We start from the raw sequence: 56,501 nt of genomic DNA, 5'->3' as shown, positions 1-56,501 counted from the left end.
GGCGAAACCGATGGCCCGCGCCCGCCCGCCGGCAGCATCATCAACCTGTCCTCCATCGCCGCCACCCGCACCCAGACCTGTCTGTTGGGCTATTCCATCGCCTGCGCGGCGGTCGATCAGATGACGCGATCCCTGGCGGTGGCGCTGGCACCCAAAGGCATCCGGGTGAACGCAGTGGCCTTCGGCTCAGTCCTGTCCGGCAGCCTGCAAGCCGCGCTCAAGGACGAACCCGATTGGCGCGGGCTGATCGAGGCGGGCACGCCTTTGGGCCGCATCGCGCCAGCCTCAGAACTGGTGGAAACCGTTCAGTATCTCGCCTCGGATGCCGCCTCGTTCCTGACGGGTCAGATCCTGACCGTCGATGGCGGGCGCAGCCTGCTGGACCCGGTCGCCGCCCCGGCGCATTGACGCTGCAGCGGCCTTATTCGGGATGTTTCGCCTTGCACTGGGCGATCACGCTTTCGGCCGCCTTGGCCAACCCCTTGCGCTTGGCCTCTAGGCTGTTCAGCTTGGCCGCCTCGGCCCCCAGATCCAGCGCCACCTCTTTGCGCACTGTCACCGGCACCTGTTCAAAACACATCTCAAGCTCGGGTTCGGGCACCGCGTCGGTCGGGCGCGGCGTGCAGTTGACCCAGCGCGGTTCATAAACCGTGACCGTCTCAAACCCATAACCCCGCGCCAGATTGCCCTCGGTCTCGCGGATCAAGCGGTCCACCACCTGCAAATCGCGGGTATTGGCACTGATACACTGCTCTTGCGGGGTGCCGCAGGCGGCCAGAAAAAGCACAGGAAGAAGCATCAGGCGTTTCATCGGCGCGACTCGCAATCCTTGACCAGAATGCCGCAACTATACCGCGCCGCGCCCGCTATGCCATATCATCCGCGTTGAGCCTTGGCCCAGCCAATGCTAGGCAAGGGCAACAGCCGCCAAAGAGAGCCCCGATGACCGACGATTTCACCCCCAAAAAGGCCAGCGCCGCCGCCTGGTTCCGTTCCCTGCGCGACCGGATCGTGGCCGCTTTTGAAGAGTTAGAGGTCCGCGCCACCCCGGCAGGCGAGACGCCCGTGACCTTTGAGGTCACCCCGACCAGCCGCGCCGAAGATGGCGGTGGCGGCATCATGTCGGTGCTGCGCGGCGGCCGGGTCTTTGAAAAGGTTGGCGTCAACTGGTCCGAGGTGCATGGTGCCTTGGGCGCGCGCGCTCAAAAAGCCATGGCCGCGCGGGGCGTGCCGGGCATGGAATCTGATCCGCGCTTTTGGGCCTCGGGCATCTCGCTGGTGGCGCATATGGTCAACCCGCATGCCCCGGCCGTCCATATGAACACCCGCATGTTCTGGACCCCTGGCGCCTCGTGGTTCGGCGGCGGGTCCGATTTGAACCCCTGCATCGAATATCCCGAGGACACGGCGCATTTTCATGGTGAGATGAAACGCGCCTGCGATGCCCATGATCCGGCCTATTACGACCGCTTCAAGGCTTGGGCTGACGAATACTTCTTCGTCCCCCATCGCGGCCGGGCGCGCGGTGTCGGCGGCATCTTTTACGATGATCTGAACACGGGAAATTGGGAGGCCGATTTCGCCTTTACCAAAGCCGTTGGCGCGGCCTTCCTGCCCGCCTTCCTGCCCGTGACGGAACGCAGGCTGCCGACAGCATGGACCGAGGCTGACCGCGAAACCCAGCTGATCCACCGTGGGCTTTATGCCGAATACAACCTCGTCTACGACCGGGGCACCAAGTTTGGCCTTGAAACCGGCCACGACGCCAATGCCGTGCTGATGAGCCTGCCGCCGATTGCGAAATGGACCTGATCGCTTTGTTCAGCTTGTGGGGCGCATGATGGCCGACATCGTGGTGAAGGCCGCCTATGCCTCGGTTGTTGAAGATGACGAAGAGGGCATGCTCTTTGTCGGCTTTGCCGAGGGTGAGGCCGAGGATGAGGCCTATGCGCTGTTCCGTCAGCCCTTGGGCGGCGGGCAAGTTTGGTTCGAGGTGACGGACGAAAGCTTTGGTGCCACGGACGCCCTGGCCGCCGTGGTGGCGGGGCCAAAGGGGCTCGAGATTACGCTCCGCCCCGAAATGGCTGGCCGTTTTGGCTGGGCGGGGTCGGTTTCCATCCGCGTCGGAGCAGGCTGCGAAGGCCGCGATGAGGCCTTTGCGGCGCTGGCCGCGATGCTGGGGCCGGTGTTTCAGGCCAGCTAACGCGGCGTTTTGCCCAACCCCCGGAGGGTTTCACACCCTCCGGACCTCCCGTGGAGTATTTCCAAAGGCGCAAGCCCAAGGCTGTGGGGCGCGATATGTCAGGCGTTAGCCCGGATCAGCCGACCAAGCCGCTTCATGCCCTCGTCAATCTGGGCCTCATTGGCGCAAGAGAAAGAGAGCCGCAGCGTGTTGCCGTTCGATCCATCGGCGTAAAACGCCCGGCCCGGCACGAAGGCCACCCGCTCGGTCTTTAGCGATTGCGCCAGCAGATCGGCCCCGTCCATGCCTGCGGGCAGGGTCACCCAGACAAACATGCCGCCTTCTGGCTTCGTCCAGCTGACGCCTTGCGGCATCTCGCGCGCGAGGGCTGCCAAGAGATGATCGCGCCGCGCCATATAGGTGGCGCGCAGGGTGTCGACATGGGCGTTAAAGATGGTCGAGGCGACCTTGTGGGTCACGATCTGGTTGACGGTCGAGGAATGCAGATCCGCCGCCTGTTTCATCAGCACCAGCCGGCTGATGATGTCATGCGCGGCACAGATCCAGCCCACGCGCAGGCCGGGGGCCAAGGATTTCGAGAAGGAGCCGCAATAGAGCGTGCGGCAGTTTTCAATGCTGCCTTTGCGGGCGATTTCCAAAGCCAGAATCGGCGGAATCGGCTCGCCGTCAAAGCGCAGCGTTTGATAGGCGGCGTCCTCGATGATGGCGATGTCAGCCTCATCTGCAAGATCAATCACCGCCTCGCGCGCGGCGCGGTCCAGCGTCTCGCCAGTGGGGTTGGCAAAATCGACCGACAGATAGGCGAACTTTACCCGGCCGCCGGCTTTTTCCGCCGTGGCGGCGAAGTCGGCGGCAGAACGGTTGACCTTGGGGTCCAGCCGATCGTAATTCGGCTCATAGGCGTTGAATGCCCCCAAAGCCCCCAGATAGGTCGGCCAGCCAACCAAGGCGGTATCCCCCGGCGACAGCATCAACTTGCCCAGATAATCCAGCGCCTGCTGCGAGCCTGAGGTGATCAGGATGTTGCTGGCGTCGCAGGGAATGCCCAGCTTGCCCATCTCGCCCGCGATCCAGTCGCGCAGGGGTTTGTAGCCTTCCGAGACCGAATACTGCAGCGCCGCATTGGCCTGACTGGTCAGCGTCTCGGCAAAGGCATCCTTGAACGCCGCCACCGGAAACAGCGCCGGATCGGGAATGCCACCCGCAAACGAGATAATGTCGGGCTGGTCCAACAGCTTCAAAAGCTCCCGGATTTCCGAGGCTTTCATCCGGCTTGACCGGCTGGCCAGAACGTTGGTCCACTCCACGGCGCATCTCCCTTGCAAACGCGCGGCAACTTCGCGCCCCAGATGGGGTAAGTCAATATCAACACCCGACACGGCTAGATGGCTTAGCTCTGCAGGATTTGCGCCTTTCCAAATACTCACCTTTTGCGCCGGTTACCCCCGGCGCACGGTGTCGATCATGAGGGAGACGTTGTCGGGGTTGGCGTCGGGCGTGATCCCGTGGCCGAGGTTGAAGATATGCGGTCCGCCCTTGAAGGCATCAACCACCCGGCGTGTCGCGTCGACCAAGGCTTGGCCGCCCGTCACCATGTGTTCGGGCGCAAGGTTGCCCTGCACGCAGCCCGAGACCTGAACATGCTCCGCCGCCCATTCCGGTGACACCGAATTGTCCAGCGCCACGCAATCCGCCCCCGTGGCTTTGGCGAATCCGATGTAGCCCGCCCCTGCCTCGCGCGGGAAGGCGATGATCGGCAGGCCGGGGTGGCGGGATTTCAGTTCTGCAATGATCCGCGCGGCCGGTTTCACAGCGAAGTCGGTGAAATCCGCTCCCTTCAGCGACCCGGCCCAAGAATCAAACAGCTTCACCACCTCGGCCCCGGCGGTTACCTGCCCAGACAGGTAATCAATCGTCGCCTCGGTGATCACATCGATCAGCGCCGAGAATGTCGCCCGATCTGCGGCCTTGAGGGCGTGGGCCGGGCCCTGATCCTTGGTGCCCCGTCCGGCGATCATATAGGTCGCCACCGTCCACGGCGCGCCGGCAAAGCCGATGAGCGCGGTTTCCTTGGGCAATTCGCGGGCCAGAATCCGGACGGTTTCATAGATCGGGCCGAGCGTGTCGTGGATCGCGTCCTTCGGCTTCAGCGCCTTCACACCCGCCATCGTGGTGATGGTGGACAAGCGCGGCCCCTCGCCGGTTTCAAACCAAAGATCCGCGCCAAGTGCCTGTGGAAGCAGGAGAATATCGGCAAAGAGGATCGCTGCATCAAAGCCATAGCGGCGGATCGGCTGCAAGGTGACCTCGGCGGCGAGATCGGAGTTGTAGCACAGCTTGAGGAAATCCCCCGCTTCGGCCCGCGTCGCGCGATACTCGGGCAAATAGCGCCCCGCTTGCCGCATCATCCAGATCGGTGGGGTCGGCAATGTCTCGCCGCCAAGGGCGCGCAAAAGAAGTTTGGTCATGGTCATGCCTTCTTGTCACCCGGCGCAGGGGCCGGGGGGAGTGTGGTCAGGAAATCGAGGATCAGCGGGGCAACGATCTGCGGGGCTTCTTCGTGCAGAAGATGCCCCATGCCCGCGACGTCGTGCCAGCGTGCATGGGGCATGCGCGCGGCGGCGTTGGAGGATTTGGCCGGTGGCACTGCGCGGTCATTCGCGGCGGTGATGAGAAGGCAGGGCGTGGTCTGCTGGGGCAGCCTGTCCAACAACCCCTCCAGCGTCCATTGCGCCATCATCGCCAGCGTCGCATCCACATGGCTGGGCATCCGCAAAAGCTGCAGATAAAGCGCCTGACCTCTTGCGTCGATGGTTGAGCCAGTTGAGGCGAGGAGCGAGGCCACCTTGGCCGGATTGCCCGCAAGGCGGCTGAAGATTTGCGCCACGAACGGGGCTGCGGCCAGAAGTTTGGCCATGACCGGGAACAGCCAGCCCGCCACGCCTTCGAATTGCCCAAGCGCGGCGTTCAGCCCGATGACCGCGCGGGGCGGCGCGAGTTCGGCCAGCCTGAGCGCAATCGCCGCCCCGGCGGAGTGGCCGATATAGGCCATCGGCGCCCAAGCCTCTTGACGGATCAGCCGGGCCAGATCTTCGGCCATGGGATCCAGCCCGCAGCGGTGCCGTGCGCCCAGACGGGTGAAGCCCTGACCGGGCAGGTCGACGATCACCAGATGGTAATGATCTGCCAAGACCGGCACGAGGCCCCGCCAACTGTGGCTGGCCCCGCCCGCGCCGTGGATCATCAAAAGCGTCGGGCCGCTGCCGATCTCTTGCACATGCCACAGGTGCGGCGCGCAGAACACGTGGCGCGAGGCATTTCGGTTGGGCCAATCGGTGGGGATCACAGGGGCCTGCATCAGCCCTCCAAAGCTGCGCCCAGCACCGCCGAAAGCCTGTGGGCATCGGCGCGGGGCAGGGGCAGATAGGGGGCGTCCAGTCGCGCGGCCAAGTCGCGCAAGGCGGGTTGCGGCCGGGTGGCGATGTCGATCACCATGGTTGGTACGCGGGAATTTCGCAGGCCAAGGGCAAGGCGGTGGCTGTCATCTTCGGCCTGTGCGCGGTTGGCGCTTCCGTCTAGGGCGATGTTGCCCCGCCCGTCGGTCAAAAGGGCGATGGTCGGCGTCATACCCCGCGCGCGGGTTTGCAGCGCGGTCAACAGGGCCAGTTGAAGCCCGGCGGCCAGCGGCGTTCCCCCCCCACCCGGCAATCCGGCCAGCCGCCGCTTGGTTTGCACCAGTGAGCGCGTGGGCGGCAGCAAGAGTTCCGCCGAGTCGCCACGAAAGGCGATCAGCGCCACATGGTCGCGCCGCGCATAGGCTTGGGCCAGAAGCAGTTCCACCGCGCCCTTCGCCTCGGCCAAGCGGGCAAGGGCGGAGGAGCCCGAGGCATCAACGGTAAAGATCAGCACCCGGTCGGAGGTTTCGACATAGCGTTTTAGCCGCAGATCGGATTGGCGGATGTGCAGGCCGGGCTTGTCGACAAGGGCCGTCTTGCGGCGCAGGGGTTGCCACGGGGCGGCGGCGCGCAGGGTTGACACAAGGTCAATCCGCTTGCCGCTGCCCGGCGTGCCGGGGCGCGGGGGCAGGGGGCGGCCCCGGTGGTTGCCCTTGCGCGCATCACCCGATCCGCCGCTGCCCTTGGCCGCGCGGCTGGCACGGGCCACGGCAAGGCGCGCCAGAAGATCGGGCGGCAGGGCGGCGCGGATGGCGTCCAAGAGCATCTCATCCGGTGGGGTGTCGGCGGATTGGCGGGTTTCAGGCTCGGCGCTGTCGGGTTGGTCAGGCTCGGGCGGCGGCGGCGAGGTTTCAGGCTCCGCCGCATCGGGCAGGGTGCCGCGATGGGCCAGCGTCAACTCGGCGGCGTGGCGTAGGGTGGCCTCGCTGGGGGTGGCTTCATCCCGCCACGCGGCCAAGGCGCGGGCGGTCGCCAGCGTCAACAGGGGCGCGCGCAGGCTGGTGATGCCCATGGCAGCGGCAAGGCGGGTCAGGGTCTCGACCGCTTTGGGCTCAATGCGAACCTTGGCCAGTCGTGCGCGGGCAAGGGATAGGGTCTCGGGCGGCAGATCCAGCGGGAAGGTGTCGGCGGCAGCGATGCCGTCAAGGTCGAGAAACAGCGCCAGTCGGTCGGCCAAGGCGGGGGCCAGCGCTTCATCGGGTTCCGCGCCTTCATCCAGTGCCACAAGGCAAAAACCGGGGTCATCCAGAACCCGTGCCAGCCGCGCCGCAAGGCCTGCGGGGCAGCGTTCGGCCATGGTCAGGATCAAGGCGGCGGGGGTGGCCAAAAGGCCTGCGTCGCGCACCAATTGCCCATGGGCCAAGGTCGCCGACAGGTCTACCCCGCCATAAAGCGTGGCATCATCCACGCCGGGATGCAGCCGCCGTTGCGGCAAGGGGAGTGCGGCCAAAGCCTGCACCACGCGGTCGCGCAAGGGGCCAGACCGCGCGCGCAGCCACAGCCCGCGCAGGCCCGCCGGGTCCACCGCCAGCGCCGTGACCGCAGCCTGAGCTCGGTCCCAAGGCGAGAGCGGCTCGCTCACGGCAGGGTTTCGGCCAGAATGCGTGCCACGCGGGCGCCTGATCCGGCCTCATCGAGCGGATCGCGGCGCAGGCGGTGCGACAGGGCACTGGTCGCCACGGTTTTCAGATGCTGGCGGGTGACGGTTGCAGCCCCTTCAAAAGCGGCCTGCGCGCGTGCGGCGCGGAGAAGCGTCAACTCACCGCGCAACCCGTCCGAGCCAAGGGCGATGCACAAGGCGGCGCAATCATGCAGAACCACGCCGGGGGTGGTCAGGCCCGGCAGGGCGGCGCGGGCGGCCAGAATGGCCTTGCGCAAGGCGCTGTCCTTGGTGCGCCACTTCTTCATGAAGGCGGTGTTGTCGTTCTCATAGGCATCTCGGCGGCGCATCACCTCGACCCGGGTTTCCACATCCCGCGGGCTGGTCACCTCAACCGAAAGGCCAAAACGGTCAAGGAGTTGGGGGCGCAACTCGCCCTCTTCAGGGTTGCCCGAGCCGACCAGCACAAAGCGCGCGGGATGGCGGATCGACAGCCCTTCGCGTTCCACGACGTTCTCGCCCGACTGGGCCACATCAAGAAGAAGATCGACGATGTGATCTTCCAGAAGGTTGACCTCGTCGATGTAGAGATAGCCGCGGTTGGCGCGTGCCAGAAGGCCGGGTTCAAACGCCTTTTCGCCCCGCGTGAGCGCCCGTTCGATGTCCAAGGCCCCCACGACACGGTCTTCGGTCGCCCCCAAGGGCAGGTCGATCACCGGGGTTGGGCGTTTGGTGATGCGGCCAGACACAGCATTGGCCCAAACGGGCACATCCTCGACCCGCGCCGAATTCACTGGGCAGCCTTCAACCGCTGAGATCTCGGGCAAAAGGGCGGCAAGTGCACGCACGGCGGTGGATTTTCCGGTGCCCCGGTCACCAAACACCAGCACGCCGCCGATGCCGGGGTCGATGGCGGTCAGTACCATGGCCTGTTTCATGGCCTCTTGGCCCACGATGGCCGAGAAGGGGAAGGGTTGGCTCATGCGGCGTCCTTTGTCGCAAGCGGGCGCTGGCCGCCCCAGGTTCCCCAATCGTCGATCAGACGAAAGCGGGCGTAAAGCTCTTCCTTGAACCAGCCTTCGCGCCGCACGGCGGCGATGGCGCGGCCATGCGGGCCATCACCGCGCGCGAAATGCGCCATAGAGGCGACATCGGGCCAGATGGAAAAGGTGACTTGGTGCAACAGCGGCACCTCGCCGATGCCGATTTTGAACAGCACATTCGGGTCTTGGCCGATCACCGCGGAAATGTCGGGCACCCGGCGCCAAAAGCGCAGGAAGGTCGAGGCGCGCATGGTGGCGCGGGTCAGTGCGACGATGGGGCCTTCGGGCGATGGATCGACGCCTGGCGTAAAGGGCTGCACGCCCGACCATTCACCCCGCGCCGAGGTGGGCTGCAGAAGGATGGTCCAGCTTTCCGAGGCGTGGCTTGCCCAGCGGCGGTAAACCGGGGCAGTCGTCAAGTGTCGGCGCGCGGTTGCCTCATCAGGCCAAGTGGCCAAAATCGCCCAGACGGCCGTGTTGGGGCGCGGGGTGAACCCCTCTCCCGTGCCCGAACCGCAGAGCTTCCAGAACCCCACGTCCGGCATCCGCCAGAACGACAGCCGTGCCGCCGCCATCTGCCCCAGCACCCAAAGTCGGGCGGGCAGGGAGGGAAAGCGGAACAGCGAGAGGGAAACGGTGTTGATGGCGCTACTCCGAGATGTGTCAGTTTATTCTGACAGTTTATCGCAGCCCTGAAAAGTGAAAACACTGTTTTTTCGGCTGAATAGCTATGTATTGTAAATTGAAATGGACAGTATATCCTAAGCCCATGCAAGCCAAGATCGACTCCCCCGCTGCCGCCATGTCCTCGCCCTCGGGTGCACGCGCCCTTGTCATCGGTGCAGGGCTGGGTGGCCTAGCGGCGGCCATGCGGCTTGGGGCCAAGGGTTATGAGGTGACGGTGATCGACCGGCTGGATATGCCGGGTGGTCGCGGCAGTTCCATTTCCCAAGGTGGGCACCGCTTTGATCTGGGGCCGACGATTGTGACCGTGCCACAGGGACTGCGGGAATTGTGGTCGGCCTGCGGGCGCGATTTTGACCGCGATGTCGATCTCCGGGCGCTCGATCCGTTTTATGAGATACGTTGGCAGGACGGGTCCAGCTTCACCGCGCGCCAATCGACCGAGGCAATGCGCGCTGAAGTGGCGCGGCTCTCGCCGGGGGATTTGGCGGGCTATGACAAGTTCTTGAACGACAGCGAACGGCGCTATTGGTTCGGCTTTGAAGATCTGGGCCGAAGATCGATGCACCGCTTGGCCGATCTGATCAAGGTTCTGCCGACCTTTGCCCTGCTGCGCGCCGATAAGTCGGTCTATGCCCATGCCGCCAGCCGCGTGAAGGACGAGCGTCTGCGCTTTGCGCTGTCGTTCCATCCTTTGTTCATTGGCGGCGACCCGTTCCACGTGACGTCGATGTATATCCTCGTCAGCCACCTCGAGAAGGAATTCGGCGTTCATTACGCCATGGGCGGGGTGGGGGCGATTGCCTTGGCCATGGCGGGAGTGATTGCCTCGCAGGGTGGCACCTTGCGGCTGAATGCCGAGGTGGATGAGATTTTGCTAGAGAACGGCCGCGCCACCGGGGTGCGCTTGGCAGGTGGTCAGGTGATTGCCGCCGATGTGGTGGTGTCGAACGCAGACGCGGGCCACACCTATGATCGGCTGTTGCGCAACCACCCGCGCAAGCGCTGGACGCGCTCCAAGCTGGCGCGCAAGCGCTGGTCAATGGGGCTGTTCGTTTGGTATTTCGGCACCAAGGGCACCAAGCTGAAATGGCCAGATGTCGGCCATCACACCATCGTTGTTGGGCCGCGCTATAAGGACCACATCCGCGATATCTTTATTCGCGGCAAGCTGGCCGATGATATGAGCCTGTATGTCCACCGCCCCACGGTCACCGACCCCACGGCGGCCCCTTTGGGCGACGACACCTTCTACGCCCTGTCGCCCGTGCCACATCTGGGCTTTGACAACGGAGTGGATTGGACGGTTGAGGCTGAGCCTTACCGCCAAAAGATGCAAAAGATGCTGGAAGAGCGGCTGTTGCCCGGACTTGGCGACCATCTGTCCGAGCAGTTGGTGTTTACGCCCAACAGTTTTGAGACCCGCTATTTGTCGCCCTATGGCAGCGGTTTTTCGATTGAGCCGCGCATTCTGCAATCGGCGTGGTTCCGGCCGCATAACGTGTCGGAAGAGGCCAAGGGCCTCTATCTCGTGGGCGCGGGCACCCATCCGGGTGCGGGGCTGCCCGGTGTGATTGCCAGTGCCGAGGTTCTGGGCACGCTGGTGCCCGATGCGCCACGTCGGGCGCCGGTTCGGATGGCCGCCGAATGATCGCGCCATCGGATATGGAGCATTGCCGCGAGGCGATCCGTACAGGGTCGTTGTCGTTCCATGCGGCCTCGCGCCTTCTTCCGGCGCGGGTGCGTGACCCGGCATTGGCGCTTTATGCCTTTTGTCGGCTGGCCGATGACGCGGTGGATGACAGCGACGACAAGGCCCCAGCGGTGCTGGGCTTGCGCGATCGGTTGGATCTGGTCTTTGAAGGCCGCCCGCGCAACGCCCCTGCTGATCGCGCCTTTGCCGCCGTGGTCGAAGATTTTGAAATGCCGCGCGCCTTGCCCGATGCCTTGCTGGAGGGGCTCGCTTGGGACGCGGCCGAGCGGCGCTATGCCACGATGTCCGAGCTTTTGGGCTATTGCGCGCGTGTGGCCAGTGCGGTCGGCGCGATGATGTGCGTCTTAATGCGGGTGCGCGACCCCGATGCGCTGGCACGGGCCTGCGATCTGGGGCTTGCGATGCAATTGACCAACATCGCCCGCGACATTGGCGAGGATGCCCGCGCCGGGCGGGTCTATCTGCCGCTGGATTGGCTGGACGAGGTGGGGATCAGTGTCGATGCGCTCTTCGCCAACCCGCAACCTGATCCGCGCCTTCAGGCGCTGGCGGGGCGGCTTTTGGCGCAGGCGACCACGTTCTATACCCGGTCCGAGGCTGGCGTGCCCGCCTTGCCGCTGTCTTGCCGCCCCGGCATTTATGCCGCACGCCATGTCTATGATGGCATTGGCGGCGCTTTGGCGCGGCTGGACCATGACAGCGTGACCCACCGCGCCCGCACGACGGGACGGCAAAAGCTGGGCTGGCTGGGGCTGTCTTTGGTCCGCAGTGGTGTGTCGGTGGTTTTGCCGCAACCGGCCGTGCTTCACGCTCCACCACAGCCCGAAGTGGCTTTCCTTGTCGATGCCGCGGCGCGCAACACCGCCCATTACAGCCGCTCCGAGGCGCTTTTTTCGGTCTTTGCGCAGTTGGAAGCCAAGGATCGTGCCGATCGGTCATTGAATCGCGCCCGCGCGTAACCTACCTGCAAGGGTAGGTAGCCATAAAGGGTGACACGATGGACTGGGGTTTGTTTCTGACCTTTCTGGCGGCCTGCGGTGGGGCGGCTGCAACTGGCACGCTGTTCCAGACCGGTGCCTGGTATGAGGCGCTTCAAAAGCCAAGCTGGACACCCCCGAACTGGATGTTCCCGGTGGTTTGGACCACGCTTTACTTGTTGATGTCATTCTCGGCGATGCGGGTTGCCCAATGGCCTGAGTCCGGTCAGGCGCTGGCCTTCTGGGCGGCGCAGATTTCCTTTAGCACCCTATGGACACCAGTGTTTTTTGGCCTGCACCGGATGCGTGCGGCAATGGGGGTTATGGTCTGTTTGTGGCTCTCGGTCGCGGCAACAACATTGGCCTTTTGGCAACTGGATTGGCTGGCGGGGCTGATGTTCTTGCCATATCTGATCTGGGTTTCGGTCGCGGGCGCGCTGAATTACAGCTTGTGGCGGATGAACCTAGATCAATCCGCCTGATCGAACTGCCAGTTGGCGCGCCTTGGGACTCGGCAGGCCAGCATGCCCTTGACGATGGGGGACCGGAACCGCCCCAGATCCAGCGCCTCATGCACGCCCTGCACGGTGTCGCCTTCGATCGTGGTTTGCACGACCGAGCGGCTGTAGAACGGCGCATCCAGCATCGCCATGGTCTGCCGCGGCCGCGCGCCCGCATCACAGCGGGTGTCGCGGGCAATGCCCCAGTTGGTGCGCGAAAGTTTGGTCAGCGGCGGTGGTACGATCTCAGTCGCCTCTCCATCGGCGCTGATGTCGAGCCCCAGCGCGAGTGGTGATCCATCGGCGCGTAGCCCGTCATAAAAGCAGGTCGTGCCGCCGTGGCTGCGCGGGTAGCGCCCCCAAGTCCAGCGTTTGAAATCCGCCTCCAAAGCGGCCGTCCCGAAGTTGGCGTCGAAATAGCCGTGGCCCGTCCAGCTGTGGCCTTGGGTCAGATCGACCTCGATTCGCGCAGAGGGGGCGAAGGGGCGCCAGATATGGCTGGCACTTGGCGTCAGCATCGCCTCGACACTGGTCACCGCACTCGGTGTCAGCCGGATCTGGCCCCGCACCCGGCTTATGACGGGCGGCGCCGAAATCTCGTCAATATCAATCACCAGCGTGCCACCCACCCAAGCCATCCGGCTGGGGCCAACCTGTAGGGCATCGCGGCTTTGCCGCAAGGCGCTGCGGCCGCGGTCGGTCATGGTGAACCGCCCGCCGGGACCATAGGTGACCACGTTGATGCAAGAATGATTGGCCGGATCGCGCCGCCCCGACCACGCATACCACGGCGAGAACACCGAGCCGATAAAGCCGATCACCGAGACGGCGCGCGTCCCGTCGTCCGAGACGCCATCGACATACCACCAAGCGTATCCGTCAGGCGCGACGGTGACGCCGAAGTCAGGTCGCTCAATATCGCTTCGGCCGCATGCTTGCCGGACAATGCTGCCATCGGAACCCCCGCGCCCGGATGCGCCCCGCCCCCCGCCAGATAAAGACCCGGCAGCCGCGTCCGCGCCCCCGGCCTTTGAAAGCTGGCCAGCGTGCCTTGCGGGCTGCGGCCATAGATCGCCCCCTGCGAGCCCGGATGCAGGGCTGAAAATCCCGCCGGAGTGGTCAGAGTGCTGTCCGCTGGCGGCTGGTCGAAGGTCAGGCCAAAGCGGGCCAGTTGGGGAAAAGTCCGGGCGCGACATTGGTCAATCTCTCCAAGAGGTTGGCTGGTTTTTGCGGGGGCGTTCATAATGATCTCGAACCGCTCTGGCCCAGTCGGGGTGCCATGGTGGCGGTCTTGAGCGCAGATATAGAGTGTGGCCTCGTCGGGCATCTGACCGCGCGCGATCGGGCCAAATTCGCGGGCGGGGTCAGAGCCGAAGAACACGTTATGATGGATGAGATCCGCGCCCGAGGGCGTGGCTGCAAAGGCCCAGACCCAAGCCGATAGGCTGCGCGGATGGGCCGCCGATGGAGGCAGGGCCTGTTGCGGCCCATTGCCCAATAGCCCAGCCAGTAGGCCGGCTGGATCGCCGTTGAACACCACCGCATCGCATTTCAGGGCGCGCCCGTCTGACAGCACCACCCCGGTCACCCGGCCGGATTGCCGATCAATCCGGCGCACCGTGCGGCCGTATTCCAGCGTGACACCCTGCCGCTCGGCCAGCGCTGCCAAAGCGGCAGCGAGCCGGTGCATGCCGCCTTCAACCGCCCAAACGCCCCGCGCCTCGGCCTGCCAGATCAGCGCCAGCACGGCGGGCGACAGATTCGGCGCGCCCCCGACATAGGTGGCATAGCGCCCAAAAAGTTGCTGCAGGCGCGGATCGTCAAAGCTGCGCGCCAGAAATTGCGCAAGGGTTAATCCCGGTTGCAGCGAAGGCCATGCTCCCGGCATGCGCAGCGCGTTCCACGCAATCGCGCCAAGGGCAGGCTTTGCGGCCTGCATCATCGGCGCGTCAAAGGCAGTGTAAAGCTGGGCTGACAGGGAGTTGAACCGGCGAAACTGCGCCTCGGCCTTTGGTCCGGCAAACGAGGCAATCGCCGCAGCGCTTGCCTCGGGGTCGATGAAAAGATCAAGGCTTGACCCGTCAAGCCACCAATGCCGGGCCAAAGTCGGTTGCGAGATCAGGTGCAGATGATCGTCCAGCCGCTCTCCCGCCAGATCAAACAAGGTGTCGAACACGGACCTTAGGGTCAGCACCGTCGGGCCGGCGTCCACCGGACCTGCAGCGCTGGGCAGGCTGCGCATTTTGCCGCCGGGGCTGTCTTGCGTCTCGATCACGGTCACCGAAAGCCCGGCAGCGGCCAGCCGAATGGCGGCGCTGAGGCCGCCCATGCCTGCACCGACGACGATCACCTTAGGGCTGAACCTATCTTTCATCAGGAGGCGATTGTTGACTCGGACGGGCAAACTGTCCAGTATGATTTACATATTGGTGTCATTTTCAATTGACACCTTTGCCACACCGCGCCGGCAAAGCCGGGTTGGGAGAGCCAATGTCGATCGTCGCAAGACTGGATGCCACCACTGCCGCTGTACTTGCGCGGGCGCAGGGCGGCGATGCACCGGGCAAGCTCGCCTCGGCGCTGCACTACGCTGTCACGCCGGGTGGCGCGCGAATCCGGCCCACCATTTTGCTGAGCGTCGCGATGGCCTGCGGAGATGATCGGCCCGATCTGGCCAATGCCGCTGCGATTGCGTTGGAGTTGATCCATTGCGCAAGCCTTGTGCATGATGATCTGCCCTGCTTTGACGATGCCGATATGAGGCGCGGCAAGCCGACAGTTCACAAAGCGTTTTCCGAACCCTTGGCGGTTTTGACCGGGGACAGCCTGATTGTTCAGGCGTTTGATGTCTTGGCCGAGGCCGCCGGGCAGGATCCGCGCCGGGCGCTGGAGTTGATCCGCGTGCTTGCGCGCCGCACGGGCATGCCGGATGGCATTTGCGCCGGCCAAGGTTGGGAGAGTGAGGCGAAGGTCAACCTTTCCGCCTATCACCGTGCCAAAACCGGGGCCCTGTTCATTGCCGCGACCCAGATGGGCGCGATTGCCGCGGGGCAAGATGCGGCGCCATGGGAGGAACTTGGCGCGCGAATCGGTGAGGCGTTTCAGGTCGCCGACGATCTGCGTGACGCGCTTTATGATGCGGAAACGCTGGGCAAACCGGCGGGGCAGGATGCCATGCATCACCGGCCCAATGCGGTGTCAGAGCTGGGCGTGCAGGGGGCTATTCGGCGGCTCAAGGATATCTTGGGCGGGGCGATTTCCTCGATTCCGGCCTGTCCGGGTGAGGCGATGCTGGCCGATATGGTGCGCCGCTATGCCGAACGGATGACACCTGTTGCCCCAGCTTTTGCGCAGGGCGAGCCGCGGGTCTGACATGGCTGACATTCCCCATCATGCAACCGGGCGGCCGTCGATGGTCGCTTGGGTAACGCGGCTGGCTGCGTCGCGCCGGTTTCAGGCCTTTGCCGCGCGGGTTCCAGGATTGCGCGCCATCTCGCGGGCCGAAGGGGCCGCGATTTTCGATGTTGTGCAGGGGTTTGTACGGTCGCAAACGCTGGTCGCTCTGGTTGAATTGCGCCTGCTGCATCAGCTGACCCATGGGCCCGCCACGGCCGAGACGCTCGCGCCGGGCTGCGGAGTGCCCGCAGCGCGGCTGCAGATTCTGCTGCAATCGGGTGCCGCCATTGGGCTTTTGCGCCGCCGCCGTGATGGGGCCTTTGCGCTGACGCTGCGCGGAGCCTCGATCTTGGGCGTGCCGGGGCTAGAGGCGATGATCCGCCACCACCGCGCCTTTTACGCCGATATGGCCGATCCTGTCGCGCTGTTGCGCGGGCCGGAGAAAACCGAATTGTCGCAATTCTGGCCCTATGTCTTTGGGGCCGAAGGGGCGCGCGATCCCGAGGTGACCGCGACCTATTCCGACCTGATGGCACAAAGCCAGACACTTGTGGCCGAAGACACCTTGCGGCTCGTGGATTTTTCCAAGGTGCGCCGCCTTATGGACGTCGGTGGCGGAACTGGGGCCTTTCTGACGGCGGTCGGGCAGGCCTGTAACGGGCCGCAGCTGGACCTCTTCGATCTGCCCGTTGTGGTGGGCGGGGCGACAGCGCGTTTTGCCAAAGCGGGGCTGAGCGCCCGCTGCACCATCCATCCCGGCAGTTTCCGCGACGATCCGCTGCCGCAAGGGGCCGATGCCATCAGCCTGATTCGGGTGCTTTACGATCACGATGATTCGACGGTTGCCCGGCTTTTGGCCTCGGTTCATGCGGCATTGCCAGTCGGTGGGCGGCTTGTGATTTCCGAGCCGATGTCGGGCGGTGCTGCACCAGACCCGATTACGGATGTCTATTTTGCCTTCTATACACTGGCAATGCAAACGGGCCGGACCCGCTCATTGGCCGAGATATCGGGGTTATTGGCCGCCGCAGGCTTTGCAAACATCCAGATTCATTGGGGTTTTCGGCCCTATGTCACCTCAGTCGTCACTGCCGAGCGTGTCTCGGGGTAAGGGAATGTTTTAAAAGTGTCAATTTAGTTTGACAGTCAAAACTGTAAGTTTAGAATGACACTATGGTTATCTTGATGAGCGTCTCAGCCCGAGACGCTTCGGATGCCCCAGGGAGCGACCGTGAAAACCAGCGCCGTCATCTTGTCAGGGCCAAAGAACCTGTCGGTCGGGCTCTTGGGCCTGACGCTGCCATCGGCGGCGGATGTTGTGGTTGAGGTTGCGCATTCCGGAATTTCCACCGGCACCGAAAAGCTGTTCTGGTCCGGCACCATGCCGCCCTTTCCTGGCATGGGGTATCCGCTTGTCCCCGGCTATGAAGCCGCAGGCGAAGTGGTCGAGGCGGGCGCTGAAAGCGGGTTCGTTGTTGGCGATCATGTCTTTGTGCCCGGTGCCAATTGTTTTGAAGCCACTGAAGACGGCCCGGTGCGCGGGCTGTTCGGGGCTGCCTCGCGCTATCTGGTGACGCCGGGTGCGCGGGCGACGCGCATTGACCGCGGCCTTGGGGCCGAGGGCGCGCTTTTGGCTTTGGCCGCCACCGCGCGGCATGCCTTGGCGGGCTTTGATCGTGCCTTGCCTGATCTGATTGTGGGTCACGGGGTTCTGGGCCGCCTTCTGGCGCGGCTGACCGTGGCTGCGGGCGCCCCCGCGCCAACCGTGTGGGAGATTGACCCCGGCCGCCAAGCTGGTGCGGTTGGCTATGAGGTCACCACCCCAGAAGCTGATCCGCGCCGTGACTACCGCGCGATCTATGACGCCTCGGGCGCGCCGGATCTGTTGAATTCGCTGATCGGCCGCCTGCAGCGCGGCGGTGAGGTGGTTCTGGCCGGTTTCTACACCACGCCTTTGTCTTTCGCCTTTCCGCCCGCCTTCATGAAAGAGGCGCGGTTCCGCATCGCCGCCGAATGGGCGCCCGACGACATGGTCGCCACGCGCCAATTGGTGGAAGGCGGGGCTTTGTCTCTCGGCGGTCTGGTCACCCATCGCCGCAACGCGACGGACGCCACGGCGGCCTATGAGACTGCGTTTACTGATCCTGCCTGCTTGAAAATGATCCTCGATTGGAGGGGCCACGCATGACGCTCGACATCCCGAATCTGAAAGATTTCGACGCCCGCCTGCGCGACGAAGCGCATCAGGAGCCGTCGTTGGAAATCCCCCAAGGGGGGCCGACCAAGAAAACCCAGATCATTGCGATCTACGGTAAGGGCGGCATTGGCAAATCCTTCACGCTGGCCAACCTCAGCCATATGATGGCCGAAATGGGCAAGCGCGTGCTCTTGATCGGCTGCGATCCGAAATCGGACACCACCAGCCTCTTGTTCGGTGGCAAAGCCTGCCCGACGATCATCGAAACCTCCACCCGCAAGAAACTCGCGGGCGAAGAGGTGAAGATCGGCGACGTCTGCTTCAAGCGCGGCGGCGTCTTTGCGATGGAGCTGGGCGGGCCGGAAGTTGGCCGGGGCTGCGGCGGTCGCGGCATCATCCATGGCTTTGAGCTTTTGGAAAAGCTGGGGTTCCATGACTGGGACTTCGACTATGTGCTGCTCGATTTCCTTGGCGACGTGGTCTGCGGCGGCTTTGGTCTGCCCATCGCCCGCGACATGGCGCAGAAGGTGATCTTGGTTGCGTCGAACGACCTGCAGTCCTTGTATGTGGCCAACAACGTCTGCTCGGCGGTGGAATACTTCCGCAAGCTGGGTGGCAATGTCGGCATCGCAGGGCTCGTCATCAACAAGGATGACGGCACGGGCGAGGCGGCGGCGTTTGCAGAGTCGGTGAAAATCCCGGTTCTGGCCGCCATTCCGCAAGATGATGATCTGCGTAAGAAATCCGCGAATTACCAGATTGTTGGCAGCTACGAATCCCAGTGGGGCCCGATGTTCGCCACCTTGGCCGAAGCTGTGGCGCTGGCCCCTCCGGTGCGCCCGACCCCGCTGTCGCAAGATGGCCTTTTGAACCTGTTCTCTGCCGAGGCTACGGGGGCCGACTTTGTGCTGACCCCGGCCACCGACGCCGACATGCGTGGCAAGAACGCCGTTCTGAAGAAATCCCTCGAAGTGGTGTATGACGATGTTTGATCTCGACGCCCTCGCACAACTTGAAGCCGCGCTGCAGCGCCTCTCCTCACGGAAGGCACGCAAATGAGCGAAGTCGGCTATGACAATGCCCATGACGCACCGCTGACCGCGGTGAAGTCTGTTGATCTGGAAGCGCCTGCAATGACGGCCCCGGTTGACGGCATGGGCTGTCATGCCGGTGCTGCCACGATGGAGGCTGCGGCCCGTGCGGCAGGCCAGTCGGAACTGCTCGATCAATACGCGGCTGATTACCCGCAGGGTCCCCATGACAAGCCGCAGTCCATGTGCCCGGCTTTTGGGTCTTTGCGCGTGGGCCTCCGGATGCGCCGGGTGGCCACAGTGCTGTCTGGGTCGGCCTGCTGCGTCTATGGCCTGACCTTTGTGTCGCATTTCTACGGTGCGCGCCGGTCGGTCGGCTATGTGCCCTTCAACTCGGAAACCTTGGTGACGGGCAAGCTCTTCGAGGATATCCGCGACGCGGTCCACGAGCTGGCCGATCCTGACCGCTATGATGCGGTTGTGGTGACGAACCTCTGCGTGCCCACGGCTTCGGGTGTGCCGCTCAAGCTTTTGCCAAGTGAAATCAACGGGGTGCGGATTGTCGGCATTGACGTGCCGGGCTTTGGTATCCCGACCCATGCCGAGGCCAAGGACGTTTTGGCCGGGGCAATGCTGAAATATGCCCGCGCCGAGATTGAGGCAGGGCCAGTGGCAGCACCCGCGTCAGCTCGCTCTGACCGCCCGCAAGTGGCCCTTCTGGGCGAGATGTTCCCGGCCGACCCGATGATGATCGGCGCGATGCTGGCCCCCATGGGCTTGGCTGCGGGTCCGGTGCTGCCCTGCCGCGAATGGCGTGAGCTTTATGCCGCCCTAGACTGCGATGTCGTGGCGGCCATTCACCCCTTCTACACTGCCGCTGTGCGTGAGTTTCAAAACGCAGGCCGCAAGGTTGTGGGCTCTGCCCCCGTTGGCCACGACGGCACCGCCGCTTGGCTGGCCGCGATTGGGGATGCCTATAACGTCGATCCCGCCCGCATTGCTGCCGCGCAAAACGCTTTCTTGCCTGCAATCAAGACCGCACTTGCCGGTGTGCCGATCAAGGGCACGATCACGCTGTCGGGCTATGAAGGCAGCGAACTTCTCGTCGCGCGCCTCCTTATCGAATCCGGCGCGAATGTGCCATACGTCGGCACCGCCTGCGCCAAGACCCCGTGGAGCGAGGCTGACCGTGATTGGCTCGAAGCGCGCGGCGTCAAGGTAAAGTTCCGCGCGTCCTTGGAAGATGACCTTTCCGCGATGGAAGCGATCCGCCCCGATCTGGCCATCGGCACCACGCCTGTTGTGCAAAAGGCCAAGGAAACCGGCGTTCCCTCCCTCTACTTCACCAACCTGATTTCCGCGCGTCCCTTGATGGGCCCGGCGGGGGCAGGGTCCTTGGGCCAGGTCGTCAATGCCGCGATTGCGGGCAAGGACCGGCTGGATGACATGAAAGCCTTCTTCGAAGGCGTGGGCCATGGCGACACCGCCGGCATCTGGGAAGGCGCGCCGAACCTGCAGCCGGAATTCCGCGCGATGCACCAGAAGAAACTCGACAAAATGGCGCGTGCTGCCAAGGCCGAGGAGATGATCTGATGCTGGTGCAAGATCATGATCGGGCAGGGGGCTATTGGGGCGCGGTTTATGCGTTCTGTGCCGTCAAGGGCCTGCAGGTGGTGATCGATGGGCCGGTTGGGTGTGAGAATCTGCCCGTAACCTCGGTGCTGCATTACACCGACGCTCTGCCGCCCCATGAGTTGCCGATTGTGGTGACGGGTTTGGGCGAAGAGGAACTGGGCCGTGACGGTACCGAAGGCGCGATGCGCCGGGCGTGGAAAACGCTTGACCCGGCTTTGCCTGCGGTGGTGGTGACAGGGTCGATTGCCGAGATGATCGGCGGCGGCGTCACCCCGATGGGCACCAATATTCAACGCTTTCTGCCGCGCACGATCGATGAAGATCAATGGGAATGTGCCGACCGGGCGATGACCTGGATCTTCACCGAATTTGGCATGACCAAAGGCCGGATGCCGCATGAAGCCGCCCGCCCGGAAGGTGCGCGCCCGCGCGTCAATATCCTTGGGCCGATGTATGGCGTGTTCAACATGGCCAGCGATCTGCACGAAATCCGCCGTCTCGTCGAAGGCATCGGGGCCGATGTGAACATGGTCATGCCTTTGGGCGCCCATGTGGCCGAGATGCGCAACCTTGTGAACGCCGACGCCAATATCGTGATGTACCGCGAGTTTGGCCGGGGCTTGGCCGAGGTCTTGGGCAAGCCCTACCTACAGGCGCCCATCGGCATGGACTCAACCACCAAATTCCTGCGCAAACTGGGTGAGATGCTGGGGCTGGACCCTGAGCCCTTTATCGCGCGCGAAAAGCACTCCACCCTGAAACCGGTCTGGGATCTGTGGCGGTCGGTGACCCAAGATTTCTTCGCCACCGCGTCTTTCGGGATCGTCGCGACCGAAACCTATGCCCGCGGCGTGCGTAACTATCTTGAATCTGATCTGGGCCTGCCCTGTGCCTTTGCTGTGGCGCGTCTGCCCGGGAAGAAAACCAACAACGAGGCGGTTCGGGGCTTGATGAAACAGCACCGCCCCTTGGTGGTGATGGGATCGATCAACGAAAAAATGTATCTGGCCGAGATGAAGGGCGGGTTTGGTCCGGCCCCCAGTTTCATCGCCGCATCCTTCCCCGGCGCTGCGATCCGCCGCGCCACCGGCACGCCGATGATGGGCTATGCGGGGGCGGTTTGGCTCTTGCAAGAGGTCTGCAACGGCCTCTTTGACGCGCTCTTCCACATTCTGCCCTTGGGCAGTGAGATGGACAGCGCCGCTGCCACCCCAACCACCTTACGCCGCGACTTCCCCTGGGATGCCGATGCGCAGGCGGCCTTGGACCGAATTGTTAATACCCACCCGATCCTAACCCGGATCAGCGCCGCGCGTACGTTGCGCGATGCGGCTGAAAAGGCCGCACTCGATGCCGGGGCTGAACGTGTGGTGCGCGAAACCGTGGAGGGCCTGCCGGGGGCAAGCCTTTCGCTAAACGAGGGAGAAAAGTCATGACCGATTACAGTGCCAACGGTGATCTGCAGCAGGTCAAGCGGGTGAACCGGGTAGAGTTCTTCATCTACTACACCCTGATCTTCACCCTTGCCGTACTGCCGCATGTGCTGGGCTGGCTGTTCCAAACCCTGCGCCATGGCAAGTTTCCCCGTCTTGGCCCGCTGGCCCGCGCCCGTAAGGACGCCGAGGCCGTGACGCCAATGATCTTCCGCGGCTGAAAAGCCGCGACACGAATTCCGACCTTCCGCCTCGGCGGGGGGAAAGAAACATCCGAGGGGCATTCCGCCCACGGTGGCCCGGCCGCAGGGAATGCGGCGTCAGTCCGAATATCCGGAGGATACTATGGCTGATAAATCCGACCTGTCGTTCACAGGTCTCACGGACCAGCAGGCGCAAGAGCTGCACTCGGTCTACATGAGCGGGCTTTGGTTGTTCTCGACCATCGCCGTTGTCGCACATGTGGCCGTGTGGTTCTGGCGTCCGTGGTTCTAAGGGGGAACGAGACATGAGCAAGTTCTACAAGATCTGGCTGATTTTCGATCCGCGTCGCGTTTTCGTGGCGCAAGGGGTTTTCCTCTTCCTTCTGGCAGCGATGATTCACCTCGTCCTGCTGTCCAACCCGGCCTTCAACTGGTTCGAGATCGCCTCGGCCAAGCATGGCTATGTTGCTGCAGCGCCGACCGAATAAGTCGCGCTCTGGTGCGGGCGGTTTCACCCCGCCCGCACCGAACCCATACATTCTGTTGAATCTAACGAACATCTGACGGCCCCCGCTGCGTTCATCGCTGTGCCTTTGGGTTGACCGTCCCATCGCGGAGAGGGAAGCATGGCACTGCTCAGCTTCGAACGAAAATACCGCGTGCCAGGCGGCACGCTGATCGGCGGGAACCTGTTCGACTTTTGGGTCGGACCGTTCTACGTCGGCTTCTTTGGGGTCACGACCTTCTTTTTCGCGGCCCTTGGCACCTTGCTGATCTTTTACGGTGCAGCAATGGGCCCAACTTGGAACCCTTGGCTGATCTCGATCGATCCGCCATCGGTTGAAAACGGTCTGGCCTTTGCGCCCCTGATGCAGGGCGGGCTTTGGCAGATCATCACGATTTGTGCGACCGGCGCCTTTATCAGCTGGGCCCTGCGCGAGGTGGAAATCTGCCGCAAGCTGGGTATTGGGCTTCATGTGCCCTTCGCGTTCTCGGTTGCAATTTTCGCCTATGTCACGCTGGTCATCATTCGCCCGATCCTGATGGGAAGCTGGGGTTATGCCTTTCCTTACGGCATCTTCAGCCACCTCGATTGGGTCTCAAACACCGGCTATACCTACGGCAACTTCCACTACAACCCGGCCCATATGATCGCGGTGAGCTTCTTCTTCACCACCGCCTTGGCGCTTGCGTTGCACGGGGCGCTGATCCTGTCGGCCGCCAACCCGCCCAAGGGCGAGTTGATGAAGACGCCCGACCACGAAGACACCTTCTTCCGCGATCTGATCGGCTATTCGGTCGGCACCTTGGGCATTCACCGTCTGGGCTTGCTTTTGGCGCTGAACGCCGGGTTCTGGAGCGCGATCTGTATCGTGATCTCGGGCACGATCTGGTTCGACCAGTGGGTTGATTGGTGGGATTGGTGGCTGCAACTGCCCTTCTGGGCCGACATTCCTGGAGGCGTAAATGGCTGAGTATCAAAACATCTTCACCCAAGTTCAGGTGCGCGCAGCACCTGAGATGGGAATGGTCGAAAACGTTGATCTGGGCAATCGCACCAAATCGGCGGGGTTCTCAAACCTTGCAGGCTGGTTCGGGAATGCGCAGTTGGGTCCGGTCTATCTGGGCACCTTCGGTGTCATCTCGCTGGCCACCGGGTTGATCTGGTTCATGATGGTCGGTGCCTGGTTCTGGCATCTGGCCGACTATAACCCGACCGTCTTCATGCGCGATCTCTTCTGGATGGCGCTTGAGCCGCCGGCCCCGGAATATGGCCTCTCGATCCCGCCGATGGCGGAAGGTGGGTTGTGGCTTCTGTCCAGCCTCTTCCTCTTGATCTCGGTCATGGCTTGGTGGGTTCGCACCTATCTGCGCGCCGAAGCACTGGGCATGGGCAAGCACGTGGCTTGGGCCTTTGCTGGGGCGATCTGGTTGTTCTTGGTGCTGGGCCTGATCCGTCCGGTTCTGATGGGCAGCTGGTCCGAGGCGGTGCCTTACGGCATCTTCCCGCACCTGGACTGGACCAACCTCTTCAGCCTGACCTATGGCAACCTGTTCTATAACCCCTTCCACGCTCTGAGCATTGCCTTCCTCTACGGATCGGCCCTGCTGTTTGCGATGCACGGGGCAACCATTCTGGCGGTGACCCGTCTGGGTGGCGACCGCGAGTTGGAGCAGATTGTGGATCGTGGCACGGCCTCGGAGCGGGCAGCTCTGTTCTGGCGCTGGACCATGGGCTTCAACGCCACGATGGAAGGCATTCACCGCTGGGCTTGGTGGTTCGCCGTTCTGGTTACTGTCACGGGTGGGATCGGCATCTTGCTGACCGGCACGGTGGTGGACAACTGGTTCGTCTGGGCACAAGAGCACGGCTATGCGCCGCTCGATTGAGCCGCGGAAAGGATGAAATGATGTCTGACAACTTCTACACCGAGACCAACAAGACCTCTGCGATCCGGTCTTGGATCATGTGGCAGATGCTGCGTGGAATGGGATGGGCGGCACTGTTCGTCTTTGCCATTGGCCTGATGTACGGGGCGATCTGGGCTGTTGGCCAGATGCTGCCCGACGAAAGCAAGACCGCCCCGTCACCTTATGGCGCGCTGGAGATCGCTGCGCCCGAGGTTGAGGTGGCCTAAAGCAAGATCAACGCGGGCGCCCATGGAGCGCCCGCGTTGCAACGACGTTCGGACTATGACGCCGGTCCGTTCCTGGGCACTCCACAGCCCGGTTCCCTTTCCTGTTGGCGACAGGGACCTGGTGCCGTGTGTGACCCACCCGGCACCTTTTTTCATCGGGAGACCTTCATGACACATGCTGCCCCCATCCATTCGGCGACCCCAACGTTGGACCGTGTCACGCATCCTGCTGACCTGCGCGGCATGAGCGATGCTGACCTTGTCAAGGTGGCCGATGAGCTGCGATCCGAGGTGATTTCAGTCGTCTCCAAGACCGGCGGCCATCTTGGCTCATCCTTGGGTGTGGTCGAGATGAGCGTGGCCATTCATGCCGTCTTCAACACCCCAGTGGACAAGCTGATCTGGGATGTTGGTCATCAGTGCTATCCGCACAAGATCCTGACCGGGCGACGCGACCGGATGCAGACCTTGCGCCAGGGCGGTGGCGTGTCAGGCTTTACCAAACGTTCGGAATCCGAATACGACCCCTTTGGTGCCGCTCACAGTTCCACCAGCATTTCGGCGGCCCTGGGTTTTACCATTGGCCGCGATATGGGCCAGCCCACCGGCGATGCGATAGCCGTCATCGGGGACGGCGCCATCACGGCCGGTATGGCTTATGAGGCGATGAATGCCGCTGGTGATCTGGGCAAGCGGCTGTTCATCATCCTGAACGACAATGACATGAGCATTGCGCCCCCGGTTGGGGCCTTGAACCGCTATCTCAACTCTCTGGCCGAGCGTGGGCCGTTGGCGGGCCTGCGTGGCATGGCTGAAGGGTTTGAGGCGGCTTTGCCCGGCCCCTTGCGCGACGGCGCTCGTCGGGCGCGGGCCTTGGTCACCGGTATGCCGGGCGGCGGCACCTTGTTTGAAGAGCTGGGCCTACAGTATATCGGTCCGGTCGATGGGCATGATCTGCCCCTGCTGCTGGCGACCCTCCGCGCGGCGAAAACGCGGGCGACAGGACCAGTGTTGATCCATGCCATCACGGTGAAGGGCAAAGGCTATGCCCCGGCCGAGAACTCAGCGGACAAGTATCACGGCGTGGCCAAGTTCGATGTGGTTTCGGGCACCCAAGCCAAAGCGGTGTCGAATGCGCCGGCCTATACCTCGGTGTTCGGCCAAACCCTAACCGAGGCGGCGGCGCGCGATGGGCGCATTGTGGCGGTAACGGCGGCGATGCCATCTGGCACAGGGCTTGACATCATGGCGCGCCGCTTTCCTGCGCGGGTGTTCGATGTGGGTATTGCCGAACAGCACGGCGTGACCTTTGCCGCCGGGATGGCGGCGGCGGGGTTGAAACCTTTCGTGGCGATCTATTCCACCTTCCTCCAGCGCGGCTATGACCAGATCGTGCATGATGTCGCCTTACAAGGCTTGCCCGTGCGCTTTGCCATTGACCGCGCGGGGCTTGTCGGGGCCGATGGCGCGACCCATGCCGGGGCCTTTGATGTGGGCTTTCTGGCCAATCTGCCCGGCTTTGTCGTCATGGCGCCGGGCGATGAGGCGGAGCTTGTGCATATGGTCGCCACAGCGGCTGAGTATGACGCAGGCCCGATCTCGTTCCGCTTTCCGCGTGGTGAGGGCGTGGGCGTTGATCTGCCCGGGCTTGGGACGCCGCTTGAAATCGGTCGTGGCCGGGTGGTCCGGCAAGGCTCGGATCTGGCGCTCTTGTCCTTTGGCGCGCATCTGAACGAATGTCATGCGGCGGCCGATCTTCTGGCGCAGCAGGGCATTTCGGTGACCATCGCCGATGCCCGCTTTGCCAAGCCCTTGGACACGGATCTGGTCACCCAGTTGGTGCGCCACCACGCGGCGGTGATCACGGTAGAGCAGGGGGCCTCGGGCGGGTTTGGCGCGCAGGTGCTGCAGTATCTGGCCAATTCCGGCGGCCTTGATCATGGGGTGCGCCTGCGCACACTGACTTTGCCCGATCGCTTCATTGAACAGGCAAGCCCTGCGGCGATGTATGCCGACGCCGGGCTTGATGCCGCGCATATCGTGCGCGCGGCAACCGCGGTTTTGGGAAGCACGCAGCAAGCGCTGCGCGCCTAAGGTCCGCATCACAGCAAAAAGCCCCCGCCGAAGCGGGGGCTTTTTCATGGCCTCCCTGTGGATCAGAGAGGGATGGTCAAAGCTTATTCGCTTGCAGCAGGTACTGCGCCGAACTGCGCGAGATAGGCGTAAAGATCAGCCGCAGTTTCGGCATTCTTGACCTTGAACGACATCTTGGACTTGGCGCTCTTGTCATTCAGGACCTTTTTCCAGTGATTGGCCGGATCCTGCACATAATCAACAAATCCAGCTTCGTCCCAGACCAGACCGGTGGCCCCGGCGGCGACAATCGACTCGCCATATTTGAAGTCAGGATAGCTGCCAACCACACGGCCCACCACACCATACAGGTTCGGTCCCGTCTTGGACCCTTTGCCAGCAAGCACTTCTCCTGCCTCGTTCACCACAGAGTGGCAAGTCTGGCATTGCTTGAAGCTGGTTTCGCCTTTTGCAGCGTCGCCAGCCGCAAATGCGGGTCCAGCAGCGGTTGCAAGAACGGCGAGGATAGCAAACTTCGACTTCATGGGCGGTCTCCCTGTTACGCCTGATTTGGGTATACGAAGGTGGCCCTGTGTTGGATCACCGTCTGGTCTTTGGCGTCATCAAAAATCTCAGGCGACTGCATGCGAAATCGCGCAGCGTTGCCAAAGCGTGGCCAATGCGGTCACGAGATGATCGATATCGGCATCTGAATGGAAAGGCGAGGGCGTAATGCGCAGCCGCTCGGTGCCCTTGGCGACCGTGGGATAGTTGATGGGCTGCACATAGATGCCCCAGTCGTTCATCAGGATATCGCTGATCATCCGGCACTTGACCGGATCACCAATCATCACCGGGATGATGTGGCTGTCATTGGCCATGTGGGGAATACCCGCGCGGTCAAGTTTCGCGCGCAGCTTGGCCACTTGCGCCTGCTGGCGCGCGCGTTCAGAGCCGCTGGCCTTGAGATGGCGGATCGAGGCGGTGGCGGCGGCCGCAATCGCCGGGGGCAGGGCGGTGGTGAAGATGAACCCGCTCGCAAAGCTGCGGATGAAATCGCACAAGGGGGCAGAGCCGGTGATATAGCCGCCCACCACGCCGTAAGCCTTGCCCAGCGTGCCTTCGATCAGGTCGATCTGATCGGCCAACCCTTCGCGTTCGGTCACCCCACCGCCGCGCGGGCCATACATGCCCACCGCGTGCACCTCGTCGATATAGGTCAGCGCCCCGTGGGCCTTGGCGACCTGCACGATTTCCTTGATCGGGGCGATGTCGCCGTCCATCGAGTAAACCGATTCAAAGGCCACAATCTTGGGCCGATCGCCGACAGCGGCGAGCTTGCGGTCCAGATCGCGCCAGTCATTGTGCTTCCAGATCACCTTGTCGGCACGGCTGTGGCGCACGCCCTCGATCATCGAGGCATGGTTGCCAGCATCCGACAGGATCACCGCGTTCGGGATCTTGCTGCCAAGCGTCGAGAGCGCCGCCCAGTTCGACACATAGCCGCTGGTGAACAAAAGTGCGGCTTCTTTGCCATGCAGATCGGCAAGCTCGGCCTCGAGCAGCAGATGGTGGTGGTTGTTGCCGGAGATATTGCGCGTGCCGCCCGCACCGGTGCCGCAGGCCTGCACACAGTCGACCATGGCCTTGACCACATCGGGGTGCTGGCCCATGCCCAGATAGTCGTTCGAACACCAGACGGTGATTTCGTTCACCTCGCCATCCTTGTGGCGGGCCGCGCGCGGAAACGCGCCGCGTTTGCGCTCCAACTCGGCAAACGTGCGGTAGTTGCCTTCTGACTTGAGTGTCTCAAGCTGGGCGCGGAACAGGTTATCAAAGTCCATTGGCGTCCTCGATCTGGTCTTTTTGAGGTTTGGCTTCGGGCATCATCCAACGCCACAGTTTTTCATCTGGCAGAGGCAGCACCATGAACCAGTGCTCCAACAGGGCCAGCAGGCAAAGGCAGGTCAACAGGGCATAGCCCACCGACATGCCGGGGGTGTCGACGTTGATCGCGCGCTCAAGCAGCAAGGCAGAAGCGACGGTCAAGGCAGACACCGAAAGGGGAAAAAACGCAGTGATCCGCCCAATGCGGAAGTGGCTGGCCAGATGGGCCAAGGGGCGGGGCAGAAACTGAATGTTGATGCGCGGCACGCCCAGAAACAGGTTCAGCTTGGCAAAGATACGCCCGAAGAACAAAATCGCGAAGGTGCCAAAGGCAAAGGGGTTTTCCGCCCCGATGCTGGCCAAACCCAAAGCCAAAAGTGTCAGCGCCAGCGCCAGCTCATGCCACGCCACTGTGCCCACCGCGCGCCAGAACCGGGTTTTGGTGCTGGCAAAGGCCGGGCAGGGGCTGCGATTGGGGCCGGTGATGACCCCTGACAGAAACGCCAGTTCGATCCAGCCCCAAAGCGCGAGGGCGGCAAAGAAGGCCATATAGATGCCTTGTGTTGACAGATCGGGCAGTGAGGCATGGGCGGCCATGATGCCAACAGCGACCAACGGCAGTCCGATGACCACTGACGTCACATGATCCGAGGGTTGGCCATTGTCGGCCACCCGCACGCGCCACAGAATGACGCCGGTGGAAAACCACCAGACAAACAGGGTCAACAGCGCGGCGATCCAGGGGCTTTCGGTCATGGCCGCGGCCCCCGCGTCGCGCAGGTTTGGCCGGGGCGATGCCGCCCCGGACCCAAGTGTTTATGCGGGTTGACGATCAATAGATCGGCTCCAACCGGACGTTCTTCGGCGGCTCGCGCTTGATGACCGGGATGGTGTAAAGTGCGACAAAGGCCGTCAGCGCCTTGGCACCGCCCGTGACCTTACCCAGCCAACCCGCAACACCGCCGCGGCGCTTGGCCTCGTCCATCTGGCCAAAGGCATCGCGCATGCGGCGCAGGTTCGGCAACCAGCGCGGATGGTCGATGTCCACCTCGATCGGGAAGACTTGGCGGGCGATCACGCTGGTTTTCCGGAACACCTCTTGGTCATACCATTCGATGTCAACACCCAGCGCCTTGTGGAACTCGGGCCGTGCATGATCGCGCACGAACATGGTGGAATAGACCGCAGTCAGGAAGAAGCGGATCCACAGCTTGTTGACAAAGCTGGAGGTCAGCTTGGGATCGGTGCGCATCAGCAAGGCAAAAGCCTCGCCATGGCTGAACTCGTCGTTGCACCATTCCTTGAACCATTTGAAAATGGGATGGAACCGCTGATCAGGGTTCGCCTCAAGGTGGCGGTAGATGGTGATATAGCGGGCGTAACCGATCTTTTCCGACAGATAGGTGGCGTAGTAGATGAACTTCGGCCGGAAATAGGTGTATTTCTTGGCCTTGGTCAGAAAGCCAAGGTTCACCGCAACGCCCGCTTCGCGCAGCGCGTCATTGATGAACCCGGCATGGCGGGCCTCATCGCGGGCCATATAGTTGAACAGCTCGCAGATGTCGGGGTTGTTGCCGCGCCGCTTCATTTCCTTGTAAAGCACGCAGCCCGAGAACTCGGCGGTGCAAGAGGACACCAGAAAGTCGATGAATTCGACCCGCAGCTTGGGGTCCATCGCCGCCCAGTCGATCTGATCCCAGTCGGCGTTCTTCTTGAAATGGCCCTTGTTCGGGTCAGATTTCATCTGCGCGATCAGCTTGTCCCATTCGGGCCGGATCGACGAGACATCCACGCGGTCCATCTCGTCAAAATCGGTGGTGTAGAAGCGCGGATTGAGCATGGTCGTTTCGGTCGCCATCGCCGTGGTGGCGGTGCTGTCGATTTCGGGCACCAATGCCGTGGCTGCGGTCATGTCGGGGTTTTGGGCGTTCATAGCGTCACCTCTTCCGAGAAGGAAAACTCGCACAGTTCCATGAACCCAAAATCGCCAGTGGCGCGGGTCCAAAGGCGTTCCAAGAGGCTGGCGCGGGTGATGGTGGCCTGCCGGTCCTCGATGATCAGCTCACCATAGGCGGCCATGATTGGGGCGCCATGCACCAGCACCTCATCGCCGGGGTGAACCACGGCACCATTGTTGAAACGGACGTGGGCATGAAGGCTTTCGAAACGGTGGCTGACCTCGACGGTGCAGGGCACGCGTTCCGCTGATCTTGTAAATAATCCCATGATTTGGTTCCCCTTATTATGTGTCACTGCGACATGAGCCGTTCGAATGCGGCCTTATTGTCTGATCCGAATGCGCCGAGTTCCGCGCTCCATCCGGTGTGGTCGTCAACGACGGTCAGCCGACCATTGGCGTATTCCACAATACGCACCGGCAAAGACTGATCGACACGGGCAGTTAGCCGCGCGCGCTGCACTCCGTTCTGAATGACGGTGATGAAGCCCCCGTGCGGCAGGTCCATAAGCAGGGCGCGGTTTTCGTCCAGAACGGTCACGGCCTGCGCGCCCCCGCCCTGCAGATAGATTGTGCGTTCCGCCACAACGGCAGCGGGCGCGGGTGTGCCAGCCGGCTCGCGGCCGGTCAGCACCGAAAAGCTGACAATCGCCAGCGTCGCCAGAACAAGGCCGAGCATCGCCAAAAGCAGCGGCTTGGGGATCATGTCCTTGTCGTCAGACGGGCGGCGTTGGGTAAGGTCTTGCATCCTGTCCTCCTATTCGGCGGCCACGGCATGCGCCGGGACTGGGGTCTGGGTGATGATGGGCTGGCTCATCCGTGTTTCGGCAGCCTCGGCCAAAATCTTGGCAACGGCAGCGGCTTCGGGAATGGCGCGCAGCGCAGGTTGCGTGCGGTTAAAGTGCCAAGGCCGCACATGGGGCCAGCAGACAAGGTAGGAAATCCGCGTATCGCCCAGCGTTTGCAGCGCGATGGTGCCGGTGCCGTTTGATTTCAGTGCCAAATTGGCTGCGCCGATCTGACGGAAGGGCAGATTCAGCGTCACGGTCAGCGCAACACCGATCCGCATCGCCACGCGCGCGGTGGTGATGGTGTAGACGGTGCTGCGCGCCTGCACCGTGGCAATTGTCAACAAAATCGCGCAGGTCATGGCACCGATGGCAAGATAAGGCAGCATGACGGCCAAGATGGTGGCAGGCACTCCGTCCCCCATCATCCACCCGCGCCAAAGCGCCAGCGCGACAAAGTAGCCGGCGATCCAGTTGATCTTCAGCGCCTCGCGCGCCAGCGCAAAGGTCTGGGGGCGGCCTTGCCACAAGATCACTTCCCCCTTGGGCGGTTGCGCGGGCAGGCCCGGCAGCGGCTCGACGGCGAAGTCGTCGTGTTCGTGGTTAGACATGGTCGCCCCCTTTTGTTGTATGGATCAGAAGCCGCGCTTACGCTTGGACGCGGCATAGAGAGTGCCGCCCGCGTAGTAGGCGCTGATCTTTTCTTCTTCGAGCAAGGTCACCTCGGTCTGCGACTTGGTCGCAGGCACGCCGTCGAATAGGTCCGACGACAGCGAGTTGATACGTACACGGTCGGCTTGGATTTTTACCATCGGCAGCGGAACCAGCTTCTTGGCCCCCGAGTTCAGCGTGATTTCCAGATAGCGCACCAGCTGTTCAGGCGCGTCCACCCACATATCCGAGATGGTTCCCACCACTTCCAGATCGCCCGCTTGCACCGGCAGACCACGCGGGTCACGCCCGGCTGACACGGCAAAAGCCGACGCCGAGGCCATCGGCACGATCTTGTTATGGCCGTGGCCATCCAGTTCCGGAATGTCGCGGCGCGGGGCCCATGAGGCCGGGCCAACACCGTCTTTCATCGGGTCGCCCAAGGGCGCATGCGGGAAGCCTTCCGACACGGCAGTGCGGCCCACGGCCACTTCACGCGCCTCACGCGCACCATTCGGCACGGTCACCGAGCCGCGGCCGTGGGGCAAGAGAAAGGTCTTCGGGGCTGGAACCGGGAAGGGGCCTTGGTTCGGCGCAACGGTGCCGTCTTCCAGCTCCAACGGGTAGCCTTCACGCATGTTTTCGGTTTGCAGATAGTAGACCAACAGCGCGAAAAAGCCCCAGAAGAGCCAGATCGACAACGAGGCCAGATCGAAGGTTCCAAAGAATTCAGTGCCCACCATGGGTAGTCCTCCTAAGTCAGGTCGGGAAATCGGCGATGCCGAGTTTTCCGGTGGTTTTGGTTTGATCAGTCAGAAGTCGTGTGCGGACAAGCGGGCCAAGCAGGATTAACGTGACAAACAGAAGCCCAATTTCCGTATGGTAAACAAAGGTATAGCCGATAGCCGGCGTGTCGAAGGCTGCGCCCAGATGCCCAGCCGATGCCAAGGTCGAGATGCCATCGCGCAAGGCACCGCCAAAGGCGATGGAGAGACCCGCCGCCGTCGCCTGCGCTGCGCCCCAAGCCCCCAGTGCCAAACCGCGCCCTGCGCGTGTGCCCGTGGGCATCGCCATAGCCGCGGTGAGTGTGGCCACCGAGAAAAGGCCGCCCCCAAGGCCAATGCAGAACGCGCCTGCAAAAAACACCATGGCCGAATTCAACGGCCCGGCCAGGATCACGGCGGTAAACGCGCCAATGCCAATCAGAATGCCGCGCCCGGCCATCCGGTAAGGGTCGGTCCCCCGGCCCAGCCAGCGCGCCGCCAGCCCAAAGCCCACCAGCGCCCCACCGGCGTAAACCGCGGTCAGCATCGTGGTCGCCGAAACCGACAGGCCAAGGATCTGGCCACCGTAGGGCTCCAACAGAACGTCCTGCATGTTGAACCCAAAGGCCCCGACAGCGACCACGGCCAAAAGCCGCCCCGCCGTGCCACCAGCCATCAGATCCGCCCAAGCATCGGCAAAGCGCGGACGCGGTGCGGCCCGTTCGGCCGCGCTCATCGGGCGGACCTTTTCCTGCTTCCACAGCGCAATCAGGTTCAACACCAGCGTCGCCAAGGCACAGCCCTGCACCACGCGGATCAGCCGGATGTCAGAGTAATCTTGCAACAGCGCCCCGACGATCACCGCCGAAATCGCCATGCCCAGAAGGAACATCACATACAGCAGCGCCACCACCCGGGGCCGCGTTTCATCCGTCGCCCGATCAGACGCCAGCGCAAGACCTGCCGTCTGGGTCATGTGCAGCCCAAGCCCGGCCATCACAAAGGCCAGCGCGGCCAAAAGCTCACCAGCCCAAGTCGGGCCCAGAACCTGATCGCCGCCCAGAAGGATCAACGCAAAGGGCATAATGGCAAAGCCACCCATCTGCCACAGGCTGCCGAACCACAGATAAGGGATACGCTTCCAGCCAATCGCGCTGCGATGGGTGTCCGACCGGAACCCCAAAAGCGCGCGAAACGGCGCCGACAGCACCGGCAGGGCGATCATCAAAGCGACGATCATCGCAGGGACCGAGAGTTCAACGATCATCACCCGGTTCAGCGTCCCGAGCAAAAGCACCGTCGCCATCCCGACCGACACCTGAAACAGACCCAGCCGCAGCAATTGCCCCAAAGGCAGACCCTCGGAAGCGGCATCCGCAAAGGGCAACCAACCGGGCCCAAGCTGCTGGATATGTTTCTTCCGCAAGATCACGGGCGATACTCCAGACATTCGGAAATGTAGAACCCGCGCGAGACGCGATCGATCTGGCGCAGCCGCCCTCCGGTCGCCTTGTGCAGGGTGTCAAAAGCATGCGGCACCATGGTGGGCGACCGATCCGCCCGCGGGAACGCCTTGCCCAGCGTCCAGAACGCCATCAAGAACGGCGTTTTCGGCGCAACGGTGAACACCACGGCTTCGCGCGTGCGCGCGCCCAAACGGTCCAGCGCGGCGGCAATATCGGGGGTGCCGTAGTAAATCAGGCTGTCCATCGCCAGCACATAGTCAAACGACCCATGATGAGCCGCCGTCATATCGCCCGCCGCAAAGGTCACGCGCTGAGACAGCGCCTCGGGCAGGCGCGCGCGGGCGATCTCGACGAGCGCGGGCGAGATATCCACCGCCGTGACATCCGCCCCGCGCGCGGCCAGTTCCGCCGTCATCTGCCCCGCACCACAGCCCGCATCCAACACCCGCGCGCCGCGCAGATCAGAAGGCAGGCGGCCCAGCATCAGCGCGCGCATCTTGTCCCGGCCTTCGCGCACAGTCTGGCGAATACGGCTCACCGGCGCGTCCGAGGTCAGACGCTCCCACACTTTGGTGGCGGAGCGGTCGAAATACTGTTCGACCCGGTCGCGGGTGGCGGAATAGTCAGCCATTCTCAATCAAACCCCAGAAGTTCAAAGATCTCGCGGTCCGGCAGCGGCCCGGGGGTCGAGCCGGGTACCTGCACCGAGCGCCACAACGTATCGGCCAGCTTCATGTATTCGGCCCGTGCCATGACCACGTCCTCGGCATCGTCCATCTCAAACAGCGTCTTTTTCTTCAGGCGCGACCGACGGATGGCGTCGATGTCGGGCATATGCGCCAGCCGGTTGAACCCAACCCGCTCGCAATAGCGGTCCACCTCATCGGTGGCGCGCGACCGGTTGGCGACGCAGCCGGCCAGCTGTACCTTGTAGTTGCCCGATTTGGCCTGAACGGCGGCGATGATGCGGTTCATCGCATAGATGCTGTCAAAGTCATTGGCGGTGACGATCACTGCGCGGTCGGCATGCTGCAAAGGCGCTGCAAAGCCCCCACAAACCACATCGCCCAAGACGTCAAAGATCACCACATCGGTGTCTTCCAAAAGGTGATGCTGTTTCAGCAATTTCACCGTCTGGCCCACCACATAGCCACCACAGCCCGTGCCGGCCGGGGGGCCGCCCGCTTCGACGCATTTCACGCCGTTAAAGCCGGTGGCGACATAATCCTCAGGGCGCAATTCTTCGGGGTGGAAATCCACCTCTTTCAGAATGTCGATCACCGTCGGCTGCAACCGACCCGTCAGGGTGAATGTGCTGTCATGCTTCGGGTCACAGCCAATCTGCAACACCCGCTTGCCCATCATCGAAAAGGCCGCTGACAGGTTCGACGAGGTGGTCGATTTGCCGATGCCGCCCTTGCCATAGACCGAAAACACCTTTGCGCCTTCAATCCGGGTCTCGGGGTCGAGATGGACTTGCACCGATCCATCACCGTCAAGTCCGCGCAGGTCGGGAATGTTATCCAGGCTCATGCTTTTGGCCCTTTCATCTTGGTAAAAATACTCCCGCCGGAGGCTCCGACGGCAGGGCAACGCAGGGAGGTCAGGATCAGGCTCATTCGGCGGCGATCCCTTCCAGACGATCTTCCAGTTCATCCGCAGCCCCTTGCAGGGCGGCGAGCGTGGCGGCATCCGGCGTCCAATAGGCGCGCTCAGAGGCTTCGATCAGGCGATTGGTCATTCGGGCGGATGCGGCGGGGTTCAGGGCTGCCAGCCGCTTGCGCATCGCTTCATCGAGCACAAAGGTCTCCGACAGGCGCTGATACACCCACGGGTCCACAGCTTCGGTCGTGGCCGACCAGCCCATGGTGTTGGTCACATGCGCCTCGATCTGACGGACCCCTTCGGCACCGTGCTTCAGCAGGCCTTCGTAAAACTTCGGGTTCAGCGCGCGCGTCCGGCTTTCCAATGCGATCTGGTCGCGCAGGGTGCGGATCTTGCCGGTGCCGCGGGTCTGGTCGCTGATGTAAACCGGCGTATCCGATCCACGCTGGCGCTTTACCGCGCGGGCAATGCCGCCCAGCGTGTCAAAGTAATGGTCCACCGAGGTCACGCCCAGCTCGACCGACTCAAGGTTCTGATAGGCGAGGTCCACATCCTTCAGCGCCTTTTGCAGAAGGTTGGCGTTCTTCACCGCCTTGCCGTCGCGGCCATAGGCAAAGGATTTGCGCGCCTCATAGGCATCGGCCAACTCATCCTCGACCCCGAAGGCCGAGCTGTCCACCAACTGGTTGACGTTTGACCCATAGGCGCCTTCGGCATTGGAAAACACCCGAAGCGAAGCGGTTTCCATATCCACGCCCATCTCGGCCGCATAGGCCAGCGCATGGGCACGGATGAAGTTCTGTGACACGGGCTCATCCGCTGTGGCGCATTTCCAGGCGGCCTCGGCCAGCATCTTTGTTTGCAGAGGCAGCAGATCGCGGAAGATGCCCGAGAGTGTCATCAGCACATCAATGCGCGGGCGGGCCAGTTCGGCCAGCGGGATCAGATCGGCCCCACACAGGCGGCCATAGCTGTCAAAGCGCGGGCGAACGCCCATCAGCGCCAAGGCTTGGGCCATCGGGCCGCCATCGGATTTGATGTTGTCCGACCCCCACAGCACCAAGGCCACAGACCGGGGCAGGGTGGGGTGCGCGGCCAAGAGTTTCTCAGCCTGTGCCGCCCCGTCGCGCAGCGCATATTCGGTCGGCATGCGGAACGGGTCAAAGGCGTGAATGTTACGGCCCGTCGGCAGAATCTGCGGGCTGCGGATCAGATCACCACCGGGCACCGGGGCAATGAAACGGGCCGAAAGTGCCCGCAAAATCCCCGGAATTTCGGTGTCTTGCTGCAGCTGCGCGTCAATTCTGGCGCGCTCGGCCGCATCCATTGGGGGCAACAGGTTCAGATATTCAGCCCGCGCAGCGGCTGTCATCGTCTGGCCCACAACATGCAGACCGTCCGGGATCAGCGCATCTTCTGCCTCAAGCAGCTTGAGCCAGAGTTTCGCGGGATCGCGGCCATCCATATCGACGGCGCCGGCCTGTTCCAAGATCAGGGTTGAAAGCTCGGTGCGTTCGAACGCGTCATCTGCCATAGAGCGCCAGCGCGTCAGGCTGTCTTTCAGATCAACAAGACCCTTATAGAGACCGGCCTGCGCCAAGGGCGGGGTCAAATGGGTGATGGTGATCGCATTCGACCGGCGCTTGGCCAAAGAGGCCTCGGACGGGTTGTTGGCGGCGTAAAGATAGATGTTTGGCAATTCGCCGATCAAACGATCGGGCCAATCGCGCGCGCCCAGGCCGGCCTGCTTTCCAGGCATGAATTCCAGCGCGCCATGCATGCCAAAGTGCAGCAATGCATCCGCGCCCCAAGTGTTGCGCAGCCAAAGATAGAACTGAACAAAGGCATGGGTGGGGGCGAAGCCGCGCTCAAAGAGCAAGCGCATCGGGTCGCCTTCGTAGCCAAAGGTTGGCTGCAAGCCGACGAAAATATTGCCAAATTGACGACCGAGCACAAAGACGCTGCGGCCATCTGATTGCACTTTGCCGGGGGCAGGGCCCCAAACGGATTCAATCACCTTGAGAGGGGGCGTGTTGCGTACAATCGTATCGGCATCCACAAAGGCCGCCACGTTGGCAGGCTGACCATAGGCGGCAGAATTGCCGCCCAGAACCTCGGCCCGCAGATCATCCACCGTGGCTGGCACATCCAGTCTATAGCCATCCGCCTTCATTGCCTTCAGCGTGTTGTGCAGGCTTTCAAACACAGACAGATAGGCTGCGGTCCCGGCAGCTCCTGCATTCGGCGGGAAGCCGAACAAGACGATGCCCACCTTCTTGTCGGCATTCTTGGTCCGGCGCAGTTTGGCGAGGCGCAGTGTTTTTTCTGTCAGCGAGGTAATGCGTTCGTGACACGGCGATATGGCCCGGCTGTCAGCCGAGCCTTTGCACATAAGCGAACATCCCGTGCAACCGTCCAACCCATGCCGTCCTGCAAAGACAGTCGGATTTGTGGCCCCGTCAATTTCGGGCAAGGCGATCAACATCGTCGTTTCGATTGGCCCAAGGCCTTGCGGCGCGCTCGCCCATTGGCCCAAGGTTTGAAATTCCAAAGGATGGGCTGCGATATAGGGCACATCCAAGGCCGTCAGCGCCTCAATGGCGGCGGGACTGTCATTGTAGGCAGGTCCGCCCACAAGGCTAAAGCCCGTCAAGGACACCATCGTATCGACTGTGCTAATGCCATTCTTTTGGAAATAGGCATTGATCGCAGGCCGTCCGTCCAAGCCGCCCGCAAAGGCAGGCACACAAGCAATGCCTTGCGCCTCATAGGCGGCGATCACCGCGTCATAATGCGCGGTATCTGACGCCAAGATATACGAGCGCAGCATCAACAGGCCGACGGTTGCCGTGGCCCCTTCGGGGCGGGGCAAGTCGGCGATGTTGGTGGTGATCCTGCCTTCCAGCTTGGGGTGATAAAGGCCCAATTCTGGATAATCGATAGGCGCCAAGGCCGTGGCCCCGCGCCAATCTTTGCGCGACGCATATCGGCCAATCAAGAAGCGGATCATCTGTTCAATATTGTCGTCAGATCCACCAAGCCAGTATTGCATCGACAAGAACCACGCGCGCAGATCCTGCGCCTTGCCCGGAATCCAACGCAAGATTTTCGGCAGGCGGCGCAGCATCGACATCTGCTTTTCGCCAGAATTCGCGCTGGTTTTTGCAGTGGGCTTCAGTTTCTTCAATAGGGCCATCGTGGCCGAGGCGGGCTTGCCCATGTCCAAGTCGCCCATACGGGTCAGCTTGACGATGGACGGGTCGGCAATCAGGCCCAAGAAGGCGTCGACACGCGGGCGTGCCTCGATCAGATCGGGCAGGATGGCGTTGATGTGCTCTTCGATAAAGATCAGATTGGCCACGACCAGATCAGCCGTCTTCAGCGCGTCTTTGCAGCGCTGCAGGGAGGCGGGGTTTTCAGCCCATTCGGCAGAGGCATGGATCGAGACGTTTAGGCCGGGGAAGTCTTTCGCAAGACGAGGTGCGATCCGCGCGGCGGGACCTGCGGCATGCTGGTCCAGCGTGACCACAACGACGTTGTAGCCAACCTTGGTGCCAGTCATGGGGGCATCAGCGCGCATAATGTGCCTTTGCCTCATATAAGGTTTCGACGCTGATCTCGGTCACGCCCTTGCCATTGGCATAGTTTTCAGTGTTGCGCCGGGCTTTGCCGCGCACGAAGAACGGGATCTTCTTCAACTCGTTTTCGGCGTCCGTCAGCCAGATGACCTGCCCGCCACCAGCCGCGACGACAGGGGACGCAGCCACAGGTTCGGGGGCTGCATCTGCCGGGCGCGGGCTGTGCGCGCCACCGTGGTGCGAGGCCCCGGCAGCGTCGTGGAATTCAAAGTCATCACGGAACATGTGCAGAAGATGTTCTTCCAGCCCCATGACCAGCGGGTGAACCCAGGTGTCGAAAAGCACATTCGCACCTTCCCAGCCCATTTGGGGGGAGTAGCGGGCAGGAAAGTCCTGCACATGCACCGGGGCTGAGATCACAGCGCAGGGAATGCCCAGACGCTTGCCGATGTGACGCTCCATCTGCGTGCCAAGGATCATCTCGGGCTGCAGCGCGGCAATCGCGGCCTCAACCTCAAGATAATCGTCCGACATCAGCGCCTCGACGCCATAGTCCTTGGCCAAGGCGCGGATCGGGCGGGCCATTTCGCGGTTGAAGCATCCCAGACCGGCCACTTCAAACCCCATCTCCTCGCGAGCCACGCGGGCAGCGGCGGCCACATGGGTGCCGTCGCCAAAGATGAACACGCGCTTGCCGGTCAGGTAGGTGCTGTCCACCGACCGCGTCCACCACGGCAGGCGCAAACGGCTGGTGTCGGCGCGGGCGGGCAGGCCGGTGATCTGGGCCACTTCGGCCACAAAGTCATGGGTCGCGCCCACGCCAATCGGCACAATCTTGGTGTAAGGCTGCTTGAAATTGGTCTCAAGCCAGCGTGCGGCACTTTCGGCGTGCTCGGGATACATCAGCACGTTGAAATGCGCGGCGCCCAGACGGGCAATGTCGCTGGGCCGTGCGCCCATCGGGCCGACCACATTCACCCCAATGCCCATGTCGGACAAAAGCCGCGTCACCTCGACGATGTCATCGCGGTGGCGGAACCCCAAAGCCGTCGGGCCGATCAGGTTGGCGGTGATCTGCTCGCTGCGGGCAACCGGCTTGGCCAGATGCCGCACGATCTGCAAGAAGGTCTCGTCGGTGCCAAAGCCTTCCTTGCGCTGATAGCTGGGCAGGTCCAGTGGGATCACCGGCAGCCCAAGATCCATGCTTTCGGCAAGACCGGCGGGATCATCCTGAATGAGTTCTGCGGTGCACGAGGCCCCAACAATCAGCGCCTCAGGCTGAAAACGCTCCACCGCATCGCGGCAGGCGGTCTTGAACAGACCCGCCGTATCAGCCCCCAGATCGCGGGCCTGAAAGGTGGTGTAGCTGACTGGCGGGCGATGGTCGCGCCGTTCGATCATGGTGAACAAAAGATCGGCATAAGTGTCGCCCTGCGGGGCGTGCAGCACATAGTGCAGCCCCTTCATCCCGGTCGCCACGCGCATCGCGCCCACATGGGGCGGGCCTTCATATGTCCAGAGCGTCAGCTTCATTCGGCGGCCTCCAAGCTGGGAGACAACGGCGCAAGCAGCGCGCGGCGACGCAGGGGGCGTGCGAACAGGGCGGCCAGATCGCCGGCCTGTTCGTAGAAGTGCACCGGACTGAACACCAGTTCGATCGCCCATTTGGTCGCCAGACCCTCGGCCTCCAAGGGGTTGGCAAGGCCAAGGCCGCAGACCGTCAGATCAGGCCGCGCGGCGCGCACGCGGTCAAGTTGAAGATCCACATCTTGGCCCTCAGACAAGGTCGGACCTTCGGCCAAAAGCGCGAGTTCCGGTGCCATCAGATCGCGGTGTAGGAAGGGCGTGCCGACCTCAACCGCCGTCATGCCACATTCGCGGGTCAGGAACCGCGCGAGCGGAATTTCCAACTGGCTGTCGGGGAAGAAGAACACCGACTTGCCCGACAGGGTCTCGGCCGCGGCCGCAATTGCCTTTTCGGCGCGGGCGCGGGGGGCGGCAATGACGGATTCGAAGAGATCAGGCGCGACACCGAATTCGGTGGCGATGGCCTGCAGCCAAGCGGTGGTGCCTTCGGCGCCAAACGGGAAGGGGGCCGGAAGATGCCGGGCGCCACGGCGCGTCAGGGCCGCGTGCGTGTCGCCTAGGAAAGGCTGCACCAGCGCAAAGACGGTATTGGCGCCGACGGCAGGCAGATCGGCTGACCGCCGCGCCGGCAGGCAGCGCACCGGGCCCACGCCCATCGCCGCCAAAAGCGCCAGCGCCTGATCTTCCACCACATCGGGCAAGGCGCCGACGATCAAAAGTTCTTTGGCAGTCGTGGCGGGCAAAGCCGGAACCATCGCGGCCAGACAGGCATCTTCGCCTTGGGTAAAGGTCGTCTCGATTCCCGAACCGGAATAGTTCAGCACCCGCACATGGGGGGCATGCTGCGCGCTCATCCGCTCGGCGGCGCGGTGCAGGTCCAGCTTGATCACTTCAGACGGGCAAGACCCGACGAGGAAGAGCTGCCGAATGTCAGGCCGACGTGACAGGAGGCGGGCAACTTCGCGGTCCAGCTCGGTCTGGGCATCGGCCAGCCCGGCCAGATCCTTCTCTTCCAGAATCGCCGTGCCAAAGCGCGGCTCGGCAAAGATCATCACCCCTGCGGCCGATTGCAGCAGATGCGCGCAGGTGCGGCTGCCGACCACAAGGAAGAAGGCATCCTGCATCTTGCGGTGCAGCCAGATGATACCGGTCAGCCCGCAAAACACCTCGCGCTGACCCCGCTCTTTCAGAACGGGTGTGTTGGAGCAGCCGACGCTGGGCAAGGTGCTGGTCATTTAGCCACCGCCATATCCAGCCGCGCGAGGCGCAGCTTCAGGATGAACTGGGCGGCGTTGATCACATATGTTCCATAGGCGGCGAGGGCTAGGAACATCAGGCTTGCCGGCGACAGCGCCCCGCTCAAAAGCCCTACAATATAAGCAGTATGCAGCGCGATGACCGCAAAGCTGAACATGTCTTCCCAGTAGAAGGCCGGGGCAAGAAGGTACTGACCGAAGACCACCTTCTCCCAGATCGCACCTGTCACCATGATCAGATAGAGCACTGCCGTTTTGACCACGATAGAGGCAGTGGCGGCCCAGTACCCCTCACCTGTGGCCAGATAGCGCAACACCAAGGCCAGAGAGCCGATGAAGACCAGAAATTGCACCGGAGCCAGAATGCCCTGCACCAAGGTCCAGGCCGAGGCGTCGCGTCTTGCCCGTTCTTCCGCTGTATAAAGCGGCTTGCGGGCTGGGCTGTTAAGGCGATTCTCTGGCATTCGTCAGCTTCCAACAAGCATATCTGCATCCTGATCCTAGACGCCCCAATCAGAATGTGTCAACCAAAACTTACACAATTTGAGTTGACACCTTATGCATCGCGACGAGGCGTTGGGCGGACTCAAGGTGGCCGTAAGCATCTAAATTATCATGATAAAAAAGGTATTGTAAATCTGACGTCGCCTGCCTATCTAGAGGTCTGTCAATTGTCTTTGACATTTCTTCGCCCCTAAAGGAGACTGTTACGCAGATGTCCCCGGTCGTGCTGACAGACTCAGTCAATGGCTTTGCGGGTTCCCTTGGGCGGAGCAGGACGAATGCAAGATTTTCTGTCTCACGAGGAAATTCGTACGCCCCCGCGGAATTTGACCGGTGTGAACTACTTTGCCTCGCAAGTGGTCTCGTTGCTGGTCGACCGCAACAGTCGCGGTTCGGTGGAACTGCGCGAGCCTTTGGTGCAAGCGATGATCACGGCCTCGGTTTCGGGATCCGATCACGCCTTCGAACAGCTCTTGGCCGAGGTGCGGCGCACGCGCATTTCGCTGTCAGCGCTTGCCGACGTGTATGTTCCCGAAGCGGCGCGGCGGATGGGCGAGTCTTGGGATGCAGACAGGATGTCTTGGCTCGAGGTCTCAATCGGTGTCGGGCGGCTGCAAAGCCTGTTGCGAGAGATCGGGAATGCATGGTCTGCCGACCAGTCTGGCGATATAGGGTATGGCACCATTCTGCTCATACTGCCCGACCAAGAGCAGCACACACTTGGCCCGATGGTTGCCATGGGGCAGATGCGGCGCTTTGGTGTGTCGGTTTGTCTCCGGATCGGACCAAGCTTGGACGAATTGCGCAATCTGCTGGAGACGCGCAGTTTCGATGGCATCATGATTTCTGTCGGCACCGAGGGCAAATTGCCCCTGGCGTCAAATATCGTAAAATTCTTGAAATCAATCCGTTCCCCTTCAACACCAATTCTGATCGGGGGGGCTGTGATGTCGACGGTGGAGGATGTTGCGTCATGCACAGGTGCTGACCATGCCTTCAATGACATCGGCGCCGCACTTGAGGCTATCGGTCTCAAGCAAGACGCTTTGCGCACGCTTAAACGTGCTTAACTCTCCGTTGTCCCGAATTGTCGGGTAGACGGCAAACGAGGCGAACAACTCGTGAATACGGATTCGAACCAACTTCTGGCTGGCATGTCTATGCCGCTCATTGACCCTGAATTGCTGTCCGACATTGTTGCGACTGCGGGTGATATATCACTTGTGGTTTCGGCCGATGGGCATGTGATCAGCGTGCTCCCTAACCCGCATCACGCCTCATTCGGGCGGCTGTCGCATTGGGTGGGGCGCAAGGCCTCTGAGATCATGACATCCGAAAGTCTTGTGAAATTCCAGCGTCGTTTGGAGGAATTGCAGGCTCCGGGCGCACGCACCGTCGCGGTCGAGTTGAACCATGTGGATGAGGTGATTTCCGAGTTCCCGATCCGCTACACCATGCATTGCATCGGGCCGGATAAGGCCATCTTGATGCTGGGGCGCGACTTGCGGCCGATCGCCGAGATGCAGCAGCAGCTGGTCATGGCCCAGATCGTGCTCGAGCGCGATTATGAAACCCAGCGCGAGATGGACACGCGCTATCGGGTTTTGATGGATGCCACCCGCGACGCGGTTGTGCTGGTGGCCATGAACAACGGCCGGATCGCCGATCTGAACGCATCAGCGGCTGTCATGCTGGGCGGGTCGCGCCAAGAGTTGGTTGGCGCCGCGATTGCGCAAGAGTTTGAAGGCCGCCGTCGCAGTGAGTTTTTGGAAAGCCTGACCAACATCGCCTCGGCCAATTCGGTCAGCCCGGTTGAATTGGTCGCGCGCCGGTCGCAGCGCAAGCTGCGCGTGATCCCCAAGCTGTTCCGTGCGGCCGGTGAGCGGCTCATGCTGTGCCGGATTGAGACCACCGATCACGGTGCGCGGGCGCAGAATGAAACGGCTGAAAACCTCGAACGCCTGTTCCATGAAGGGGTCGATGGTATCGTGCTTCTGGACGATGACGGCATCATCACCGCCGCCAACGAAGCCTTCCTGAAGCTCACCGATTCCTCGCATGTGGCCAATGTGCGCGGCCGGTCGATGGCCGATTTCTTGGCGCGCGGCAGCGTTGATCTGCGCGTGCTCTTGGACAACACCAAGCGCGCGCGGCAATTGCGGCTTTATGCGACGAAGGTGTTGAATGAATTCAACGGTCAGGTTCCGGTTGAAATTTCCGCCACCTATCTGAATGACCGGCCCAAGCCCGGTTTTGGCTTGATCATCCGTGATGCCAGCCGGACCGAGATTTTGCGGCGCACCGATATGGCAACGGGCCCCGATGGCATGCGCTCGGTGATTGAGCTTGTGGGGTCGTCCACGCTCAAAGACATCGTGGCTGAAACCACCGAAGTCGTTGAAAAGATGTGCATCCAGACCGCAGTGGATCTGACCCGCAACAACCGGGTGGCGGCGGCCGAGATGCTGGGCCTGTCGCGACAGTCCTTGTACGTCAAGCTGCGCAAGTTCGGGCTTTTGGCCAAGGACGATTGACCTTAGGCGGAGCGGCCTCGGCCTTTTTTCGATCCGCAAGGCGCCCCTTCTGGGGCGCTTTGTCGTTTAATTGGCTTGCGGCCAAGCTCGGTTGATCTGTGTCAATCTGATCGGTCGGAAAAAGTGTAACACTGAATTTACACTTTTGGAGGCCCCGATGCGCATCCTGTTCATTCATCCAAACTATCACTCTGGCGGTGCCGAGATTGCCGGCACCTGGCCGCCCGCATGGGTGGCCTATCTGGCCGGTTCGCTGCGCGCGGCGGGGTTCAGTGACATTCACTTCATCGACGCGATGACCGAGAATGTGACGCAAGACGACCTGCGCCAACGCATGATCGACCTTGCGCCCGATGTGGTCGGCACCACGGCCATCACCCCCGCGATCTATGTCGCCGAGGAGGTGCTGAAACTCGCCGCCGAGGTGGTGCCGGATGCCTTGCGCGTTCTGGGCGGCATTCACGCCACCTTCATGTATCGCCAAGTCCTGTCCGAAGCGCCGTGGGTCGACGTCATCGTGCGCGGCGAGGGCGAGGAAATCATGACCGCCCTGATGCAAGCCCGCCGCGATGGCCGCTGGCCCGAGGACAAGCGCAAGATCAAGGGCTTGGCCTTTATGGATGCGGGCGAGATCGTGGCGACCCCCGCCGCCTCGACTGTGAAAAATCTGGATGGGATTGATCCTGATTGGACCATTCTCGACTGGTCCAAGTACCTCTACACCCCGCTGGGCGTGCGCGTCGCCATTCCCAACATGGCGCGGGGGTGCCCCTTTACCTGTTCCTTCTGTAGCCAGTGGAAATTCTGGCGCGATTACCGCGTGCGCGACCCGAAAAAGGTGGCCGACGAGATTGAACGCTTGGTCAATGACCATCAGGTTGGCTTTTTCATCCTCGCCGATGAAGAACCCACCATCAACCGCCGCAAGTTCATTGAATTCTGCGAGGAGCTGATCGCGCGCGGCCTGCCGGACCGGGTGAAATGGGGCATCAACACCCGCGTCACCGACATCATGCGCGACAAAGACCTGCTCCCGCTTTTCCGGCGCGCGGGGCTGGTGCATGTGTCCTTGGGCACCGAGGCGGCGGCGCAGTTGAAACTGGATCAGTTCAACAAAGAAACCACGGTTGCCGACAACAAGCTGGCAATCAAGCTCTTGCGCGACGCTGACATCTTCGTCGAAGCGCAGTTTATCGTCGGGCTGGACAATGAGACGCCCGAGACGCTGGAAGAAACCTTCCAGATGGCGTGGGATTGGCAGCCGGATCTTGCCAATTGGGCGATGTACACGCCATGGCCCTTCACGCCGCTGTTTCAAGAATTGCGCGATCAGGTCGAGGTGTTCGACTTCTCGAAATACAACTTCGTCACCCCCATCATGAAACCCGCCGCCATGACGCGGGGCGAGCTCTTGAATGGGGTGATGAAGAACTATCGTCGCTTCTACATGCGAAAAGCGCTGTTCCATTACCCTTGGCGCGGCACTGGCTTTCGTCGCAAATATCTTCTCGGTTGCCTCAAGGCATTCCTCAAGGCCGGGGTGGGGCGCACCTTCTATGACCTTGGCAAGGCGGGCTATTGGGGCCCGCAATCCAAGGGCAAGGTGGATTTCCACTTTGACGAGACCCGCACCATCGCCGAGGCGCAGATGCAGGATTGGGACGCCACCGCAGACCGTGCCGCCCGCGCCCGCGAACGCCAATTGGCCGTGCGCGCCCAGACCAAAGAGCGCGCAGCGGGGGCTTTCCAACTGCCGTCTGATGCGGGCCCTGTCATGGCTTGTGGCGGTGGCAAGCAGCAATTGCGCGAACCTGCGGAGTAGCATCGGTGGATCACACCGCCCGCATTGGTCCCAACGCGCTGTTGCAGCTGGTGCCGGTGCTGGACCGCGCGCTTGGGGTGGCCGAGCGCGTGGCACTCTTTGCCCGCGCCGAAGTGCTGGTGCCGCCACCGGATGCAGGCATGTGGCCCGAGGCCGAGGTGGCGCGGCTGCACCGCGCCGTGGCGCAGGCGCAGCCCGATCTTGCCACCGGGCTGCTGCGCGCAGCAGGTCTTGCGACGGCTGACTACATTCTCGCCAACCGAATTCCGCGCCCGGCCAAAGCCCTGATCCGCGCACTTCCCGGCCCTTTGGGAGCGCGGCTTTTGACCGCCGCGATTGGCAAGCATGCCTGGACTTTTACCGGGTCTGGCGGGTTTTCCGTTGAAGGCCAACGCCCCCTGACCGTGGCCATCACCGCCAATCCCTTAGCTTGTGGGGCCAAGGATGCCCCCAGCTATCATTGGCACGCCGCGGTGTTCGAGCGGCTTTACGCGACGCTGGTCTGGCCCTCCGCGCGGGTGACAGAGACCGCCTGCTGCGCCTGTGGGAATGCCGCCTGCCGCTTTGAGATCGGTCCGACGGCTTAGGCCGCCGGGCACAGCGGCCAAGCTCAGGGCTGAACTCTGGTCTTGCCCGACTCAAAGATGTAATGCTAGATTGACACATGACCGTATCACAAACCTTACACTCCACCCCCTATCCTCAGCCCCGCGCGATGCTGGAGCTGATCAAACCGATCACATGGTTCCCGCCAATGTGGGCCTATCTGTGTGGGGTGGTTTCGGTTGGGGCCTCGCCTTGGGCGGCGCTGTCTTTGGTGATCTTGGGCATCATTCTGGCAGGCCCGGTGGTCTGCGGCATGTCACAGGCCGCCAACGACTGGTGCGATCGGCATGTGGATGCGGTGAATGAGCCAAACCGTCCGATCCCCTCGGGCCGCATTCCGGGCCGCTGGGGGTTGTGGATTGCGCTGGCGATGTCGGTTTTGTCGTTGGTGATGGGCTGGTTTCTGGGGCCTTGGGGCTTTGCGGCGACCGTAGTGGGCGTTCTTGCCGCTTGGGCCTATTCGGCCGAGCCGGTGCGCCTGAAGCGCTCAGGCTGGTGGGGGCCGGGGCTGGTGGGCCTGTGCTATGAAGGGTTGCCGTGGTTCACGGGCGCGGCCGTTTTGTCGGCGGGGGTTCCGTCTTTCGAGATTGTGACCATCGCGCTCCTCTATGCCTTTGGTGCCCATGGCATCATGACATTGAATGATTTCAAAGCTTTGGAAGGTGACCGCCAGCATGGCGTGCGCTCGCTTCCCGTGACGCTCGGCCCGGATGTCGCGGCGCGTCTGGCCTGCACCGTCATGGCGCTGGCCCAAGCTCTGGTGATCGCGCTCTTGCTGGTCTGGGGCCGCCCGTGGCACGCCTTGGCCATCGCGGTGCTGCTGATCGCGCAGTTCTGGGCCATGAAGACCCTTTTGGCCGACCCCAAGGGCAAGGCGCCGTGGTACAATGCCACGGGCATCGGCATGTATGTCAGCGGCATGATGATCGCCGCCTTCGCGCTGCGCAGCATTGGGGACATGCCATGACGCTGTCGTGGCTCTCCATCTTCCGCTTGGGGCTGGTGCAACTGTGCCTTGGCGCGCTGGTGGTTCTGATGACCTCGACGCTCAACCGGGTGATGGTGGTGGAACTGGCACTTCCTGCCGTGCTGCCGGGCCTTCTGGTTGGGCTGCATTATGCCATCCAGATCACCCGGCCCAATTGGGGTTTTCGGTCAGACACGCGCGGGAACCGCACGACGTTTGTGATCCTTGGCATGGCAGTTTTGGCCTTGGGCGCCTTCTTGGCGACGCTGGGCATGGTTTGGATGCAGACCGCCTATCTCGCTGGTCTGGTGCTGTCGATCTTGGCCTATGCGCTGATCGGGCTGGGGGTTGGCGCCTCTGGCACCTCGCTTTTGGCGCTTTTGGCCACGGCCACCCATCCGCGCAGACGCGCGGCGGCGGCGACGATCACATGGCTGATGATGATTTTCGGCATTGCCGTTACGGCCACGGTCGTTGGCAAGGCGCTCGACCCCTATTCGCCGCAACTGTTGCTGGAACTGGTGGCCTTGGTCGGGGTGGCGGCGGTGGTTGTCACCACGCTCGCGGTCTACGGCATCGAGCGGCGTCACCGCAGTGCGACCCCGGCGACGCTTGAACGCGCCGTGCCCTTCCGCGTGGGTCTGGCCGAGATCTGGGCCGAACGCCGTGCCCGACATTTCACGCTGTTCATCTTCCTGTCGATGACCGCCTATTTCATGCAGGAACTGATCCTAGAGCCCTATGCGGGCCTGAGTTTCGGCCTGACGCCAGGGCAATCGACCGCGCTTTCGGGCGCGCAGAACGGCGGGGTGTTCGTGGGAATGCTTCTGGTCGGCATTGCCGCCACCGGGTTCAAGATCGGCTCGCTCAGGGTCTGGATCATCACCGGCTGCCTCGGTTCGGCACTGGCGCTTTTGACGCTGGCCGCTTTGGGCCAGATCCCGCAAGGGGGCACGCTCTTGCTGCCGGCCACCGTTGCGCTCGGCCTCTTCAACGGCATGTTTGCGGTCGCCGCCATTGGGTCGATGATGGCCTTGGCGGGTGAGGGGCGGCAGGCGCGTGAGGGCACGCGCATGGGACTTTGGGGCGCGTCACAGGCCATTGCAGCGGGGCTTGGCGGGCTCGTCGGTGCGGCGGCGGTCGATATCGCGCGCCACTTGACTGATGACGCCACCGCCTTCGGGCTGGTGTTCACGCTGGAAGCCGGCCTGTTCGGCATCGCCGCTGTGATGGCGGCGCAAATCATCGGGGCGGGTCAGGTCGCGCCTGACATTAAGCGATTTCAGGGGGATAGTGCATGATCTATGATGTTGTGGTGGTCGGCGGTGGCCCTTCGGGCGCGACCGCGGCAGATGATCTCGCCCGTGCAGGGCGCAAGGTGGCAATGCTCGACCGGGCCGGGCGGATCAAGCCCTGCGGCGGGGCCGTGCCGCCGCGCATGATTTCAGACTTTGACATTCCCTCCAGCCAGATCGTGGCACAGATCAACGTCGCACGAATGATCTCGCCCACGGGACGGGCGGTGGACATCGCCATTGAAAACGGCTTTGTCGGCATGGTCGACCGCGAGCATTTCGATGAATTCCTGCGCCTGCGCGCGGTGGGCCACGGGGCCAAACGCCTCACCGGCACCTATCTGCGGATCGAGCGTGATGCGGCAGGCACCCATGTGATTTACCGGGACAAAGCCAGCGGTGAAGAACAACGCCTGACCACGCGTCTGGTGATTGGGGCCGATGGCGCGCGGTCCAACGTGGCCAAAACCGAAGTGCCGGGCGGTGACAAGATCCCTTATGTGATCGCTTATCATGAGATCATCAAAGCCCCTCCGGCCAATGCCGCCTATGACCCTGCGCGCTGCGATGTGATCTATGATGGTCGCATCAGCCCCGACTTTTACGGCTGGGTCTTCCCGCATGGCGATCAGGCCAGCGTCGGCATGGGCACCGGGATTGACGGGATTGACCTGAAACAGGCCACCGCCGATCTGCGGGCCGCCTCGGGCCTTGCGGGCTGCGAAACCATCCGCCGCGAAGGCGCCCCCATTCCGCTGCATCCGATGGACCGCTGGGACAATGGCCGTGATGTCGTGCTGGCAGGCGATGCTGCTGGGGTTGTCGCACCCTCGTCGGGCGAAGGGATCTATTACGCCATGGTCGGCGGGCGCGTGGCGGCCACGGCGGCGCAGGCCATGCTCGCTTCGGGTCGGGTGAAAGACCTGCAATTGGCGCGCAAGCTTTTCATGAAAGAGCATAAAATGGTGTTCCGTGTGCTGCGCTCGATGCAGGACGCCTATTACAAATCCGACGAGCGCCGCGAGCGCTTTGTCAGCTTGTGCCATGACATCGACGTGCAGCGGCTGACGTTCGAGGCCTATATGAACAAGAAACTGGTTCGCGCCCGTCCGTTTGCGCATCTTAAGATCGGCTTCAAGAACCTGTCCCACCTGCTGGGCATCGTCTCGCCGGTTCACACATGAGCGAGATGATCCCGGCTTGGGTAAACGGCACCCTGACCCAAGTGGAAAAGCTTGAGGTGCATCAGCGCGGCCTGCGTCACAAGGCGGTGTCGGTCTTTGTCATGCGCGGGCGCGAGGCTTTGCTGCAACGCCGGGCCATGGGCAAATACCACACGCCGGGGCTGTGGGCGAACACCTGTTGCACCCATCCCCGTTGGGGCGAGACCGATCTTGCCTGCGCCGCGCGGCGGTTGCACGAAGAACTGGGCATCTCTGGTCTGGCCTTGCAACGCAGTGGCGGCATCGAATACCGCGCCGACGTGGGCGGTGGGTTGACCGAACATGAGGTGGTTGAGGTGTTTTCGGCCCAAGCGCCGGCCCACCTAGTGCCCCAGCCCGACCCGGATGAGGTGATGCAGACCCGCTGGATCACGCTTGAGGCGCTGGAGACCGAGGTTCAGGCCTCGCCCGAAAAGTTCACGCCATGGCTGCGGATTTATCTCGCCGAAGGCATGGCTGAAGCTGCGGTTTAAAAGCCCCGCGCCCGATTGAGGGCAAACGCCCAAGAAACGTCAAATCCTGCGAGCGGTTTGGCCTAAAAATGCTTGTTCACCATGCCCCTGCAAGTGACAGTGGCGGTATGGATGTGATCTCGCTTGTCGGCATCGTCGCCGCGCTTTTCATCGTTATCAGCCTAAGCGAGCCTTTGGCCGACTGGCTTCGGCTGCCCTATACGGTGGTGCTGGCGATCATCGGCGTGCTGATTGGCATTGGCGCGGCCTCGCTCTCCTCGGACACGGCGATCAGCGATCCGCTCACCGATCCGCTGGCTGCCGCCGAACGCCTTGAAGTCGCGATCCGCGCCAATGTGTTTTTGTATGTGCTGCTGCCCACCTTGCTGTTTCAGGTCTCCTTGGGGCTGAACCTGCGGCGCATGGCGGATGACTGGGTGCCGATTCTTGTCATGGCAGTGATGGCGGTGGTGGTGTCGACATTTGCCATTGGCTTGGCGCTCTTGCCGTTCACCGAACTGTCGCTGGTCGCCTGCCTCTTGTTGGGTGCGATCGTGGCCACCACCGATCCTTCGGCCGTGGTCTCGATCTTTCGCAATATCGCGGCCCCACAGCGCCTGACCCGTCTGGTCGAGGGCGAGAGCCTGCTCAACGACGCCGCCGCCATCGCGCTGTTCGGGTTTTTCCTGACCTTTGTCATGTTGGGTGTGCCGAACCCCACGCTGCAAGACGCCTTGGTGGGTTTTCCGACGATGATCCTTGGGGGTTTGGGCATTGGCTGGGTGCTGGGGCGGGTCTGCCTGACGGTTCTCACCTGGCTCGGCCGCTTTGCATTGGCGCAGATCTCGCTCAGCGTGGCCTTGCCCTATGTCACCTATCTCGTGGCCGATCAGGTCTTTGGCGTCTCGGGCGTCGTGGCGGTGGTGATGGCCGGGATGACGCTGAACTATCTGGGGCCGGGTCGTCTGTCGCCCACCAACTGGACCAACCTGCGAGAGCTTTGGGATGTGCTGGCGCATTGGGCCGGGGCGTTGATCTTTTTGCTCGCCGCCCTCCTTGTACCCCGTCTCTTGGGGGATGTGCGGCTTTATGACCTGTTCCTCATCTTGGTGGTCGTGGTGGCGGCCACCTCGGCGCGGTTGTTCATGCTTTACGTCATCCTGCCGCTTCTGACGATGGTGCGCCTCTCGCCACGGGTGGATCGGCCCTACCGGGTGGCGATCCTCTGGGGCGGGTTGCGCGGGGCGGTGACCTTGGCGCTGGCGCTCGCGGTGTCGGAAAACTTCCGCGTGCCGGTCGAGGTCAAGCGTGATGTCGGGATTCTGGCCACTGGCTTTACCCTCTTCACGCTTTTGGTGCAGGGCACCACGCTGCGCCGGGTGATCTCTTATCTCGGGCTGGATCGGCTTGCCCCGATTGACCGGGCGCTTTCCAGCCAAGTCATCGCCGTCGCCTTGCAGAATGTGCGCGAAGAGGTGGCCGAGACCGCCCGCGCCCATGATTTGACCCATGACATCGTGCGATCCGAGGCGAAACGCTTTGCCGCCCGGATGGACAGCGCGATTGAAAAGGCCGAGGCGGCGGATGACATTCCTGACCGCGACCGCATCACGCTGGGGCTGGTGGCCTTGGCCGGGCGCGAACGCGACATGATCTTGGAAAGCTTCCGCGAACAACTGCTGTCGCCGCGACTGGTGGAACAGATTCTGTCCGACGCCGACCGCCTGATCGAACGCACCCGGGCGGGGGGGCGTGAGGAATACCGGGCCGCGGGCCGCCTAAGCCTTGCGCAAGGGCGCCGTGCGCTGCTGGCCAATATCCTGCACAGCCGGCTGCGGATTTCGGGCCCCTTGGCGCTTTTGACGGCGGATAGGTTTGAGCTTTTGCTGAACCAGCGTTTCGTGCTGCGTGATCTGCACAGCTATATCGAAACCAAGATCCGCCGCATCCATGGTCGGCGCGTGGCCGATCTTCTGCACGAGCTTTTGCGCCGCCGCGAGGATGAGACCGAGGCCGCACTTGACGGGTTGCGGCTGCAATACCCCGGCTATGCCGAAAAGACCGAACGGCGTTTTTTGCGCCGCATCGCCTTGCGGCTTGAAGAGCGGGAATATGACATCCTCTTGGCCGATGGCATTATCGGGACCGAGCTGCACACGACGCTTCAGCAGGGTCTGGCCACCGCCCGCCATGAGGCCGATCTGCGCCCGCATCTTGATCTGGCGGTGCAGAAATCTGACTTGGTGCGCCAGTTCCCGCTGTTCACCGATATGGACGATGACAGCCGCAAACGCCTCGCCCGCGCGCTGCGCACCCGCTATGTGCAACCGGGTGACGTGCTGCGCCGCAAGCGCGACACCCCGCGCGAGGTGTGCTTTATCGCCACCGGCGCGGTTGAGATTGAAACGGCCGGGCATCGCCTGCGCCTAGGGCGCGGCGACATGTTTGGCCAGTTGTCGCTCCTCAGCCGCCAGACCCCGCGTGCCCAAGTCACCGCCATCAGCCACACCACGCTGCTTGTGCTGGATGAACCCCGCTTTCGCCGCCTGCTAAAGCGCAGCCAAAGCCTGCGCGACGCCGTCCTGAAAAGCGCCGAGAAACGCGGGTTGGATGTGGCAAGCCTGCAGCTATAAGGCGGACGGCTTCAAAACCGCGCCCGACTTGATCGATGTCAATAAAGCCGCGTCGAAAGCCGCTAGAGTGGACCAAACCTCCACAAAAGCCAGCAACCGATGCCACTCGATCACTACCAAACCGTAAAAGACGTGGCCGACCGCATGAAGGTCGCCGAAGCCACCGTGCGCCACTGGATCAAACAAGGCGATCTGCGCGCGATCGACATTGGCAAGGGCTGGCGCATCGCCAGCCTAGATCTGGAACGGTTTCTTGAGCGGCACCAGACCGCGCCCCGCCAGCCTGCGGTGTCAGACCGTGCGAAAGACGGCATGAATGCTTGAGACGAGCTCATTCTCCGAAGTGGCGATCCTCTTGATGATGGCCGCCGGTGTTGGATTGATCGGGCTTCTGCTGCGTCAGCCCTTAATCGTCAGCTTCATCGCTGTCGGCCTTTTGGCTGGGCCTTCGGCGCTGGACGTGGTGCAATCGGATGCGCAGATCGGACTTTTGTCTGAACTGGGCATTGCGCTGTTGCTCTTCCTTGTCGGCATCAAACTTGACGTCAAGCTGGTGCGCTCCCTTGGCGCGGTGTCGGTGCTGACTGGGCTGGGGCAGGTGGGCTTTACCGCGCTGTTTGGCTTTTTCATCGGGCTCGGCCTTGGCCTTGATGCGATCACCAGCCTCTATGTCGCCGTCGCACTGACCTTTTCGTCAACCATCATCATCGTCAAACTTTTGTCCGACAAACGCGAGATTGACGCCTTGCATGGCCAGATCGCGCTGGGCTTTTTGATCGTGCAGGATCTGGTGGTCGTCTTTGCGATGATCGTCTTGTCCGCCATTGGCATCGGTGCGGCGGATGCGGGGCATGGTGGCGGATCTGTGCTGTCGGTGATGGGATCGGGTCTGGCCATGCTGGCCGCGGTGGTGCTTTTTGTGCGCTATGCGGCCAATCCCCTGACCGAGCGTTTGGCGCATGCGCCCGAGCTTTTGGTGATTTTTGCCATCGGTCTTGCAACGATCTTTGCCGCTGCGGGCGATGCGGTAGGGCTTGGCAAAGAAGTGGGGGGCCTGATGGCCGGGGTTGCGCTGGCCTCTACCGCCTACCGCGAAACCATCGCCGCCCGGCTGGCGCCCTTGCGCGACTTTCTGTTGCTGTTCTTCTTCATCGCGCTTGGGGCGACGCTGGATCTGTCACTGTTGGGAACCCATATGCTGGGCGCGGTGGTGTTTTCGCTCTTTGTGCTCATCGGCAATCCGCTGATCGTGCTGGCGATCATGGGGGCGCTTGGCTATCGCAAGCGCACTGGCTTTCTGGCCGGGCTGACAGTGGCCCAGATCAGCGAGTTCTCTTTGATCTTCGTCGCGATGGGGGTCAGTCTGGGCCATATCGCCGACGATGCCTTGGGCCTTGTGACCATGGTCGGTTTGGTCACCATTGCCGCCTCGACCTATATGATCACCTTCTCGCATCATCTCTATGCGCTGTTTGAACCGCTGCTTGGTGTGTTCGAACGCAAGGCCACCCCGCGCGAGCCGACCGAGGCCGGCGCGCACAAGGCGAGCAGATACCGCGTTATCCTGTTCGGTCTGGGCCGCTTTGGCACGGCCATCGGCTTGCGCCTGCAGCGGCGCGGCATTGCGGTTCTGGGGGTGGATTTCAACCCGCAGGCGGTGCGGCGCTGGCGTGGTTTGGGCCTTGAGGCCGAGTTTGGCGATGCCACCGATCCCGAATTCGTGGCGGAACTGCCGCTGAGCGGCGCGCGTTGGGTGGTCTCGACCGTTCCGATCCAACCGACGGGCCTAAGCCAAGAGGATGCCCGCCGCACGCTGATCCAATCGGTGCGCGCCGCCGGGTTCAGCGGGCAGGTCGCCGCCGCCTCGCACAGCGCGGTTGACAGTGCCGAGCTGTTTGCAGCCGGGGCTGATCTGGTGCTTGAACCATTTCAGGACGCGGCGGATCGGGCGGTTGATCTGTTGTGCGGCGCCCCCCAAGCCGAGCGAACAGAAATTCCCGAAATCCAGACCGAAGGCCGTCTGGCCCTGTGACAGCCACGGGAGAAATGGACCACGGAAGCAGGGATCATATGACCTCACCATCCGGACCGACCTTCCAATCGCCCAGTCTGGCCCATGCCCGGCCCATCGGTGCGTGCCTTG

At 62.7% G+C, this 56,501-nt stretch carries 55 protein-coding genes (2 of these 55 running past the window's edge); 31 read left to right on the top strand and 24 right to left on the bottom strand.

The annotated features are described in order from the left end of the window. Positions 1-408: the 3' portion of an SDR family NAD(P)-dependent oxidoreductase gene (locus AC72UB_RS14550; RefSeq protein ID WP_505190405.1), read on the top strand. 411 nt of this gene lie to the left of the window's left edge; the window shows 408 of its 819 coding nt (coding positions 412-819); the start codon falls outside the window, past its left edge; the stop codon is at positions 406-408. Between the two features lie 13 nt (positions 409-421). Here AC72UB_RS14550 and AC72UB_RS14545 read toward each other — a convergent pair whose 3' ends face one another. After that, complete coding sequence (locus AC72UB_RS14545) at positions 422-811, bottom strand: hypothetical protein (RefSeq protein ID WP_505190404.1); 390 nt, start codon at positions 809-811, stop codon at positions 422-424. A 131-nt stretch (positions 812-942) separates the two neighbouring features. Between AC72UB_RS14545 and hemF the strand changes: the two genes are divergently transcribed. Next, positions 943-1,812 (top strand): oxygen-dependent coproporphyrinogen oxidase, encoded by an 870-nt coding sequence (gene hemF / locus AC72UB_RS14540; RefSeq protein ID WP_505190403.1) that lies wholly within the window; start codon positions 943-945, stop codon positions 1,810-1,812. A 28-nt stretch (positions 1,813-1,840) separates the two neighbouring features. Continuing rightward, positions 1,841-2,203 carry a hypothetical protein gene (locus AC72UB_RS14535; RefSeq protein ID WP_505190402.1) on the top strand — a complete coding sequence of 121 codons (363 nt, stop codon included), beginning with the start codon at positions 1,841-1,843 and terminating at the stop codon, positions 2,201-2,203. A 98-nt stretch (positions 2,204-2,301) separates the two neighbouring features. Here the strand turns inward: AC72UB_RS14535 and AC72UB_RS14530 are convergent, their stop codons facing one another. The 6 genes from AC72UB_RS14530 to crtA all read right to left on the bottom strand — a co-directional run bounded on the left by AC72UB_RS14530 (position 2,302) and on the right by crtA (position 8,945). Next, positions 2,302-3,510: an aminotransferase-like domain-containing protein gene (locus AC72UB_RS14530; RefSeq protein WP_505190401.1), complete on the bottom strand. Its 1,209-nt coding sequence runs from the start codon at positions 3,508-3,510 to the stop codon at positions 2,302-2,304. 132 nt (positions 3,511-3,642) lie between these two features. Continuing rightward, on the bottom strand, positions 3,643-4,671 hold the full coding sequence (hemE, locus tag AC72UB_RS14525) for a uroporphyrinogen decarboxylase (protein ID WP_505190400.1): 1,029 nt from the start codon (positions 4,669-4,671) through the stop codon (positions 3,643-3,645). Between the two features lie 2 nt (positions 4,672-4,673). Continuing rightward, positions 4,674-5,561: an alpha/beta fold hydrolase BchO gene (gene bchO / locus AC72UB_RS14520; protein ID WP_505190399.1), complete on the bottom strand. Its 888-nt coding sequence runs from the start codon at positions 5,559-5,561 to the stop codon at positions 4,674-4,676. Continuing rightward, entirely contained in the window at positions 5,561-7,240 is a 1,680-nt protein-coding gene (locus tag AC72UB_RS14515; protein WP_505190398.1) for a magnesium chelatase subunit D, read from the bottom strand. Before AC72UB_RS14515 ends, bchO begins: the two co-directional genes overlap by 1 nt. Continuing rightward, positions 7,237-8,241, bottom strand: coding sequence for a magnesium chelatase ATPase subunit I (gene bchI, locus AC72UB_RS14510; protein WP_505190397.1), 1,005 nt, complete (start codon positions 8,239-8,241; stop codon positions 7,237-7,239). The genes AC72UB_RS14515 and bchI overlap by 4 nt, the downstream gene beginning before the upstream one ends. After that, positions 8,238-8,945: a spheroidene monooxygenase gene (crtA, locus tag AC72UB_RS14505; RefSeq protein WP_505190841.1), complete on the bottom strand. Its 708-nt coding sequence runs from the start codon at positions 8,943-8,945 to the stop codon at positions 8,238-8,240. The genes bchI and crtA overlap by 4 nt, the downstream gene beginning before the upstream one ends. A 158-nt stretch (positions 8,946-9,103) precedes the next feature. Here crtA and AC72UB_RS14500 point away from each other — a divergent pair, with 158 nt between their 5' ends. From AC72UB_RS14500 to tspO, 3 genes are read left to right on the top strand one after another with little or no spacing between them, the layout of a single operon-like run. After that, positions 9,104-10,636: a phytoene desaturase gene (locus AC72UB_RS14500; protein ID WP_505190840.1), complete on the top strand. Its 1,533-nt coding sequence runs from the start codon at positions 9,104-9,106 to the stop codon at positions 10,634-10,636. Continuing rightward, positions 10,633-11,658: a 15-cis-phytoene synthase gene (gene crtB / locus AC72UB_RS14495; RefSeq protein WP_505190396.1), complete on the top strand. Its 1,026-nt coding sequence runs from the start codon at positions 10,633-10,635 to the stop codon at positions 11,656-11,658. The genes AC72UB_RS14500 and crtB overlap by 4 nt, the downstream gene beginning before the upstream one ends. Positions 11,659-11,696: 38 nt before the next feature. Continuing rightward, a complete protein-coding gene (tspO, locus tag AC72UB_RS14490; protein ID WP_505190395.1) occupies positions 11,697-12,158 on the top strand; it encodes a tryptophan-rich sensory protein TspO in 462 nt (153 codons plus the stop codon). On the opposite strand, the gene crtC is transcribed toward tspO, so the two are convergent. Both crtC and crtD read right to left on the bottom strand, forming a co-directional pair. Then, positions 12,146-12,997 carry a carotenoid 1,2-hydratase gene (gene crtC / locus AC72UB_RS14485; protein WP_505190394.1) on the bottom strand — a complete coding sequence of 284 codons (852 nt, stop codon included), beginning with the start codon at positions 12,995-12,997 and terminating at the stop codon, positions 12,146-12,148. The two genes, tspO and crtC, sit on opposite strands and share 13 nt — an antisense overlap. Next, complete coding sequence (crtD, locus tag AC72UB_RS14480; RefSeq protein WP_505190393.1) at positions 12,994-14,550, bottom strand: 1-hydroxycarotenoid 3,4-desaturase CrtD; 1,557 nt, start codon at positions 14,548-14,550, stop codon at positions 12,994-12,996. The genes crtC and crtD overlap by 4 nt, the downstream gene beginning before the upstream one ends. A 116-nt stretch (positions 14,551-14,666) precedes the next feature. Here crtD and AC72UB_RS14475 point away from each other — a divergent pair, with 116 nt between their 5' ends. The 13 genes from AC72UB_RS14475 (at position 14,667) to dxs (ending at position 26,804) form a co-directional block, all read left to right on the top strand. After that, on the top strand, positions 14,667-15,548 hold the full coding sequence (locus tag AC72UB_RS14475; protein ID WP_505190392.1) for a polyprenyl synthetase family protein: 882 nt from the start codon (positions 14,667-14,669) through the stop codon (positions 15,546-15,548). Between the two features lies 1 nt (position 15,549). Next, positions 15,550-16,683 carry a methyltransferase gene (locus AC72UB_RS14470; RefSeq protein WP_505190391.1) on the top strand — a complete coding sequence of 378 codons (1,134 nt, stop codon included), beginning with the start codon at positions 15,550-15,552 and terminating at the stop codon, positions 16,681-16,683. A 120-nt stretch (positions 16,684-16,803) separates the two neighbouring features. Then, positions 16,804-17,760 (top strand): chlorophyll synthesis pathway protein BchC, encoded by a 957-nt coding sequence (bchC, locus tag AC72UB_RS14465; protein WP_505190390.1) that lies wholly within the window; start codon positions 16,804-16,806, stop codon positions 17,758-17,760. Continuing rightward, positions 17,757-18,761, top strand: coding sequence for a chlorophyllide a reductase iron protein subunit X (locus AC72UB_RS14460; RefSeq protein ID WP_505190389.1), 1,005 nt, complete (start codon positions 17,757-17,759; stop codon positions 18,759-18,761). Before bchC ends, AC72UB_RS14460 begins: the two co-directional genes overlap by 4 nt. 63 nt (positions 18,762-18,824) lie before the next feature. Further along, positions 18,825-20,393: a chlorophyllide a reductase subunit Y gene (gene bchY, locus AC72UB_RS14455; RefSeq protein ID WP_505190388.1), complete on the top strand. Its 1,569-nt coding sequence runs from the start codon at positions 18,825-18,827 to the stop codon at positions 20,391-20,393. Then, on the top strand, positions 20,393-21,871 hold the full coding sequence (gene bchZ / locus AC72UB_RS14450; RefSeq protein WP_463291595.1) for a chlorophyllide a reductase subunit Z: 1,479 nt from the start codon (positions 20,393-20,395) through the stop codon (positions 21,869-21,871). Before bchY ends, bchZ begins: the two co-directional genes overlap by 1 nt. Next, positions 21,868-22,089: a cytochrome PufQ gene (gene pufQ, locus AC72UB_RS14445; RefSeq protein ID WP_463291594.1), complete on the top strand. Its 222-nt coding sequence runs from the start codon at positions 21,868-21,870 to the stop codon at positions 22,087-22,089. Before bchZ ends, pufQ begins: the two co-directional genes overlap by 4 nt. 124 nt (positions 22,090-22,213) lie before the next feature. After that, positions 22,214-22,363: a light-harvesting antenna LH1, beta subunit gene (pufB, locus tag AC72UB_RS14440; protein ID WP_463291593.1), complete on the top strand. Its 150-nt coding sequence runs from the start codon at positions 22,214-22,216 to the stop codon at positions 22,361-22,363. A 13-nt stretch (positions 22,364-22,376) separates the two neighbouring features. After that, complete coding sequence (gene pufA, locus AC72UB_RS14435) at positions 22,377-22,559, top strand: light-harvesting antenna LH1, alpha subunit (RefSeq protein WP_463291592.1); 183 nt, start codon at positions 22,377-22,379, stop codon at positions 22,557-22,559. A 138-nt stretch (positions 22,560-22,697) separates the two neighbouring features. After that, entirely contained in the window at positions 22,698-23,546 is an 849-nt protein-coding gene (pufL, locus tag AC72UB_RS14430) for a photosynthetic reaction center subunit L (protein WP_505190387.1), read from the top strand. Further along, entirely contained in the window at positions 23,539-24,462 is a 924-nt protein-coding gene (pufM, locus tag AC72UB_RS14425) for a photosynthetic reaction center subunit M (protein ID WP_505190386.1), read from the top strand. The genes pufL and pufM overlap by 8 nt, the downstream gene beginning before the upstream one ends. Positions 24,463-24,482: 20 nt before the next feature. Next, on the top strand, positions 24,483-24,710 hold the full coding sequence (pufX, locus tag AC72UB_RS14420; protein ID WP_505190385.1) for an RC-LH1 core complex protein PufX: 228 nt from the start codon (positions 24,483-24,485) through the stop codon (positions 24,708-24,710). A 168-nt stretch (positions 24,711-24,878) separates the two neighbouring features. Beyond that, a complete protein-coding gene (gene dxs, locus AC72UB_RS14415; protein WP_505190384.1) occupies positions 24,879-26,804 on the top strand; it encodes a 1-deoxy-D-xylulose-5-phosphate synthase in 1,926 nt (641 codons plus the stop codon). Between the two features lie 83 nt (positions 26,805-26,887). On the opposite strand, the gene AC72UB_RS14410 is transcribed toward dxs, so the two are convergent. The 15 genes from AC72UB_RS14410 to bchF all read right to left on the bottom strand — a co-directional run bounded on the left by AC72UB_RS14410 (position 26,888) and on the right by bchF (position 42,786). Then, positions 26,888-27,328: a c-type cytochrome gene (locus AC72UB_RS14410; RefSeq protein WP_505190383.1), complete on the bottom strand. Its 441-nt coding sequence runs from the start codon at positions 27,326-27,328 to the stop codon at positions 26,888-26,890. A gap of 87 nt (positions 27,329-27,415) precedes the next feature. Continuing rightward, on the bottom strand, positions 27,416-28,627 hold the full coding sequence (hemA, locus tag AC72UB_RS14405) for a 5-aminolevulinate synthase (protein WP_505190382.1): 1,212 nt from the start codon (positions 28,625-28,627) through the stop codon (positions 27,416-27,418). Beyond that, positions 28,617-29,426 (bottom strand): putative photosynthetic complex assembly protein PuhE, encoded by an 810-nt coding sequence (gene puhE / locus AC72UB_RS14400; RefSeq protein ID WP_505190381.1) that lies wholly within the window; start codon positions 29,424-29,426, stop codon positions 28,617-28,619. Before puhE ends, hemA begins: the two co-directional genes overlap by 11 nt. A 76-nt stretch (positions 29,427-29,502) precedes the next feature. Continuing rightward, a complete protein-coding gene (gene acsF, locus AC72UB_RS14395) occupies positions 29,503-30,603 on the bottom strand; it encodes a magnesium-protoporphyrin IX monomethyl ester (oxidative) cyclase (RefSeq protein ID WP_463289504.1) in 1,101 nt (366 codons plus the stop codon). Then, positions 30,600-30,896 carry an O2-dependent cyclase accessory protein gene (locus tag AC72UB_RS14390; protein ID WP_505190380.1) on the bottom strand — a complete coding sequence of 99 codons (297 nt, stop codon included), beginning with the start codon at positions 30,894-30,896 and terminating at the stop codon, positions 30,600-30,602. Before AC72UB_RS14390 ends, acsF begins: the two co-directional genes overlap by 4 nt. A gap of 23 nt (positions 30,897-30,919) precedes the next feature. Further along, positions 30,920-31,375, bottom strand: a complete 456-nt coding sequence (gene puhC / locus AC72UB_RS14385) for a photosynthetic complex assembly protein PuhC (RefSeq protein ID WP_463289506.1) — start codon at positions 31,373-31,375, stop codon at positions 30,920-30,922. Positions 31,376-31,384: 9 nt separating this feature from the next. After that, positions 31,385-32,026 (bottom strand): photosynthetic complex putative assembly protein PuhB, encoded by a 642-nt coding sequence (puhB, locus tag AC72UB_RS14380; RefSeq protein WP_505190379.1) that lies wholly within the window; start codon positions 32,024-32,026, stop codon positions 31,385-31,387. 24 nt (positions 32,027-32,050) lie between these two features. Continuing rightward, the gene (gene puhA, locus AC72UB_RS14375) at positions 32,051-32,809 is read right to left on the bottom strand and encodes a photosynthetic reaction center subunit H (RefSeq protein ID WP_505190378.1); all 759 of its coding nucleotides are present in this window, start codon (positions 32,807-32,809) and stop codon (positions 32,051-32,053) included. A gap of 16 nt (positions 32,810-32,825) precedes the next feature. Next, positions 32,826-34,262: a PucC family protein gene (locus tag AC72UB_RS14370; RefSeq protein WP_505190377.1), complete on the bottom strand. Its 1,437-nt coding sequence runs from the start codon at positions 34,260-34,262 to the stop codon at positions 32,826-32,828. Beyond that, complete coding sequence (gene bchM / locus AC72UB_RS14365; RefSeq protein ID WP_505190376.1) at positions 34,259-34,927, bottom strand: magnesium protoporphyrin IX methyltransferase; 669 nt, start codon at positions 34,925-34,927, stop codon at positions 34,259-34,261. Before bchM ends, AC72UB_RS14370 begins: the two co-directional genes overlap by 4 nt. A 2-nt stretch (positions 34,928-34,929) precedes the next feature. Then, positions 34,930-35,829 carry a ferredoxin:protochlorophyllide reductase (ATP-dependent) iron-sulfur ATP-binding protein gene (gene bchL, locus AC72UB_RS14360; protein WP_505190375.1) on the bottom strand — a complete coding sequence of 300 codons (900 nt, stop codon included), beginning with the start codon at positions 35,827-35,829 and terminating at the stop codon, positions 34,930-34,932. An 82-nt stretch (positions 35,830-35,911) separates the two neighbouring features. After that, positions 35,912-39,481: a magnesium chelatase subunit H gene (locus tag AC72UB_RS14355; protein WP_505190374.1), complete on the bottom strand. Its 3,570-nt coding sequence runs from the start codon at positions 39,479-39,481 to the stop codon at positions 35,912-35,914. Next, a complete protein-coding gene (bchB, locus tag AC72UB_RS14350) occupies positions 39,471-41,012 on the bottom strand; it encodes a ferredoxin:protochlorophyllide reductase (ATP-dependent) subunit B (RefSeq protein WP_505190373.1) in 1,542 nt (513 codons plus the stop codon). Before bchB ends, AC72UB_RS14355 begins: the two co-directional genes overlap by 11 nt. Continuing rightward, complete coding sequence (locus AC72UB_RS14345; protein ID WP_505190372.1) at positions 41,009-42,301, bottom strand: ferredoxin:protochlorophyllide reductase (ATP-dependent) subunit N; 1,293 nt, start codon at positions 42,299-42,301, stop codon at positions 41,009-41,011. Before AC72UB_RS14345 ends, bchB begins: the two co-directional genes overlap by 4 nt. Next, positions 42,298-42,786, bottom strand: coding sequence for a 2-vinyl bacteriochlorophyllide hydratase (bchF, locus tag AC72UB_RS14340; protein ID WP_505190371.1), 489 nt, complete (start codon positions 42,784-42,786; stop codon positions 42,298-42,300). The genes AC72UB_RS14345 and bchF overlap by 4 nt, the downstream gene beginning before the upstream one ends. 318 nt (positions 42,787-43,104) lie before the next feature. On the opposite strand from bchF, the gene AC72UB_RS14335 reads away from it, so the two are divergent. From AC72UB_RS14335 to AC72UB_RS14280, 12 genes are all read left to right on the top strand, one after another. Next, the gene (locus tag AC72UB_RS14335) at positions 43,105-43,896 is read left to right on the top strand and encodes a hypothetical protein (protein WP_505190370.1); all 792 of its coding nucleotides are present in this window, start codon (positions 43,105-43,107) and stop codon (positions 43,894-43,896) included. A gap of 84 nt (positions 43,897-43,980) precedes the next feature. Continuing rightward, positions 43,981-45,360 (top strand): transcriptional regulator PpsR, encoded by a 1,380-nt coding sequence (ppsR, locus tag AC72UB_RS14330; RefSeq protein WP_505190839.1) that lies wholly within the window; start codon positions 43,981-43,983, stop codon positions 45,358-45,360. A gap of 157 nt (positions 45,361-45,517) precedes the next feature. Next, the gene (gene bchE, locus AC72UB_RS14325; protein ID WP_505190369.1) at positions 45,518-47,182 is read left to right on the top strand and encodes a magnesium-protoporphyrin IX monomethyl ester anaerobic oxidative cyclase; all 1,665 of its coding nucleotides are present in this window, start codon (positions 45,518-45,520) and stop codon (positions 47,180-47,182) included. A gap of 5 nt (positions 47,183-47,187) precedes the next feature. Continuing rightward, positions 47,188-47,769 (top strand): bacteriochlorophyll 4-vinyl reductase, encoded by a 582-nt coding sequence (gene bchJ / locus AC72UB_RS14320; protein ID WP_505190368.1) that lies wholly within the window; start codon positions 47,188-47,190, stop codon positions 47,767-47,769. A 77-nt stretch (positions 47,770-47,846) separates the two neighbouring features. After that, on the top strand, positions 47,847-48,755 hold the full coding sequence (gene chlG, locus AC72UB_RS14315; protein ID WP_505190367.1) for a chlorophyll synthase ChlG: 909 nt from the start codon (positions 47,847-47,849) through the stop codon (positions 48,753-48,755). Further along, positions 48,752-50,056, top strand: coding sequence for a BCD family MFS transporter (locus AC72UB_RS14310; RefSeq protein WP_505190366.1), 1,305 nt, complete (start codon positions 48,752-48,754; stop codon positions 50,054-50,056). The genes chlG and AC72UB_RS14310 overlap by 4 nt, the downstream gene beginning before the upstream one ends. Continuing rightward, positions 50,053-51,234: a geranylgeranyl diphosphate reductase gene (locus AC72UB_RS14305; protein ID WP_505190365.1), complete on the top strand. Its 1,182-nt coding sequence runs from the start codon at positions 50,053-50,055 to the stop codon at positions 51,232-51,234. Before AC72UB_RS14310 ends, AC72UB_RS14305 begins: the two co-directional genes overlap by 4 nt. Then, complete coding sequence (idi, locus tag AC72UB_RS14300) at positions 51,231-51,746, top strand: isopentenyl-diphosphate Delta-isomerase (RefSeq protein WP_505190364.1); 516 nt, start codon at positions 51,231-51,233, stop codon at positions 51,744-51,746. Before AC72UB_RS14305 ends, idi begins: the two co-directional genes overlap by 4 nt. 107 nt (positions 51,747-51,853) lie before the next feature. Next, positions 51,854-54,358: a cation:proton antiporter gene (locus AC72UB_RS14295; RefSeq protein WP_505190838.1), complete on the top strand. Its 2,505-nt coding sequence runs from the start codon at positions 51,854-51,856 to the stop codon at positions 54,356-54,358. Between the two features lie 99 nt (positions 54,359-54,457). Further along, on the top strand, positions 54,458-54,682 hold the full coding sequence (locus AC72UB_RS14290; protein WP_505190363.1) for a helix-turn-helix domain-containing protein: 225 nt from the start codon (positions 54,458-54,460) through the stop codon (positions 54,680-54,682). Next, a complete protein-coding gene (locus AC72UB_RS14285) occupies positions 54,675-56,390 on the top strand; it encodes a cation:proton antiporter (protein WP_505190362.1) in 1,716 nt (571 codons plus the stop codon). Before AC72UB_RS14290 ends, AC72UB_RS14285 begins: the two co-directional genes overlap by 8 nt. Positions 56,391-56,428: 38 nt before the next feature. Next, positions 56,429-56,501 carry the beginning of an HAD-IC family P-type ATPase gene (locus AC72UB_RS14280; RefSeq protein WP_505190361.1) on the top strand. 2,561 nt of this gene lie beyond the right edge of the window, so 73 of the gene's 2,634 nt are visible here — the first part of the coding sequence; its start codon is at positions 56,429-56,431; the stop codon falls past the right edge of the window.

The sequence above is a fragment of the Allotabrizicola aquatica (SeqCode) genome, assembly GCF_965194375.1.
Taxonomy (GTDB): Bacteria; Pseudomonadota; Alphaproteobacteria; order Rhodobacterales; family Rhodobacteraceae; genus Tabrizicola_A; species Tabrizicola_A aquatica.
This window is presented reverse-complemented; position numbering and strand designations above follow the sequence as displayed.

Coding starts and splice junctions, on each gene's coding strand:
- ppsR (WP_505190839.1), top strand. CDS start 43,981: ATGTCTATGCCGCTCATTGACCCTGAATTGCTGTCCGACATTGTTGCG.
- bchY (WP_505190388.1), top strand. CDS start 18,825: ATGAGCGAAGTCGGCTATGACAATGCCCATGACGCACCGCTGACCGCG.
- AC72UB_RS14390 (WP_505190380.1), bottom strand. CDS start 30,896: ATGGGATTATTTACAAGATCAGCGGAACGCGTGCCCTGCACCGTCGAG.
- hemA (WP_505190382.1), bottom strand. CDS start 28,627: ATGGACTTTGATAACCTGTTCCGCGCCCAGCTTGAGACACTCAAGTCA.
- bchM (WP_505190376.1), bottom strand. CDS start 34,927: ATGGCTGACTATTCCGCCACCCGCGACCGGGTCGAACAGTATTTCGAC.
- puhE (WP_505190381.1), bottom strand. CDS start 29,426: ATGACCGAAAGCCCCTGGATCGCCGCGCTGTTGACCCTGTTTGTCTGG.
- AC72UB_RS14355 (WP_505190374.1), bottom strand. CDS start 39,481: ATGCGCGCTGATGCCCCCATGACTGGCACCAAGGTTGGCTACAACGTC.
- AC72UB_RS14310 (WP_505190366.1), top strand. CDS start 48,752: ATGACGCTGTCGTGGCTCTCCATCTTCCGCTTGGGGCTGGTGCAACTG.
- AC72UB_RS14470 (WP_505190391.1), top strand. CDS start 15,550: ATGGCTGACATTCCCCATCATGCAACCGGGCGGCCGTCGATGGTCGCT.
- hemE (WP_505190400.1), bottom strand. CDS start 4,671: ATGACCAAACTTCTTTTGCGCGCCCTTGGCGGCGAGACATTGCCGACC.
- AC72UB_RS14475 (WP_505190392.1), top strand. CDS start 14,667: ATGTCGATCGTCGCAAGACTGGATGCCACCACTGCCGCTGTACTTGCG.
- AC72UB_RS14500 (WP_505190840.1), top strand. CDS start 9,104: ATGTCCTCGCCCTCGGGTGCACGCGCCCTTGTCATCGGTGCAGGGCTG.
- bchF (WP_505190371.1), bottom strand. CDS start 42,786: ATGCCAGAGAATCGCCTTAACAGCCCAGCCCGCAAGCCGCTTTATACA.
- pufQ (WP_463291594.1), top strand. CDS start 21,868: ATGACCGATTACAGTGCCAACGGTGATCTGCAGCAGGTCAAGCGGGTG.
- bchL (WP_505190375.1), bottom strand. CDS start 35,829: ATGAGCCTGGATAACATTCCCGACCTGCGCGGACTTGACGGTGATGGA.
- crtD (WP_505190393.1), bottom strand. CDS start 14,550: ATGAAAGATAGGTTCAGCCCTAAGGTGATCGTCGTCGGTGCAGGCATG.
- AC72UB_RS14285 (WP_505190362.1), top strand. CDS start 54,675: ATGCTTGAGACGAGCTCATTCTCCGAAGTGGCGATCCTCTTGATGATG.
- AC72UB_RS14410 (WP_505190383.1), bottom strand. CDS start 27,328: ATGAAGTCGAAGTTTGCTATCCTCGCCGTTCTTGCAACCGCTGCTGGA.
- AC72UB_RS14305 (WP_505190365.1), top strand. CDS start 50,053: ATGATCTATGATGTTGTGGTGGTCGGCGGTGGCCCTTCGGGCGCGACC.
- bchE (WP_505190369.1), top strand. CDS start 45,518: ATGCGCATCCTGTTCATTCATCCAAACTATCACTCTGGCGGTGCCGAG.
- AC72UB_RS14335 (WP_505190370.1), top strand. CDS start 43,105: ATGCAAGATTTTCTGTCTCACGAGGAAATTCGTACGCCCCCGCGGAAT.
- AC72UB_RS14545 (WP_505190404.1), bottom strand. CDS start 811: ATGAAACGCCTGATGCTTCTTCCTGTGCTTTTTCTGGCCGCCTGCGGC.
- pufA (WP_463291592.1), top strand. CDS start 22,377: ATGAGCAAGTTCTACAAGATCTGGCTGATTTTCGATCCGCGTCGCGTT.
- pufX (WP_505190385.1), top strand. CDS start 24,483: ATGTCTGACAACTTCTACACCGAGACCAACAAGACCTCTGCGATCCGG.
- bchZ (WP_463291595.1), top strand. CDS start 20,393: ATGCTGGTGCAAGATCATGATCGGGCAGGGGGCTATTGGGGCGCGGTT.
- dxs (WP_505190384.1), top strand. CDS start 24,879: ATGACACATGCTGCCCCCATCCATTCGGCGACCCCAACGTTGGACCGT.
- acsF (WP_463289504.1), bottom strand. CDS start 30,603: ATGAACGCCCAAAACCCCGACATGACCGCAGCCACGGCATTGGTGCCC.
- pufM (WP_505190386.1), top strand. CDS start 23,539: ATGGCTGAGTATCAAAACATCTTCACCCAAGTTCAGGTGCGCGCAGCA.
- bchO (WP_505190399.1), bottom strand. CDS start 5,561: ATGCAGGCCCCTGTGATCCCCACCGATTGGCCCAACCGAAATGCCTCG.
- AC72UB_RS14535 (WP_505190402.1), top strand. CDS start 1,841: ATGGCCGACATCGTGGTGAAGGCCGCCTATGCCTCGGTTGTTGAAGAT.
- idi (WP_505190364.1), top strand. CDS start 51,231: ATGAGCGAGATGATCCCGGCTTGGGTAAACGGCACCCTGACCCAAGTG.
- AC72UB_RS14295 (WP_505190838.1), top strand. CDS start 51,854: ATGGATGTGATCTCGCTTGTCGGCATCGTCGCCGCGCTTTTCATCGTT.
- hemF (WP_505190403.1), top strand. CDS start 943: ATGACCGACGATTTCACCCCCAAAAAGGCCAGCGCCGCCGCCTGGTTC.
- crtB (WP_505190396.1), top strand. CDS start 10,633: ATGATCGCGCCATCGGATATGGAGCATTGCCGCGAGGCGATCCGTACA.
- pufL (WP_505190387.1), top strand. CDS start 22,698: ATGGCACTGCTCAGCTTCGAACGAAAATACCGCGTGCCAGGCGGCACG.
- AC72UB_RS14345 (WP_505190372.1), bottom strand. CDS start 42,301: ATGACCAGCACCTTGCCCAGCGTCGGCTGCTCCAACACACCCGTTCTG.
- AC72UB_RS14290 (WP_505190363.1), top strand. CDS start 54,458: ATGCCACTCGATCACTACCAAACCGTAAAAGACGTGGCCGACCGCATG.
- AC72UB_RS14460 (WP_505190389.1), top strand. CDS start 17,757: ATGACGCTCGACATCCCGAATCTGAAAGATTTCGACGCCCGCCTGCGC.
- puhB (WP_505190379.1), bottom strand. CDS start 32,026: ATGTCTAACCACGAACACGACGACTTCGCCGTCGAGCCGCTGCCGGGC.
- bchB (WP_505190373.1), bottom strand. CDS start 41,012: ATGAAGCTGACGCTCTGGACATATGAAGGCCCGCCCCATGTGGGCGCG.
- tspO (WP_505190395.1), top strand. CDS start 11,697: ATGGACTGGGGTTTGTTTCTGACCTTTCTGGCGGCCTGCGGTGGGGCG.
- bchI (WP_505190397.1), bottom strand. CDS start 8,241: ATGAGCCAACCCTTCCCCTTCTCGGCCATCGTGGGCCAAGAGGCCATG.
- puhC (WP_463289506.1), bottom strand. CDS start 31,375: ATGCAAGACCTTACCCAACGCCGCCCGTCTGACGACAAGGACATGATC.
- chlG (WP_505190367.1), top strand. CDS start 47,847: ATGACCGTATCACAAACCTTACACTCCACCCCCTATCCTCAGCCCCGC.
- puhA (WP_505190378.1), bottom strand. CDS start 32,809: ATGGTGGGCACTGAATTCTTTGGAACCTTCGATCTGGCCTCGTTGTCG.
- pufB (WP_463291593.1), top strand. CDS start 22,214: ATGGCTGATAAATCCGACCTGTCGTTCACAGGTCTCACGGACCAGCAG.